The sequence below is a fragment of the Aquabacterium sp. genome (assembly GCF_034003525.1).
Classification (GTDB): domain Bacteria; phylum Pseudomonadota; class Gammaproteobacteria; order Burkholderiales; family Burkholderiaceae_C; genus Aquabacterium.
This window is the reverse complement of the sequence record NZ_JAVEYN010000004.1, coordinates 1-55338: the sequence shown is the minus strand read 5'-3', so window position 1 is coordinate 55338 and position 55338 is coordinate 1. Positions and strand designations below refer to the sequence as shown.

General features: G+C 65.4%; 54 protein-coding genes, 1 tRNA gene, 1 pseudogene, 1 riboswitch and 1 other annotated feature (1 of these 58 only partly in view). Of the genes and pseudogenes, 30 read left to right on the top strand and 26 right to left on the bottom strand.

All coding sequences use genetic code 11. The features are described from left to right. Nucleotides 1–1046, bottom strand: partial view of a bifunctional diaminohydroxyphosphoribosylaminopyrimidine deaminase/5-amino-6-(5-phosphoribosylamino)uracil reductase RibD gene (gene ribD, locus RBT42_RS03850; RefSeq protein WP_320362542.1) — the 5' portion only. 106 nt of this gene lie to the left of the window's left edge; only the first 1046 of its 1152 coding nucleotides appear in the window; its start codon is at nucleotides 1044–1046; its stop codon lies off the left edge, out of view. Nucleotides 1047–1165: 119 nt separating this feature from the next. On the opposite strand from ribD, the gene RBT42_RS03845 reads away from it, so the two are divergent. From RBT42_RS03845 to RBT42_RS03825, 5 genes are read left to right on the top strand one after another with little or no spacing between them, the layout of a single operon-like run. After that, nucleotides 1166–1747, top strand: a complete 582-nt coding sequence (locus tag RBT42_RS03845) for a GspH/FimT family pseudopilin (protein WP_320362541.1) — start codon at nucleotides 1166–1168, stop codon at nucleotides 1745–1747. Next, a complete protein-coding gene (gene pilV / locus RBT42_RS03840) occupies nucleotides 1747–2265 on the top strand; it encodes a type IV pilus modification protein PilV (RefSeq protein ID WP_320362540.1) in 519 nt (172 codons plus the stop codon). Before RBT42_RS03845 ends, pilV begins: the two co-directional genes overlap by 1 nt. Then, on the top strand, nucleotides 2262–3131 hold the full coding sequence (locus tag RBT42_RS03835; protein ID WP_320362539.1) for a PilW family protein: 870 nt from the start codon (nucleotides 2262–2264) through the stop codon (nucleotides 3129–3131). Before pilV ends, RBT42_RS03835 begins: the two co-directional genes overlap by 4 nt. Nucleotides 3132–3133: 2 nt before the next feature. Next, nucleotides 3134–3856 carry a PilX N-terminal domain-containing pilus assembly protein gene (locus RBT42_RS03830; protein ID WP_320362538.1) on the top strand — a complete coding sequence of 241 codons (723 nt, stop codon included), beginning with the start codon at nucleotides 3134–3136 and terminating at the stop codon, nucleotides 3854–3856. Continuing rightward, nucleotides 3853–4320, top strand: a complete 468-nt coding sequence (locus RBT42_RS03825; RefSeq protein ID WP_320362537.1) for a type IV pilin protein — start codon at nucleotides 3853–3855, stop codon at nucleotides 4318–4320. Before RBT42_RS03830 ends, RBT42_RS03825 begins: the two co-directional genes overlap by 4 nt. A gap of 39 nt (nucleotides 4321–4359) precedes the next feature. Here the strand turns inward: RBT42_RS03825 and nrdR are convergent, their stop codons facing one another. The 3 genes from nrdR to RBT42_RS03810 form a co-directional block, all read right to left on the bottom strand. Then, nucleotides 4360–4842, bottom strand: coding sequence for a transcriptional regulator NrdR (nrdR, locus tag RBT42_RS03820; RefSeq protein ID WP_320362536.1), 483 nt, complete (start codon nucleotides 4840–4842; stop codon nucleotides 4360–4362). A 96-nt stretch (nucleotides 4843–4938) separates the two neighbouring features. Next, nucleotides 4939–6189 carry a serine hydroxymethyltransferase gene (gene glyA / locus RBT42_RS03815; RefSeq protein WP_320362535.1) on the bottom strand — a complete coding sequence of 417 codons (1251 nt, stop codon included), beginning with the start codon at nucleotides 6187–6189 and terminating at the stop codon, nucleotides 4939–4941. A 60-nt stretch (nucleotides 6190–6249) separates the two neighbouring features. Next, nucleotides 6250–6394: riboswitch (ZMP/ZTP riboswitch) on the bottom strand. Nucleotides 6395–6471: 77 nt separating this feature from the next. Further along, a complete protein-coding gene (locus RBT42_RS03810) occupies nucleotides 6472–7461 on the bottom strand; it encodes a lytic transglycosylase domain-containing protein (RefSeq protein WP_413785846.1) in 990 nt (329 codons plus the stop codon). A gap of 363 nt (nucleotides 7462–7824) precedes the next feature. Here RBT42_RS03810 and RBT42_RS03805 point away from each other — a divergent pair, with 363 nt between their 5' ends. Then, nucleotides 7825–9414, top strand: coding sequence for a UbiD family decarboxylase domain-containing protein (locus RBT42_RS03805; protein ID WP_320362533.1), 1590 nt, complete (start codon nucleotides 7825–7827; stop codon nucleotides 9412–9414). A 342-nt stretch (nucleotides 9415–9756) separates the two neighbouring features. Beyond that, entirely contained in the window at nucleotides 9757–10317 is a 561-nt protein-coding gene (gene msrA / locus RBT42_RS03800) for a peptide-methionine (S)-S-oxide reductase MsrA (RefSeq protein WP_320362647.1), read from the top strand. 42 nt (nucleotides 10318–10359) lie between these two features. Here the strand turns inward: msrA and pdxH are convergent, their stop codons facing one another. Continuing rightward, nucleotides 10360–11010: a pyridoxamine 5'-phosphate oxidase gene (gene pdxH / locus RBT42_RS03795; RefSeq protein ID WP_320362532.1), complete on the bottom strand. Its 651-nt coding sequence runs from the start codon at nucleotides 11008–11010 to the stop codon at nucleotides 10360–10362. 222 nt (nucleotides 11011–11232) lie between these two features. Between pdxH and RBT42_RS03790 the strand changes: the two genes are divergently transcribed. Together RBT42_RS03790 and RBT42_RS03785 are read left to right on the top strand one after the other, a co-directional pair. Continuing rightward, nucleotides 11233–11799, top strand: a complete 567-nt coding sequence (locus tag RBT42_RS03790; protein WP_413785843.1) for a nucleotidyltransferase family protein — start codon at nucleotides 11233–11235, stop codon at nucleotides 11797–11799. 226 nt (nucleotides 11800–12025) lie between these two features. Continuing rightward, nucleotides 12026–12703 carry a hypothetical protein gene (locus tag RBT42_RS03785; RefSeq protein WP_320362530.1) on the top strand — a complete coding sequence of 226 codons (678 nt, stop codon included), beginning with the start codon at nucleotides 12026–12028 and terminating at the stop codon, nucleotides 12701–12703. 189 nt (nucleotides 12704–12892) lie between these two features. Here RBT42_RS03785 and RBT42_RS03780 read toward each other — a convergent pair. The 4 genes and pseudogenes from RBT42_RS03780 to tyrS form a co-directional block, all read right to left on the bottom strand. Beyond that, nucleotides 12893–14100: pseudogene (locus tag RBT42_RS03780) on the bottom strand (IS3 family transposase). Next, nucleotides 13717–13833 (bottom strand) — a sequence feature (AL1L pseudoknot). Its footprint overlaps the pseudogene before it by 117 nt. Before the next feature lie 342 nt (nucleotides 14101–14442). Then, a complete protein-coding gene (locus RBT42_RS03775; RefSeq protein WP_320362529.1) occupies nucleotides 14443–15669 on the bottom strand; it encodes an OmpW/AlkL family protein in 1227 nt (408 codons plus the stop codon). A 120-nt stretch (nucleotides 15670–15789) separates the two neighbouring features. Continuing rightward, nucleotides 15790–16611 (bottom strand): PEP-CTERM sorting domain-containing protein, encoded by an 822-nt coding sequence (locus RBT42_RS03770; protein ID WP_320362528.1) that lies wholly within the window; start codon nucleotides 16609–16611, stop codon nucleotides 15790–15792. A gap of 182 nt (nucleotides 16612–16793) precedes the next feature. Beyond that, nucleotides 16794–18056: a tyrosine--tRNA ligase gene (gene tyrS, locus RBT42_RS03765; RefSeq protein WP_320362527.1), complete on the bottom strand. Its 1263-nt coding sequence runs from the start codon at nucleotides 18054–18056 to the stop codon at nucleotides 16794–16796. A gap of 153 nt (nucleotides 18057–18209) precedes the next feature. Here tyrS and RBT42_RS03760 point away from each other — a divergent pair, with 153 nt between their 5' ends. Then, nucleotides 18210–19640, top strand: coding sequence for a M23 family metallopeptidase (locus RBT42_RS03760; RefSeq protein WP_320362526.1), 1431 nt, complete (start codon nucleotides 18210–18212; stop codon nucleotides 19638–19640). Then, on the top strand, nucleotides 19637–20803 hold the full coding sequence (locus RBT42_RS03755) for an anhydro-N-acetylmuramic acid kinase (RefSeq protein ID WP_320362525.1): 1167 nt from the start codon (nucleotides 19637–19639) through the stop codon (nucleotides 20801–20803). The genes RBT42_RS03760 and RBT42_RS03755 overlap by 4 nt, the downstream gene beginning before the upstream one ends. Here the strand turns inward: RBT42_RS03755 and erpA are convergent, their stop codons facing one another. The 4 genes from erpA to rplM all read right to left on the bottom strand — a co-directional run bounded on the left by erpA (nucleotide 20804) and on the right by rplM (nucleotide 23414). Further along, entirely contained in the window at nucleotides 20804–21181 is a 378-nt protein-coding gene (gene erpA, locus RBT42_RS03750) for an iron-sulfur cluster insertion protein ErpA (RefSeq protein WP_320362524.1), read from the bottom strand. A 150-nt stretch (nucleotides 21182–21331) separates the two neighbouring features. After that, entirely contained in the window at nucleotides 21332–22369 is a 1038-nt protein-coding gene (gene argC, locus RBT42_RS03745) for an N-acetyl-gamma-glutamyl-phosphate reductase (protein WP_320362523.1), read from the bottom strand. 212 nt (nucleotides 22370–22581) lie between these two features. Continuing rightward, nucleotides 22582–22974: a 30S ribosomal protein S9 gene (rpsI, locus tag RBT42_RS03740; RefSeq protein WP_320362522.1), complete on the bottom strand. Its 393-nt coding sequence runs from the start codon at nucleotides 22972–22974 to the stop codon at nucleotides 22582–22584. Nucleotides 22975–22985: 11 nt separating this feature from the next. Then, nucleotides 22986–23414 carry a 50S ribosomal protein L13 gene (gene rplM / locus RBT42_RS03735; RefSeq protein WP_294638427.1) on the bottom strand — a complete coding sequence of 143 codons (429 nt, stop codon included), beginning with the start codon at nucleotides 23412–23414 and terminating at the stop codon, nucleotides 22986–22988. A gap of 456 nt (nucleotides 23415–23870) precedes the next feature. Between rplM and RBT42_RS03730 the strand changes: the two genes are divergently transcribed. Together RBT42_RS03730 and RBT42_RS03725 are read left to right on the top strand one after the other, a co-directional pair. Continuing rightward, nucleotides 23871–24515, top strand: coding sequence for a GNAT family N-acetyltransferase (locus RBT42_RS03730; protein ID WP_320362521.1), 645 nt, complete (start codon nucleotides 23871–23873; stop codon nucleotides 24513–24515). A gap of 78 nt (nucleotides 24516–24593) precedes the next feature. Then, complete coding sequence (locus RBT42_RS03725) at nucleotides 24594–25319, top strand: DUF2726 domain-containing protein (protein ID WP_320362520.1); 726 nt, start codon at nucleotides 24594–24596, stop codon at nucleotides 25317–25319. On the opposite strand, the gene htpG is transcribed toward RBT42_RS03725, so the two are convergent. Continuing rightward, nucleotides 25288–27186 carry a molecular chaperone HtpG gene (gene htpG / locus RBT42_RS03720; RefSeq protein ID WP_320362519.1) on the bottom strand — a complete coding sequence of 633 codons (1899 nt, stop codon included), beginning with the start codon at nucleotides 27184–27186 and terminating at the stop codon, nucleotides 25288–25290. The two genes, RBT42_RS03725 and htpG, sit on opposite strands and share 32 nt — an antisense overlap. 163 nt (nucleotides 27187–27349) lie before the next feature. Between htpG and RBT42_RS03715 the strand changes: the two genes are divergently transcribed. Continuing rightward, nucleotides 27350–27426: transfer RNA gene (locus RBT42_RS03715), tRNA-Met, on the top strand. A 216-nt stretch (nucleotides 27427–27642) separates the two neighbouring features. Continuing rightward, nucleotides 27643–29244, top strand: a complete 1602-nt coding sequence (locus RBT42_RS03710) for a methyl-accepting chemotaxis protein (protein ID WP_320362518.1) — start codon at nucleotides 27643–27645, stop codon at nucleotides 29242–29244. Nucleotides 29245–29274: 30 nt separating this feature from the next. Here the strand turns inward: RBT42_RS03710 and gdhA are convergent, their stop codons facing one another. Continuing rightward, entirely contained in the window at nucleotides 29275–30621 is a 1347-nt protein-coding gene (gene gdhA, locus RBT42_RS03705) for an NADP-specific glutamate dehydrogenase (protein WP_320362517.1), read from the bottom strand. A gap of 240 nt (nucleotides 30622–30861) precedes the next feature. Between gdhA and RBT42_RS03700 the strand changes: the two genes are divergently transcribed. Beyond that, nucleotides 30862–31887, top strand: a complete 1026-nt coding sequence (locus tag RBT42_RS03700) for a Fe(3+) ABC transporter substrate-binding protein (protein ID WP_320362516.1) — start codon at nucleotides 30862–30864, stop codon at nucleotides 31885–31887. A 3-nt stretch (nucleotides 31888–31890) separates the two neighbouring features. On the opposite strand, the gene RBT42_RS03695 is transcribed toward RBT42_RS03700, so the two are convergent. Then, entirely contained in the window at nucleotides 31891–33603 is a 1713-nt protein-coding gene (locus RBT42_RS03695) for an iron ABC transporter permease (protein ID WP_320362515.1), read from the bottom strand. A gap of 54 nt (nucleotides 33604–33657) precedes the next feature. Between RBT42_RS03695 and RBT42_RS03690 the strand changes: the two genes are divergently transcribed. The 6 genes from RBT42_RS03690 to RBT42_RS03665 all read left to right on the top strand — a co-directional run bounded on the left by RBT42_RS03690 (nucleotide 33658) and on the right by RBT42_RS03665 (nucleotide 39576). Next, nucleotides 33658–34770 carry an ABC transporter ATP-binding protein gene (locus RBT42_RS03690; protein WP_320362514.1) on the top strand — a complete coding sequence of 371 codons (1113 nt, stop codon included), beginning with the start codon at nucleotides 33658–33660 and terminating at the stop codon, nucleotides 34768–34770. Nucleotides 34771–34774: 4 nt separating this feature from the next. Continuing rightward, entirely contained in the window at nucleotides 34775–35482 is a 708-nt protein-coding gene (gene murU, locus RBT42_RS03685; protein ID WP_320362513.1) for an N-acetylmuramate alpha-1-phosphate uridylyltransferase MurU, read from the top strand. Nucleotides 35483–35572: 90 nt separating this feature from the next. After that, entirely contained in the window at nucleotides 35573–35956 is a 384-nt protein-coding gene (locus RBT42_RS03680) for a hypothetical protein (protein WP_320362512.1), read from the top strand. Between the two features lie 14 nt (nucleotides 35957–35970). Beyond that, nucleotides 35971–37338 (top strand): tRNA (N6-isopentenyl adenosine(37)-C2)-methylthiotransferase MiaB, encoded by a 1368-nt coding sequence (miaB, locus tag RBT42_RS03675; RefSeq protein ID WP_320362511.1) that lies wholly within the window; start codon nucleotides 35971–35973, stop codon nucleotides 37336–37338. A gap of 56 nt (nucleotides 37339–37394) precedes the next feature. Next, the gene (locus RBT42_RS03670) at nucleotides 37395–38321 is read left to right on the top strand and encodes a hypothetical protein (protein WP_320362510.1); all 927 of its coding nucleotides are present in this window, start codon (nucleotides 37395–37397) and stop codon (nucleotides 38319–38321) included. A 133-nt stretch (nucleotides 38322–38454) separates the two neighbouring features. Then, nucleotides 38455–39576 carry a hypothetical protein gene (locus tag RBT42_RS03665; RefSeq protein WP_320362509.1) on the top strand — a complete coding sequence of 374 codons (1122 nt, stop codon included), beginning with the start codon at nucleotides 38455–38457 and terminating at the stop codon, nucleotides 39574–39576. Here RBT42_RS03665 and bioF read toward each other — a convergent pair. Together bioF and nhaR are read right to left on the bottom strand one after the other, a co-directional pair. Next, the gene (gene bioF, locus RBT42_RS03660; RefSeq protein ID WP_320362508.1) at nucleotides 39561–40793 is read right to left on the bottom strand and encodes an 8-amino-7-oxononanoate synthase; all 1233 of its coding nucleotides are present in this window, start codon (nucleotides 40791–40793) and stop codon (nucleotides 39561–39563) included. The genes RBT42_RS03665 and bioF overlap by 16 nt on opposite strands. 37 nt (nucleotides 40794–40830) lie before the next feature. Continuing rightward, nucleotides 40831–41736 carry a transcriptional activator NhaR gene (gene nhaR / locus RBT42_RS03655; RefSeq protein ID WP_320362507.1) on the bottom strand — a complete coding sequence of 302 codons (906 nt, stop codon included), beginning with the start codon at nucleotides 41734–41736 and terminating at the stop codon, nucleotides 40831–40833. 159 nt (nucleotides 41737–41895) lie between these two features. On the opposite strand from nhaR, the gene RBT42_RS03650 reads away from it, so the two are divergent. Further along, nucleotides 41896–42549: a Bax inhibitor-1/YccA family protein gene (locus RBT42_RS03650; RefSeq protein ID WP_413785845.1), complete on the top strand. Its 654-nt coding sequence runs from the start codon at nucleotides 41896–41898 to the stop codon at nucleotides 42547–42549. Between the two features lie 187 nt (nucleotides 42550–42736). On the opposite strand, the gene bioD is transcribed toward RBT42_RS03650, so the two are convergent. The 5 genes from bioD to RBT42_RS03625 form a co-directional block, all read right to left on the bottom strand. Further along, entirely contained in the window at nucleotides 42737–43450 is a 714-nt protein-coding gene (bioD, locus tag RBT42_RS03645) for a dethiobiotin synthase (RefSeq protein ID WP_320362505.1), read from the bottom strand. A 24-nt stretch (nucleotides 43451–43474) separates the two neighbouring features. Continuing rightward, nucleotides 43475–44911, bottom strand: coding sequence for an adenosylmethionine--8-amino-7-oxononanoate transaminase (gene bioA / locus RBT42_RS03640; protein WP_320362504.1), 1437 nt, complete (start codon nucleotides 44909–44911; stop codon nucleotides 43475–43477). A 66-nt stretch (nucleotides 44912–44977) separates the two neighbouring features. Continuing rightward, nucleotides 44978–45352 carry a 6-carboxytetrahydropterin synthase gene (locus RBT42_RS03635; protein ID WP_320362503.1) on the bottom strand — a complete coding sequence of 125 codons (375 nt, stop codon included), beginning with the start codon at nucleotides 45350–45352 and terminating at the stop codon, nucleotides 44978–44980. 25 nt (nucleotides 45353–45377) lie between these two features. After that, the gene (gene queE / locus RBT42_RS03630) at nucleotides 45378–46040 is read right to left on the bottom strand and encodes a 7-carboxy-7-deazaguanine synthase (protein WP_320362502.1); all 663 of its coding nucleotides are present in this window, start codon (nucleotides 46038–46040) and stop codon (nucleotides 45378–45380) included. 1 nt (nucleotide 46041) lies between these two features. Continuing rightward, a complete protein-coding gene (locus tag RBT42_RS03625) occupies nucleotides 46042–46311 on the bottom strand; it encodes a hypothetical protein (protein WP_320362501.1) in 270 nt (89 codons plus the stop codon). Nucleotides 46312–46463: 152 nt separating this feature from the next. Between RBT42_RS03625 and hemA the strand changes: the two genes are divergently transcribed. The 6 genes from hemA (at nucleotide 46464) to RBT42_RS03595 (ending at nucleotide 51660) form a co-directional block, all read left to right on the top strand. Beyond that, nucleotides 46464–47807 carry a glutamyl-tRNA reductase gene (gene hemA, locus RBT42_RS03620; RefSeq protein ID WP_320362500.1) on the top strand — a complete coding sequence of 448 codons (1344 nt, stop codon included), beginning with the start codon at nucleotides 46464–46466 and terminating at the stop codon, nucleotides 47805–47807. Nucleotides 47808–47815: 8 nt separating this feature from the next. Then, nucleotides 47816–48916 carry a peptide chain release factor 1 gene (gene prfA / locus RBT42_RS03615; RefSeq protein WP_320362646.1) on the top strand — a complete coding sequence of 367 codons (1101 nt, stop codon included), beginning with the start codon at nucleotides 47816–47818 and terminating at the stop codon, nucleotides 48914–48916. Beyond that, nucleotides 48909–49745: a peptide chain release factor N(5)-glutamine methyltransferase gene (gene prmC, locus RBT42_RS03610; protein ID WP_320362499.1), complete on the top strand. Its 837-nt coding sequence runs from the start codon at nucleotides 48909–48911 to the stop codon at nucleotides 49743–49745. Before prfA ends, prmC begins: the two co-directional genes overlap by 8 nt. Before the next feature lie 112 nt (nucleotides 49746–49857). Continuing rightward, on the top strand, nucleotides 49858–50661 hold the full coding sequence (locus tag RBT42_RS03605; protein ID WP_320362498.1) for a hypothetical protein: 804 nt from the start codon (nucleotides 49858–49860) through the stop codon (nucleotides 50659–50661). A 100-nt stretch (nucleotides 50662–50761) separates the two neighbouring features. Continuing rightward, nucleotides 50762–51085 (top strand): Grx4 family monothiol glutaredoxin, encoded by a 324-nt coding sequence (gene grxD / locus RBT42_RS03600; RefSeq protein WP_320362497.1) that lies wholly within the window; start codon nucleotides 50762–50764, stop codon nucleotides 51083–51085. Between the two features lie 8 nt (nucleotides 51086–51093). Further along, nucleotides 51094–51660 (top strand): UbiX family flavin prenyltransferase, encoded by a 567-nt coding sequence (locus tag RBT42_RS03595; RefSeq protein ID WP_320362645.1) that lies wholly within the window; start codon nucleotides 51094–51096, stop codon nucleotides 51658–51660. A 7-nt stretch (nucleotides 51661–51667) separates the two neighbouring features. Here the strand turns inward: RBT42_RS03595 and RBT42_RS03590 are convergent, their stop codons facing one another. Next, nucleotides 51668–52303, bottom strand: coding sequence for a lytic transglycosylase domain-containing protein (locus RBT42_RS03590; RefSeq protein ID WP_320362644.1), 636 nt, complete (start codon nucleotides 52301–52303; stop codon nucleotides 51668–51670). A 181-nt stretch (nucleotides 52304–52484) separates the two neighbouring features. Continuing rightward, nucleotides 52485–54248 (bottom strand): proline--tRNA ligase, encoded by a 1764-nt coding sequence (locus RBT42_RS03585; protein WP_320362496.1) that lies wholly within the window; start codon nucleotides 54246–54248, stop codon nucleotides 52485–52487. 100 nt (nucleotides 54249–54348) lie between these two features. Here RBT42_RS03585 and RBT42_RS03580 point away from each other — a divergent pair, with 100 nt between their 5' ends. Then, complete coding sequence (locus tag RBT42_RS03580) at nucleotides 54349–54960, top strand: RNA pyrophosphohydrolase (RefSeq protein WP_320362495.1); 612 nt, start codon at nucleotides 54349–54351, stop codon at nucleotides 54958–54960. 107 nt (nucleotides 54961–55067) lie between these two features. Here RBT42_RS03580 and RBT42_RS03575 read toward each other — a convergent pair. Continuing rightward, nucleotides 55068–55338 (bottom strand): putative solute-binding protein (locus tag RBT42_RS03575; protein ID WP_320362494.1); only part of this gene is annotated, 271 nt, incomplete at its 5' end.

Here is a 55338-nt window from a genome sequence, read left to right as displayed (position 1 = left end):
GGCGACAAGGCCGCCAGCCCGCGGCCCGGTCCCACCAGCTTGGGCGCCAGGTAGAGCAGGTACTCGTCCACCCAGTCGCCTTCGATGAGGGCGGCGTTCAGGCGGGCCCCGGCCTCCACATGCAATTCGTTGATGCCGCGCGCGGTCAGGTCGGCGAGCACGGCGCCCAGGTCCAGGTGGCGACCGCTGACATCGGCCGGCAGCACGGCCACGCTGGCCCCTTTCGCGGACAAGGCCAGACGCGCCGCCTGCGCTTCGCCCGACTCATCGGCCAGGCCATAGACCAGCACCTCGCCGGGCGGCTGCAGCAGGCGCGCCGTGGGTGGCAGGCACCAGCGCGAATCCAGCACGACACGCAGGGGCTGGCGCGCCACCTCAATGGCCCGCACATCCAGGCGCGGATCATCGTCAATCGCCGTGCCAATGCCGGTGAGCACCGCCCCGGCGCGGGCGCGCCACACCTGACCGTCGGCGCGAGCGGCTGGCGCCGTGATCCATTGGCTGTCGCCATTGTCCAGCGCGGTGCGGCCATCGAGCGACGTCGCGATCTTCATGCGCACCCAGGGACGATGGCGCACCATGCGCGAGAGGAATCCGATGTTCAGTTCGCGCATGGCCACGGCCTGGGGATGATCTGCCGGCAAGACATCGACGGTGATGCTCGCCGCGCGCAACAGCGCCACCCCTTGCCCGGCGACCAGAGGATTGGGGTCCATCAGCACCACGACGACTCGCGCCACCTCGGCACGCACCAGGGCCTCGGCGCACGGGGGCGTGCGCCCATGGTGCGAACAAGGCTCCAGCGCCACATAGGCGGTCGCGCCGCGGGTGCGGTGTCCACGAGCCTGCGCGTCACGCAAGGCCATCACTTCGGCATGAGGGCCGCCGGCCTGCTGCGTGTGCCCCTCCCCGATCACCAGCCCCGCAGCGTCGGTGAGCACACAGCCCACACGCGGGTTGGGATCCGACAGGCCGATCGCCTGCCGCGCCAGCGTGACCGCCCGGGCCACATGAAGCTCATCGCTGTTGTTGCAAAAGGTCTGCACCAGTTCATCCCTTGGGGTGCCCCTCGAAGGGGGAATGGGGGCGATTTTGACGCAAAGCGCTCCCGCCCCTTCTGGGGATCAGGCCTTCGCGCCCCCGATCGCTCACAAGAATGCAGCGCATGCCCCATCTTCCACCCCACTTTCCTCGCCGCGCTCGGCCCCGCACCGTGCCACGCGGCTTCACCTGGGTCGAGCTGCTGGTCACGCTGGCCATCCTCGGTGTCCTGACCGCCCTCGGCGCACCCGGCCTGCGCGCGCTGCTCGATCAGCGCACCGTGGCCACCCAGGCCAGCGCCCTGGCCGATGCCCTGCGGCTGGCACGCGCCGAGGCCGTCAAACGCCACCAGCGCGTCACCATCTGCAACACCCCGGCGCCAGACGCCGCGACCCCGGTGTGTGCCGGCGCCAGCACCAACTGGTCGACCGGCTGGCTGATCTTTGCCGACGCCAACGGCAACAAGGTGCAGGACGCACACGAAACGCTGCTGCACCTGCAGCAGGCCCTGCCCCCGACGGTCGGCCTGCTGCTGGCCCACAGCAAGCCGGCCATCACCTTTGGCGGACAGGGGCTGGCCGTGGCCAACAACGCCAGCTTCCTCGTCCAGACCCTGTCATCGGGCAGCACCGCGTCACCCCACCCCCAACGCTGCGTGCGCCTGGCCGTCTCTGGCCGCGTCCGCGTTCTGCCAGGAGCCTGTTGATGCCACACCCTTGCCTTTCACGCCAGCGCGGTGCCACCCTCGTCGAGGTGCTGATGGCCATGCTCTTGATGTCCTTCGGCGTGCTGGCCATGACCGCCATGCAGGCGCATGCCATCCAGCACAGCCAGACCACCGACGCCCGCGCCCGGGCCACCCTGCTCGCCCACGATCTGGCGGACCGCATGCGCGCCAACCCCGCCCCTCTGGGCGACTGGGGCGCCTACGATCTCAGCACCGCTGCGGCGCCTGCGGCACCTCTTCCGGCTGATGCGTGCCAAGGTCCGTCGGTGTGCACCTTCGACGAGATGGCCGCAGCCGATCTGGCTCAATGGCAGCAACAGCTCGCGAGCAGCCTGCCCCAGGGGCGAGGCCATGTCCGCACCGTCAGCACGCAAGCCGACGTCTGGGTGCTCTGGGACGAAGCCGACCAGGCCGGCGGCCAGGCGCACGACCGCTGCCCCGCCGACCTGAGCCTGGACGCCCACACCCGCTGCCTCTACCTTCGGATCGCCCTGTGAGCTCAGCCCATGCCCTCCTGGCACGCCAACAGCGCGGCCTGAGCCTGGTCGAGCTGCTGGTCGGCCTCACCCTGGGCCTGACGGTGATCGCCGCCGCCTTGGCGCTGTACCTGAGCTCCGGCCACGCTTACCGCAGCACCCAGGCCACCACGCAAATGACCGAAGACGCCAGTGTGGCCCTGGCCATCCTGCGTGCCCAGATCGCCCTGGCCGGCTACGGCAACCCCACGGGCCTGGACAGCCAGGGCCAGATCACCCGCGTCTTCACCGGACCCGGCCTCTTCGGCTGCACCGGTAGCATCACCCCCACCAGCATCGGACACCCTCAACTGCAGGACATCGCCTGCAACGACGACCCTGAGCAACCCGATGCCCTCGTCGTGCGCTACGAGGCAGACCCGCGCAACACGCTGGCCACGGCGGCGGGCACACCTACCGACTGCCTGGGCAACAGCACGCCCCTGGTCGATGGCACCCACCACCTGGCAGACAACCGCTATTTCGTCCACGGCCACACCCTGTCCTGTCGAGGCAATGGCCACAGCGTCTCCCAACCCCTGGTCGACCACATCGTGGACCTGGATCTGCGCTATGGGATCGCCACCCCGGCCGCCAGCGACCCCGATGCCCTCACGCTGCGTTACCTCACCGCGCAAGAGGTGAGCGGCACCGCCACGCCCCCGTCGGCGTCGCCCTTGTGGCGCCAGGTGAAAGCGGTGCACCTATGTCTGGTGCTGCGCAGCGAGCTGGAAGTGCAAGACAGCGTGATGAGCTACACCGACTGCCAGGGTCTCACGCAGACGGCGCCGGATCGGCGCCTCTACCGTGCCTTTCACACCACCGTGAGCCTGCCCAATCCGCTGTGACCATGCCCGAGCACCTCTTCTCCCGACGCCCCCAGACCAGCCAGCACGGCATTGCGCTCATCGTCGTCCTCGTCATGCTGGCGGTGATCAGCCTGGTGTCCGGCGCGTCGCTGCGCGCAGCCCTCAGTGCCGAACAGATCACACACAACGTGCGACTCGAAAGCCTGGCCAAGGAAGCGGCCCACATCGGTTTGCGTCACTGCGAAGAGGCCCTCTTGCAGACCCCGCCAGCCCTCACCGTGCATCCCGCCCCCGTGTCACCCGCCCCGGCGCTGTGGACGCTCTGGTCCAGCTGGCACGGCAGCCACGCGCTGGCCCACACCGTGCCCGCCAGCGCCATGAGCTCCGCCGACAGCGCCTATGTGCCAGCCTCACGGCCCCAATGCCTACTCGAAAACCACCCGGCCCACCCAGATCTGATCACCGTCACGGCGCGCGGCTTCAGCCCCGATCACCAGGCTGACAGCGCCGGACGTACCACCCGCGGTGCCATGGCATGGGTGCAGTCCGTGGTGCACCGCTGCATCCCAGACAGCGCGCTGTGCCCAGCCGCACCGGCGATCGCGCCATCCAGCCCCACCACCGCCAGCGCGCCTTCCGCACCCGCTGTCGCGACCCTCACCGTCACCTCGGTCACCCCTGCCAGTCCGGCCTCCAGTCCGGCCTCCAGCCCGCGCCTGCACAGCCGGGTGTGGCGCGCCCTGCTCAATCCACCTTCCCCATGAACTTCCGCGCCATGCGACCCTGCCACCCGCCCCGCCGCCCAACGGGCTTCACCCTCGTGGAAATGCTGACCACGCTCGCCCTCCTGGGCATGCTCGCCGCCGTGGCCTATCCCAGCTACGCCACGCACCTGCACCGGGCTCACCGCGCCGATGCCCGTGCTGCCCTGATGGACGCAGCCTTCTTCATGCAGCGCCACTACGCCGCCCATCACCGCTACGACACGGGTGATGCCAGTGCGCCGCTCGTGAGCCTACCGGCCCCGCTGAACCAGTCCCCGCGCCAGGGCCCGGCGCACTACGCGATCAGCGTCACCCAGGCCGACGCTGGCAGCTACACCCTGAGCGCCACCCCGGTGACCACCGGCCCCATGGCCCACGACCCGTGCGGCAGCCTCACGCTGAACCAGCATCACACCCGTGGCATCACCGGCACCACGGTCAACGTGGCGCAATGCTGGCGCTAGGCGCCCACGCGGCGGCGTCGCAACTCACCGATCTCCCGATCAGTCATCGCTCGCGCCCTCCTTGGCGCCGCGCTTGTTGCCCGTCTCCTTGATGGCAGCGACAAACTCGCTGACGTCATCAAAGCTGCGGTACACCGACGCAAAGCGCACATAGGCCACCTTGTCGAGCTTGCGCAACTCGCGCATCACCCATTCGCCCAACTGCGTCGACACCACTTCCTTTTCGCCACACTGGCGCAACTTGGCCTCGATAGCCTCCAGCGCGCCTTCCAGCGCCTCGGCACTCACTGGCCGCTTGCGCAGCGCAATCAGCATCGAGCCTTTGAGCTTGGCCCGGTCGTAATCGGTGCGCCGACCGTCGCGCTTGACGATGGCTGGCAGGTCGATTTCCGCCCGTTCATAGGTCGTGAAGCGCTTGTCGCAGCCATGGCACTTGCGACGGCGACGGGTGGAATCGCCTTCATCGGAGTCACGCGTCTCCACAACCTGGGTGTCGTGGTGTCCGCAAAAGGGGCAACGCATGGATGGGAATCTCTCGTTTCAAGACAAACAAAAACCCGGCGAGGACATCACATCCAAGCCGGGTTCCGAATCACGCACGCATCAAGGCGTCAGCGCTCAGCGATAGACCGGGAAGGCCTTGGTCAGGGCCGACACCTGCTCGCGAACGCGAGCGATGGTGGCTTCGTCGTGCGGGTTGTCCAGCACGTCGGCGATCAGGTTGGCAACCTGCACGGCCTGCTCTTCCTTGAAACCACGGGTGGTCATCGCGGGCGAACCCAGACGGATGCCCGAAGTCACCATCGGCTTTTGCGGGTCGTTGGGGATGCCGTTCTTGTTGCAGGTGATGTGCGCCTGACCCAGGATGGCTTCGGCTTCCTTGCCGGTCAGGTTCTTCGGACGCAGGTCCACCAGCATCACATGGCTTTCGGTGCGGCCCGAGACGATGCGCAGACCGCGCTTCGTCAGGGTGTCGGCCAGCGCGGCGGCGTTCTTCACCACCTGCTGCTGGTAGGCCTTGAACTCGGGCGAAGCGGCTTCCTTGAAGGCCACGGCCTTGCCGGCGATGACGTGCATCAGCGGACCGCCCTGAATGCCAGGGAAGATGGCGCTGTTGATCTTCTTGGCGATCTCTTCACCACGCATCAGGATGATGCCGCCACGCGGGCCACGCAGGCTCTTGTGGGTGGTGGAGGTGACCACGTCAGCGTGCGGCACCGGGTTGGGGTACACGCCCGCAGCGATCAGGCCGGCGTAGTGGGCCATGTCCACCATGAAGTAAGCGCCGATTTCCTTGGCGATCTTGGCAAAGCGCTCGAAGTCGATGCGCAGCGCGAAGGCCGAGGCACCGGCGATGATCAGCTTGGGCTTGTGCTCACGCGCCAGCGCTTCCATCTTGTCGTAGTCGATGTCTTCGGCAGCGTTCAGACCGTAGGACACGACCTTGAACCACTTGCCGGACATGTTCAGCGGCATGCCATGGGTCAGGTGGCCGCCTTCGGCCAGGCTCAGGCCCATGATGGTGTCACCGGGCTGCAGCAGACCGAAAAACACAGCCTGGTTGGCTTGCGAGCCGGAGTTCGGCTGCACGTTGGCGTATTCGGCACCGAACAGGGCCTTCAGGCGGTCGATGGCCAGTTGCTCGACCACGTCCACGTGCTCGCAGCCACCGTAGTAGCGCTTGCCGGGATAGCCTTCGGCGTACTTGTTGGTCAGCTGGGAGCCTTGGGCTTCCATGACGGCCGGCGAGGTGTAGTTCTCGGAGGCGATCAGCTCGATGTGGTCTTCCTGACGCTGGTTCTCGGCCTGGATGGCTGCAAACAGCTCAGGATCAACGTTGGCAATGGTATGTTGGGCACGGTCAAACATGACTTGGCAGTCCTCTTCAAGGTTGAAGTCCCGCAGCACTGACCCATCCAGATCAGGTGTGAGGGCTGCCCAGGCGAACGGCTGACTCAGCCCGGGCATTGGAAGCCCCTAGGGCTGGCTGCGCTTCCCGGTGGTTCACCACCTCAGACAATGCTGTCCTTGTGTGACAGCAGCACGTCATCTATCGCCAGTTGCGCAGCGTTTTCCATTGTAGCGGCATGGGCCCGGCTCACGCCAGTGCGGGGGTATCCGTCGCCCACCGCACCATGCCATTTCAGACACTCACAGCGTGAGCATCGCCACCTGCTCGACGGCCGGGCTGGCGACCGGCGGCTTGACGCTGCTGGCAGCGGGGGCCGCCGACACAGGTGCCGTCACCGCAGGGACCTGCGATGACTGAACCGCCGACGCCGCCACCGGGGCCGGAGCCTGCGCCACCACACGTGGTGCATTCGACACATTCACCGGCACCTGCTTGCCCAGGGCCACCTGGCGCAAGAAACCCTGCTCGGCCAGCACCTTGGCGCCATAGCCACCGTCGTGCGTCATGTTCGCGGCGCCCACGTAATACTTCAGGCCACCTTCGAGGCTGCCCGCACGGCGGATGCAATCCTTGAGGACCTGCACCCCCACACGCAGATTCGTCACCGGGTCGAAAGCCGCATTGCGCCCGCCGAACACTTCATACTTCTCGCGGTGGATGCCGGTCATCACCTGCATCAGGCCCTGCGCGCCCACATGGCTCTGCGCGAACGGATTGAAGCCCGACTCGATCGCCATGATGGCCAGCACCAAGGTAGGCTCCAGACCCGCACGCTGCCCCACGTCCCAGGCCTCTTGCACCAGGCGACTGATGGGCTCAGGTGCCACGCTGTAGCGACGGGCAATCCAGTAAGCCACAGCCGCCTGCTGGCGACTCAACTCCGACGGGTCGGTTGCGGTGGCCCGCTGAATGGCTTCCGGCTCGGCCATGGCCAGCAGCACATCCTGGCTGGACGCCTCGGCATCGTCGCTCGCCATCGCACGCGACGTGGCACGGTCGGTCAACCAACCCAGGGTCTGGTGCTCCAGGCGATGGCGCACATCGGGGCGTCCCGCCAGAAAGACCACGCCCACCACCGCCACCAGGCCCAGCATCGCCAGGGCGTTGTGGCTCACACGGCGCAGACCCAGCAACACATCCTGGACAAACTGCTGCAGACCGGCACGCCAGGCCTGCGGCTGGAACGACGACGCCACCGTCGTCTGAGACACTTCCACTTCTTCAACCATCACGGCGGACTCAGGGCCGGCCGTTGCACGTTCACACGCTGTCATGGTGCTCCTTTCTTCGCCGCCACACTCACAACCGGCACGCCATCGACTTCGATCGCGCGCCGCGCAGGTGCGGCATTGATAATGACCCTGGCAGAAAAGTGGCGGGACCGTGCAAGTCACTCACCACCGCGAACGGTCTGTCGCGCACATCGGCGAACAGACCCATGGGAAAACGCCAGGGCTGGCAGCGTTGCGCTGCGGTGTGCAGCGCAAGGGGAAACCCGGTAAAAATCGTGACCGGATCCAACAGGGGCGGATTCTAGGCAAGCCTGTAATAACCAGTCAAGCATAAAGAAAACACTCTTTATTACTAAAATCATGAAATATCGCGACCTGCGAGACTTTGTATCGGGCCTGGAACGCCAGGGAGAGCTCACCCGCATCAGTGAGCCCGTGTCCGTCCATCTGGAGATGACCGCTGTGAGCGACCGCGTGCTGCGGGCCGGCGGACCGGCCCTGTGGTTCGAGCACCCCATTGGACGGGGGGATCGAACGACAACACCACCGCGCACCTACGCCACCCCGGTGCTCGCCAACCTGTTTGGCACCCCCAAACGCGTGGCCCTCGGGATGGGGGCCGACGACGTCAGCGAACTGCGCGACATCGGCCGTGTGCTCGCCAGCCTCAAGGAGCCGGAGCCGCCCCGCGGCCTGAAAGACGCCGGCAAGCTCATCCAGATGGCCAAGGCGCTGTGGGACATGAAGCCCAGCAGCGTGCGCAGTGCCCCCTGCCAGGCCGAAGTGCGCGAAGGCAGCGAAGTCGACCTGACCGAGTTGCCCATCCAGCACTGCTGGCCTGATGACGCCGCCCCCCTGCTCACCTGGGGCCTCGTCGTCACCCGCGGGCCGCAAAACGTGCCCAACCCGCGGCGGCGACAAAACCTGGGCATCTATCGCCAACAGTTGATCGGCAAGAAGCAGTTGATCATGCGCTGGCTCGCCCACCGCGGCGGCGCCCTCGACTTCCGCGAGTTCGCCCTGGCCAACCCCGGACAGCCCTTTCCCATTGCCGTGGCCCTGGGCGCGGACCCGGCCACCATCTTGGGCGCGGTCACACCGGTGCCCGACTCGCTGAGCGAATACCAGTTTGCCGGCCTGCTGCGCGGCAGCCGCACCGAAGTGGTCAACACGAAGGCGGGCGAAGACGATCAGTACCTGCAGGTGCCAGCCAGCGCCGAATTCGTGCTCGAAGGCCACATCCCCACCGCCCCCGCTGGCTACAAGGGCGTCAGCGAACACGGCGTGCCCCTGATGGAGCGCGGCGGTTACCTGCACGCGCTGGAAGGCCCCTTTGGCGACCACACCGGCTATTACAACGAGCAGGACTGGTTCCCGGTGTTCGAAGTGACGCGCCTGACGAACCGCGTCAACCCCGTTTACCACTCCACCTACACCGGCAAACCGCCCGACGAGCCTGCCGTGCTCGGCGTCGCGCTCAACGAAGTCTTCGTGCCCATCCTGCAAAAGCAGTTCCCGGAAATCGTGGACTTCTACCTACCCCCCGAAGGCTGCAGCTACCGCATGGCCATCATCAGCATGAGGAAGGCCTATCCGGGCCACAGCAAGCGATTGATGTTCGGCCTGTGGAGCTTCCTGCGTCAGTTCATGTACACCAAGTTCATCGTCATCGTGGACGACGACGTGAACATCCGCGATTGGCAAGAAGTGATCTGGGCCATCACCACCCGCATGGACCCGGTGCGCGACACCACCCTGGTCGACAACACCCCGATCGACTACCTCGATTTCGCCTCGCCCATCAGCGGTCTGGGCGGCAAGATGGGGCTGGACGCCACCAACAAATGGCCCGGCGAAACCAGCCGCGAATGGGGCCGCACCATCACCATGCCCGACGCGGTGAGCCAGAGGACAGAGGACCTGGTCGCACGCATTCTGAAAGGCGCATGAACCCCTGCCGGGGCATAGACAAAACATATTGGCTTCGCTCACGCAGCTGGCTTAACCTGCAGGTGTCTGCAAGGCAGGCAAACCATCTAGACGCAGTCACTGCGTCTGGGGAAGCGGCAAACCTTCATCTTTGCCCTTTCCATGGACGGCCCCCGTGCCGTTCCCACCCCCGGCATCGCCCGGGGGTTTCTATTTGTGCGTCGGTGTGTCGTGCCGCTCGCCCAAAGCACCGCCGACAGCAGGGATTTTCGCCGCAGGTGTGCAGCCAGGCCGGCCCGCGCTTAGTCTCTGACGCATCCGTTGCGCAGCCCTCCCGAGTCTTCCCCTCCCCTCATGGCCGACATGACCACGCCCTCGTCATCCGACACCATCGAAGAAGCCACCTTGGCCGGCGGCTGCTTCTGGTGCCTCGAAGCGATCTTCAACCAGCTCCAGGGGGTCGTCGAGGCCGAGTCCGGGTACAGCAACGGCCACCAACAGGCCCCCACCTACGAAGCCGTCTGCGGCGGCGACACCGGCCACGCGGAAGTGGTGCGCGTGCGGTTCGATCCCCAGGTGGTCAGTTTTCAGACCTTGCTGGAGGTCTTTTTCGCCAGCCACGACCCGACCACACTGAACCGGCAAGGGCACGACATCGGCACGCAGTACCGGTCAGGCATCTACACGCACAACGCAGCGCAGGCGGACACCGCACGGCAGGTCATCGCCGAGCTGGCGCAGCATCATGTCTTTGGCGCCCCGATCGTCACCGAGGTGGCGCCTGTGCAGAACTACCACCCCGCTGAGGCCTATCACCAACGCTACGCGCTGCACCATCCCCATCAGGGCTACTGCGCCTATGTGGTGGCCCCAAAGGTGGCCCACTTCCGGGAACAGTTTCGGGACCGACTCAAGCCCGACTGAACGCGCAGCCTGTCTCCCCAAGCTGCGCCCATGTCGCCGACCTCAAGGGGCCAGACGCTGAATCTGCCAGCTGCCCTCGGCCTGCTTCACATACACGATCCGATCGTGCAGGCGGGACGGACGCCCCTGCCAAAACTCCCAGTAGCTGGGCACCAGGCGATAACCACCCCAATGCGCCGGCCGCACGGGATCTTGCCCTTGTCGCGCCTGTATCTCGGCCCAGCTGACCTCCAGATGCTCACGCGACGGAATCACCTCGCTTTGCGGTGAGGCCCAGGCGCCAATGCGCGAACCCAAGGGACGCGTCTGGTAGTAGGCATCCGACTCGGCCTCAGCGATCTGCTCGACGCGGCCTTCGATGCGCACCACGCGCTCCAGCTCGGGCCAGAAAAACTGCAGCGCGGCCTGAGGGTGGGCAGCCAACTCGCGGCCCTTGCGGCTCTGGTAATTGGTGTACCAGACCAAACCACGCTCATCCAGACCCTTGAGCAGCACCACCCGGGTTGACGGCCCGCCGTCCTCGCCCACCGTGGCCAAGGTCATGGCATTGGCCTCCAGCGCCTTGGCATGCACGGCAGCATCAAACCAATGCTGGAACTGGTCCAGCGGATCGGCACGCACATGGGTCTCATCCAGCTCGGCCCGCTCGTAACTCTTGCGCATCTGCGCCAGATCGTGAGATGTCTTGTTCATGCTGTTCAGTATCCGTCAAACCTTGCAAAGGGCGACATGACCCGCATCAATCCGTCTCGGGGGTATGCACTTAAGTGAAGGCTCGGTGGTGCATCGCAACAAAACCGATCACAGTGAAACGTCAAGTCTGTGACCCGCACCATGTCTGAAGCGCCTACCCTCATCATTTTGGCTGAATCAGAAAGCCGTCACATGACGGATGGGCCACATCTCGCCCCTGCCATGTCGGCGCACAACTCGATGACGGCCCTCGACACGGTGCACCACACCATCCGCAAGGGGCTCGCCAGCGGCCTGCAGGTGCTCTTGGTCGCCCCGCCGATGGTGGCGGCGCAAGCACACCACCTGCTGCCGGCCGACCGTGTCATCTTGCTGCCAGAACCCCAAGCACCGAGCTTGTCTGGTGGCAACGACCAGATGGCTTTAGGCGTGGCCATCGCGGTCATCGCCAGCGCCCGTTCCCCAGGCTGGCTGCTGCTGCCGGGCGACATGCCCCTGCTGCAAGCCGAAACTTTGAAAATCATGGGCCAGGCCGTCACGCAAGAATCGCTGGTCTTTCCCGAGTATCGCCATCGGCGCGGCCACCCGGTGGGCTTCTCGGCCGAGTTCTACTCTGAGTTGATCCGGCTGCAACGCGAGCGTGACCTGCAACGCCTGCTGGCCCAGTACCCAGCGCATGGCATCGAGGTCGACGATGCCGGCATCCTCATGACGCAGGACCCGCACAGCAACCTGGCGCTCCTGCGCACGGTGCTGCAGGGCCATGCCGGGCTGCACGTCCAGCACTGATCTACGGCGGGCGCCGCGCAAGGCGTGACGCCTTCTCACCCCAGGTTGGTTAACCCTGAGCCTCCAGACCCCATCTGACCCAAGGCTTACCCTTAGCGCGGTCAGCTTATGCGCCCTCCCCCCCTCAGTCATGGGGACCGAATGCGAAGTCGGTTCAACAACAATTTGAGCCATGGACACAGCGTGAAACGCGGTCCGTAACCCTAAACACCAACAGGAGTTTCACATGACCTTCGCAACCGTCCGCTCCGTCTCCATCGCTGCTGCTGTGGCCCTGTCTGCCTTCTCGGCACAAGCCCTGACCATCTCGACCAACGCACTGAAGGCTGATTCGTTCCAAGTGTTCTCTGAGTCTGCACTGCAGTCTTACGCCCTGTTCAACGTGGGCATCACCGCCTTGGGCAATGCGACCGCGGTGGCCGGCACCACCGACACCTTCAGCCTGCCTGTCACCAGCATCTCTATTGCTCTGAGTGGCGGCATCAAGATTGAAAACGGCAAAGCCACCGGTTCTGCTCTGGAAATCTCGCGCATGGACCCCGCCACCGGCAAGAAGCGTGGCCTGACCATCGCCAACTTCACCATCGATTTCGCCAAGAGCCAAGTGCTGGCTGACACCACCGTCATCGGCGGCACCACCCAGCCCCAGGCTCCGGTTTACAACTTCGTCAAGACACAAGAACTGGCCCTGAAGTACAAGTTCCCTCTGAGCATCAGCCTGAAGGAACAACTGGGTGATCTGCGCCTGGTGGACGTGAACGGCACTGCCGATGCCCTGGGCATCGACCGCTTCCTGGCCAACGCTGTGATCCCTCAGATCGACTTCGGTGTGATCAACATCGACATCGGCGTGGCTTTCCGTTCTAAGCCCGTTTCGACCAAGCCTTACGTTCCGGCGCTGTAATCAGCCGAAGCTCAACCCTGCAGAGGCCGCCCGATACATCGGGCGATCTTCAAGTGATTGAGGTCAGTGCCCGATGGAAACATCGGGCTTTTTTTCATTTCTACTGCAGACCAATGATCAAATTTGATCTGCCTCGTCACATCTTCAGTCTGAAGCACCCCGGGTTTCGCGGAGGCCAGTTGGTTTAAGTCAGACTGTCGCGGCCTGGCCAGCGCAGTGTTGAGGGTAGCTTGCCTCGAACTCAGCAGGAGGGACATTGCCCAGTGGCCCCATAAATCGATGGTGGTTGAACCAAGAGACCCATTCCAGCGTTGCCAGTTCGACGGCCTGTTTGATCTTCCATGGCCCACGGCGGTGGATCACCTCGGCCTTATCATTGATGGTCTCGGCCAAGGCGTTGTCATAGCTGTCGCCCCTGGAACCCACTGAGGGCTCAACGCCGGCCTCAGCCAGCCGTTCGCTGTAGCGAATTGACAAGTACTGCGAGCCCTGTCGGAATGATGAATCAGGCCATCCTCTTCTGACGGCTTGCGGTCGTACAGGGCCTGCTCCAGCGCATCGAGCACGAAGTCGGCATGCATGGTGCTGCTCTGGCGCCAGCCCACGATGCGACGGCTGAACACGTCAATGACGAAGGCCACATAGACCCAGCCCTGCCAAGTCGAGACATAGGTGAAGTCCGAGACCCACAGCTGATTGGGTCGATCAGCCCGGAACTGCCGGTTGACGCGATCAAGCGGGCATGGCGCTTTGGGATCAGCGATCGTGGTGCGCTGCGCCTTGCCTCTGCGCACACCCTGCAGGCCTTGCTGGCGCATCAGCCGCTCGACGGTGCAGCGCGCCACGGTGACACCCTCCCGATTGAGCTGCAGCCAGACCTTGTCTGCTCCATAGACCTGCAAGATGGCATGCCACACACGGTGAATCTGCGGCACCAGAATCGCATCACGCTGAGCACGCATCGACCGCAACGCTGGCTGCCGCTGGCGCGCTGCATGACGCCAATATGCTGATGGGGCGATCTGCAAGACACGGCAGATCGACTCGACCCCAAGCTGCGCCCGATGTTGATCGACGAAAGCCTTCAGGACTTGATGCGGCGGTCGAGCTCCGCCTGGGCGAAAAACGCGCTGGCCAACTTCAGGATCTCGTTGGCCTTGCGCAGTTCGCGCACCTCGCGTTCCAAGTCCTTGATGCGCTGGGCTTCAGCGGTCGAAACCCCATCACGCACACCAGCATCGACTTCATGCTGCTTGACCCAGGTATGCAGCGTCTGCGGCACGCAGCAGATCATGCCGGCGGGCCGCCCACTGCGACGGATGCTCACCTCGGTGTTCCAAGACCATGCGCACGGCGCGCTCACGCACCTCAGGTGAAAACTTCGGAGACTTCTTCATGGCTCCATTCTCCAGTGTTGGAGCCTACGCGAAACCCGGGGCGCTTCAGTCATCAGCGCCTCTTACAGGTAAAGTATGGATGCAAGCCCATAGTCGTTTGCGGATCTGCCAGCCTTGGATCTGGAAGATGCGTTGTGGGGTTTTGGGGTTGAACGCCAGCAGATGCGCACCCGTCAGGCAAAGACACGAGCGCCCCAAAGATCGGGTTATGAATCACCAAAGCCCGTTCCACACCCTCGACACGGCACGACGCTGCGAAGCACTGCCCCGGGCTGCGAAAACTGACTAGATGGTGCTGCACAGGGCGCCTCAGCACCCTATGTGTCAGACCAGAGAAGTAACTCAGAAAGAGCGGCCCACATTCAGCATGAAGATGGTATTCGACAACTCGGTCTTCTGCTTGCGCACAAACGTCCCCAAACTGCCATCTCCGCCCTGTGTCTTCTTGTAAGCCGCCAAATCTTTTATCAACTCAGTTGTAAAACCATTCTGAAAAACAGTGAAGCCAGCATTAAGATTAGCGACACGAGCAGCATCCTCGCCAATGTCAACCGCATTCTGGATATCTTGATTGTAGTCTGACAATACCGCAGAACCTGTGCGGATCATGGTGTTACGCGTAACCAAAGTAGCTTCAGTCTTAAGCTTGATTTTACCTACCGAGAAACCCACACGCCACCCTGAACCGACCGAACCAGACTCCAAGCCGACAAACGGCCCCACTCCAAACGAATTTTTGATTGAAACAGATGTTTTACCACCTTGATAATCATCAAAATAACCCGTTGTCTTGGTGTCAAAGAAAATCGCATACATGGCAGCCACACCCAAGTACGGGCGAACGACCCAATTACGACCACCGAAATAGTAACCTAATTTAACCATGGGCGGCAGCATCTTGGTATTTATCAACTCCTTACCGACGAGCTGGTTATCCGCCCCGACCTCGTTGACCCCTGCGCCATAAACCTTTGCTCGCAAAGGCGCCCCAAGAACCAGAGCCTCCACGGCCCAATTCTGGTCATCGTTCAAATAATATCCAACACTCAGCGCCGCGGTAGCACTTGGATCCCCGGCTTTTGCAAGAATACCTTTGGGAGTCCCCAGATATCCCTGGTCAGTTGGATAGCCATAAGCCTTATTCAACGACAAATCCAAAGCCCATATGCCGGTCACCCCAGCAGCCCCGAAGGGGGTGTCGGTATTCCCATAAGCTTGCGCCTTCCAGTATTTGATTTTATCCGCAGCACTCAAGGTCGCCGGATTGACGCTTGCCAAACTCCCAGTTGACGGGTTACCACCCACACTAACGGCCAAATCTTTTCTCATCGCCTCCAAGTCGGCAATGGAAACCACCCCCCCCTGAAACATGTCTCGCGGCTCTTCGGACTTGGTCTTGGTCTTGGTGCTCACCACACTCAAATTCCAAAACATCCGATCCCGAAGCCCCTTGCTCATGCTGAGCGCCAAAGTGTCTTCAAGCGAAGGGCCAGCAGCGGTGGGCATGGCGGCCACGGCAAGCAGGACACCCACAGCCAGGGAGAAGCGACTACGCACGGGATTGAACATGAAAACTCCGGAAGAAGTGCTGACAAGCAATACAAAAAAGGAAAAGCCGCTCAGCGGATGCACTGAGCGGCTTCAGGCAGCGCCCCTGCGCATAGCAGGAGCACCTAGATCGCACAGCGATTACTTGGAAGCGCGGCGGCGAGCAGCGAAGCCGATGCCAACCAGACCCAGACCCATCAGAGCGTAAGTCGAGGGCTCTGGCACAGCCGTCACGGTCAGCGACGAGTTGATGTTGCCGAAGTCAGCAGCTGCTGCTTGCAGCGAGACATCACCCAGGAATTGCAGGTCCAACGCCTTCTTGATTTCGGCGAAACCGGCAGTCGTCAAAGCCAGGGTATTGATCTGGGTGAGGGCTGTACCTTCTTGGAAAACAGTGTCACCTGCCAGCGTACCGAAGGTGAACAACTTGCCCGACCAGTTGACGTTCACGCCTGCCAAGCTTTGGCCCACGATGGTGCCGAAGATTTCCTTGGTCTGCAGGTTCACGTCCAGGTTACCCACTTCAACCCAGCCGCCGTTGGACACACCAGCCTTGACGATCGCATCTTGACGAGCACCGCCAGCGGTCTTGACCGAGATGACTTGATTGGTGACGCTGTCATAGGTCACAGAGGTGATGGGGGCCGACACGGTGATGTCGGTATAAGCGCCTGCGAGGCCCACGATCTGCGAGTCAGCACCACCGAAAGCCGATGCCGCCACCGAGCCGACGTTCAGAGCGTTGCGCAGGTTGGCGCTGAAAGTCAGGGCGCCGCCGCCGCTGACGACGTATTGGTCACCAGCCGACAGAACGTTGTCAACGGTCACGCTGGCAGCATTGGCTGCACCAGCAGCAACGAAAGCAGCAGCAACAACGATGCTCTTGAATGCAAATTTCATGTCTATCTCCACTAGAGAAACAAAGCGGCCCTTTGAAACTTCTCTGCTTCTGTCGGAAGGCATCCGCGTATTCCTTCGACCGGCCCAGACTTGTGTGTGTCTGTTGGGTCTCAGATTAGCGATGTGCCACACCTCCGACAACGGCCGCCCCCCCCTGAACGCGTGCTTCTCGCGTCAGGAAACCCCCAGTGGAGCCCAAAATCCCCCGCATTCAGGCGTCGGGGCAACCCCCTAATGACGCCAAATCACCCTTTTAGGATCACCTTCGCAAACTTGCGCTTGCCCACCTGCACCACATAAGTGCCAGCGGGCAGTTTCAGGGCCTTGTCGCTCACCGCGCCGCCATCCACCTTCACCCCGCCCTGCTCGACCATGCGCAGAGCCTCGCTGGTGGAGGGCACCAGCCCCGCTTGCTTGAGCAGCGCGCCCACCCCCAGACCCGCGCCGTCAGCAGGCAGACCGAGCGTCACTTCAGGGAGGTCATCGGGCACACCACCGCGGGCGCGGTTGACGAAGTCCGCCAGCGCGTCCTCGGCCGCCTGCGGGCCATGGAAGCGGTTGACGATCTCCTGCCCCAGCAACACCTTGGCATCGCGCGGGTTGCGGCCAGCGGCACATTCGGCCTTCAGGCGCTCGATCTCGGCCATCGGGCGGAAGCTGAGCAAGGTGAAGTACTTCCACATCAGCTCGTCGCTGATGCTCATCAGCTTGGCGAACATCGTGTTGGGCGCTTCACTGATGCCGATGTAGTTGTTCTTGGACTTGGACATCTTCTCGACGCCGTCCAAGCCTTCCAGCAAGGGCATGGTCAGGACGCACTGTGCCTCCTGCCCATACTCGGCCTGCAGGTGGCGCCCCATCAACAGGTTGAACTTCTGGTCGGTGCCGCCCAACTCCAGGTCCGACTTCAGTGCCACCGAGTCGTAGCCCTGCATCAGCGGGTAGAGGAACTCGTGCACGCTGATGGAGGTGCCCGCGTGGAAGCGGTCGTGGAAGTCGTTGCGCTCCATCATGCGGGCCACGGTGTAGCGGCTGGCGAGCTGGATCATGCCGCGCGCCCCCAGGGCATCGCACCATTCGCTGTTGTAACGAACCTCGGTCTTGCTGTCGTCCAGCACCAGGCTGGCCTGGCGGTAGTAGGTTTCCGCGTTGTGCTTGATCTGCTCGGCGGTCAGGGGCGGGCGGGTGGTGTTGCGACCGGACGGATCGCCGATCAGGGACGTGAAGTCCCCGATCAGGAAGATCACGGTGTGCCCCAGGTCCTGCAACTGGCGCAGCTTGTTGAGCACCACGGTGTGCCCGAGGTGGATGTCGGGTGCGGTCGGATCCAGCCCAAGCTTGATGCGCAAGGGCACGCCGGTGGCTTCCGATCGGGCCAGTTTGTGCACCCACTCGGCCTCGGGCAGCAATTCGTCCACGCCGCGCTGCGTGATGGCCAGCGCCTCACGCACACGTTCAGTTACAGGAAATTCGGGCTGATTGGCGGTGGTTTTTTCGAGTTGCGACATGATGGACCGATCAGTGGAAATCAGCAGTACGGCACCCTCTTTGGGGGGCTATACTCAAAAAATTGTGGGCACCCAAGGCATGCACCTTGCATGCAGCGCGGGTTGATTTTAGAGGACGGCGTCCTCACCACCAGGTTTGAGGAGAAATCGAGTTTGAAAACGTCCAAGCAGTACCAGGCCAGCCGGCCTTCTCGCCTCGACTCGATCGTCTCCGCCGCCACCACCCTGCAAAGCATGGTTCATCGCCACCCCCGCCGCGTCAGCGCCGCGGTGTTGACGGTGCTCGCTGGTTCGGCCATGACGGCGTTCGGTGTGGCCCCCTTGGCCGCCCTGCCGCAAGCCCCCGCCCCGGTGGTCACCCAGATCAGCGAAAGCATCCAATCCCCCGAGCTGCAAGCACAGTTGCTGCAACTCGATGGCCAGGCCCTGGCCCTCTATCGCAGCGACGTCACGCGCTCGGCCGACACCGTTGACAGCCTGCTGCAACGCCTGGGCGTCAGCGATGCCGAGGCCGCGCAGTTCATCCGACAGGACCCGGTGGCCAGCACCTTGCTGCAAGGGCGCCCCGGCAAGTCGGTGAAGGCCGTGGTGGCAGACGGTCAACTCCAGCAACTGGTGGTGCGCGGGCCTGCGGTCGCCACCGGTGACTTTGACACCCATTTCACTCGCCTGACCATCGAGCGTGACGCCACCAGCCGCGCCCTCCGCGTCAAGCAGGAAACCGCCCCCCTGGAAGTCAGCACCCAGCTGGGCTCAGGCATGATCCGCTCGTCACTGTTCGCGGCGGCGGACGACGCCCGCATCCCGGACGGCGTGACCAACCAGATCGCAGAGATCTTCGGCAACGAGATCGACTTCCGTCGCGAGTTGCGCAAGGGTGACACCTTCAGCGTGCTGTACGAAGCCCACCTGGCCGATGGCGAGCCCCTCACCTGGGGCAGCAGCCATGGCCGCGTGCTGGCGGCGCGCTTCATCAACAAGGGTGAATCGCACGACGCCGTGTGGTTCCAGGATGCCGGCCGCAAGGGGGCGTACTTCGACCTGAATGGACGCTCGACCACGCGCGCCTTTCTGGCTTCGCCGCTGGCGTTCTCGCGCGTGACCTCCGGGTTCGCGATGCGCCTCCACCCGGTGCACAAAACCATGCGCGCCCACAAGGGCGTGGACTTCGGTGCCCCGACGGGCACCCCGGTTCGCAGCGTGGGTGATGGCGTGGTGACCTTCTCGGGTTGGCAGACCGGCTACGGCAACGTCGTGCACATCGAGCACAGCGGCGGCCGCAGCACCGTGTACGCCCACCTCAGCCGCATCGATGCCCGTCGCGGCACACGGGTCGAGCAAGGTCAACGGATTGGTGCCGTCGGCGCCACCGGCTGGGCCACCGGCCCCCATCTGCACTTCGAATTCAAGGTCAACGGCACTCAGGTTGATCCCATGCAGGTTGCCCGCGCGTCGGAAAGCCTGCGCCTGTCACCCCAGTCGCTGGCCAAGTTCCGCGCCATGGCCGTCAGCGTGGCGCAGCGCCTGGACCGTGCTGATGCCTTGCAGACCGCCGGCCTGACCACCGGCCCTCGATTTGAATGACGCCGCTTCACACCCCCTCAGCCCGCGTCAGCGGGCTTTTTTCTGAGCTGTACATCGGGCTGATGTCCGGCACCTCGCTGGATGGCGTCGACGGCGTGCTGATGCGCCACGACGCGGGTCAATGGCGCACGCTGGCGCATGCCCACCGGCCCTTCCCACCCGCGTTGCGCCAAGCCTTACTGGACCTCAACACCCCCGGTGACGACGAACTGCACCGCAGCGCCCTGGCCGCGCAAGCGCTGGCGGTGGTGTATGCCACCGTGGTCGAGGCGGTGTGCCAGCAAGCGCAGGTGCTTCCCGCCGAGGTGCAAGCCATCGGTGCCCACGGGCAGACCGTGCGCCACCGCCCGGATCAGGGCTACACCCTGCAACTCAATCAACCCTCTTTGCTAGCCGAGTTGACCGGCATCGATGTGATCGCGGACTTCCGCAGCCGCGATGTGGCCGCCGGAGGCCAGGGAGCACCGCTGGTGCCCGCCTTCCATCAGGCCATCTTCGGACGGCCGGATGAAACCGTGGCCGTGCTCAACATCGGCGGCATGGCCAATGTCAGCATCTTGCGCCCGGGGCAGACCCCGCAGGGCTTTGACACAGGGCCTGGCAACGCCCTGCTGGACATGTGGTGCGACATGCAAACCGGCCACGCCTTCGATGCCAATGGCGAGTGGGGCGCGGGCGGCGGGGTACGTGAAGACTGGCTGGCCGATGCACTGGCCGAGCCCTTCTTTCACCAGGCACCGCCCAAGAGCACCGGACGTGATCTGTTCAATGCCGAATGGCTGACCCGCTGGCTAGCACCGCACGGCCTGACCGACGGCCCGCAAGCCGACACGACCCTGGCGCGCGACGTCCAGGCGACCTTGTGCGAACTGACCGCGCGCAGCGCCGCGCTGGCCCTGCGAGAACATGCCGCCGATGCCCGTGATGTCGTGGTGTGTGGGGGCGGTGCGCTCAATGGCGACCTGATGCGCCGCCTGGGAGAGCAAATGCCGGGCGTGCGCGTGGGGCGCTCTGACGCCCATGGGCTGGATGTGATGCAGGTGGAGGCCGCGGCGTTTGCATGGCTGGCCTGGACCCATCTGCAGCGCTTGGCCGGCAATGTGCCGGCCGTCACCGGAGCCCGTGGCCCCCGTGTGCTGGGTGCGCTGTACCCAGCGCGCTGATCAGACCGAGAAGCTGGAGCCGCAACCGCAGGTGGTCTGCGCATTGGGGTTGCGGATCACGAACTGGGCGCCTTCCAGATCGTCCTTGTAGTCGATTTCGGCACCCACGAGGTACTGCAGGCTCATGGCGTCGATCAGCAGGGTCACGCCATTCTTTTCCATCTTCGTGTCGTCTTCGTTGACGAGTTCGTCGAAGGTGAAGCCGTACTGGAAGCCCGAGCAGCCCCCGCCCTGCACGAACACGCGCAGCTTCAGATCAGGGTTACCCTCTTCGGCCACGAGCTCGGCCACCTTGCCGGCCGCCGCATCGGTGAAGACGATGGGAGCGGGCAGATCGGACGAGAAGGTGTCGGCAGAGGTTTCAGCTACGGCGGTCATGGGGTGGTGCTCCGAAATCAACAGTCAATTCTTGGGGGCCAATGGGGTCGGCTGGCCCGATAGGCGCATTGTGCCGCAAGGTCTTCATGATGACATGAAGCCCCCCGACCTTGCCATGAACGCGGGTTTTCGCGCCCGCGTCCCGCCGCCTCAGGGCAGCACCGGCACGTGGGTCAGGCCCAGGTGCTCATCGAGCCCACACATGAGGTTCATGCACTGCACAGCCTGGCCGGAGGCGCCCTTGGTCAGGTTGTCTTCCACGACCAGCACCATCACGGTGTCGGGCTGGGGCTTGTGCACCGCAATGCGCACGGTGTTACTGGCCCGCACGCTGCGCGTTTCCGGCGCACTGCCCGCAGGCAGCACGTCGACAAAGCGCTCACCCGCATAGAAGGACTCGAACAGCGCCTGCAGGTCAGCAGCCTGGCCTTCTGCCGTGAGGCGTCCGTACAGCGTGGAGTGGATGCCGCGGATGATGGGCAGCAGGTGCGGCACGAACAGGCAGTTGACGCTGTCGTCGCCCGCAATGGCGCGCAGTTGCTGGTTGATCTCCGGACCGTGGCGGTGTCCCTTGACACCATAGGCCTTGAAGTTGTCGCCCGCTTCGGCCAGCAAGGTACCGACCTCGGCCTTGCGGCCCGCGCCGGAGACGCCCGAGGCGCAGTTGGCAATCAGGTGGGTGGGCTCAACCAGTTTGTGCTGGAGCAGCGGCGCCCAGCCCAGCTGCACGGACGTGGGGTAGCAGCCCGGGTTGCCGATGACGCGCGCCTGCTTGATGGCCTCGCGGTTCAGTTCGGGCAGGCCGTAAACGGCTTCGGCCAGGATGTCGGGGCAGCTGTGGGGCATGCCGTACCACTGCTCGAACACCGCCGTGTCTTTCAGACGGAAGTCGGCTGCCAAGTCGATGACCTTGACGCCCGCCGCCAGCAGCTCACGCGCCTGGGCCATGGCCACACCATGCGGGGTGGCGAAGAAAACGACGTCGCACTCGGTCAGCTTGGCATCGTCCGGGGTCACAAACGCCAGATCGACATGCCCGCGCAGGCTGGGGTACATGTCGGCCACGGGCAGCCCGGCCTCTTTGCGCGAGGTGATGGCCTGCAACTGAACCTGGGGGTGCTGCGACAGCAAACGCAGCAACTCGACCCCGGTGTAGCCCGTGCCACCCACGATACCGACTTTGATCATCTTTAACCTTTCAGCCTCAGCGGCGCCAGCGCCCCCCGCCACCGTCTGGCGTGCGGGAAAACCATCATTTTAGGAAACATTCCTGACCGCATGGGGCGCCCACAGCGGCCGCAAGTGGATTTCCCATGAAAAAACCCGCTGGAGGCACAGGCCCCGAGCGGGTTTTGGAGGGAGTCCACCCGGCACAGGGCCCGGTGGCACACCCAGAAGGATCAGCGCTTGCTGAACTGCTTCCGACGACGAGCGCCGTGCAGACCGACCTTCTTACGTTCGACTTCACGAGCGTCGCGGGTCACGAAACCAGCGCGGCTCAGCTCAGGCTTCAAAGCTGCGTCGTAGTCGATCAGAGCGCGGGTCACGCCGTGGCGCACAGCGCCGGCTTGACCGGATTCGCCACCACCGTGCACGTTGACCTTGATGTCGAAGGCTTCGACATTGTTGGTCAGTGCCAGAGGCTGCTTGACGATCATGATCGAGGTTTGACGGCCGAAATACTGCTCGACCGGCTTACCGTTGACAATGATCTGGCCAGTGCCCTTCTTGATGAAGACGCGGGCGACGGACGACTTGCGACGGCCGGTGCCGTAGTTCCAGTTACCAATCATGTGGCCGCTCCTTAGATTTCCAGGGCCTTGGGCTGCTGGGCGGCGTGCGGATGCTCGCTACCGGCGTAGACCTTCAGCTTCTTGATCATGGCGTAGCCCAGGGGACCCTTGGGCAGCATGCCCTTGACGGCCTTTTCGATGGCGCGGCCAGGGTGCTTGGCTTGCATGTCCTTGAACTTCGTGGCGTAGATGCCGCCGGGGAAGCCCGAGTGACGGTAGTAAACCTTGTCGTTGGCCTTGGTGCCAGTGACGCGGATCTTGTCGGCGTTGACGATGACGATGAAATCGCCGGTGTCCACGTGAGGCGTGTAAATGGCCTTGTGCTTGCCGCGCAGACGGAGAGCGACTTCGCTGGCCACTCGTCCGAGCACCTTGTCGGTGGCGTCGATCACAAACCACTCGTGCTTCACTTCGGCCGGCTTGGCGCTGAAGGTCTTCATGAGATTTCCTTGGTAAAAAACTGGCTGACTGTCGCCATTGGAACCACTTCTTAGGATGTGGTGGCCTCTCAAGCAACGGGCGGCGGGCCTGCGGTGCACTCAATGCGTGCCCCAGCGGTTTGGCCTGCGTCCCGGACTGCGCATACAAATTGTGCACGCAGCCCTCCCGGCAACCATGTCGGGAATCGCGCAGTATAGCCCGCTTTGTCACCGCCGTGCAAACTTGTTGGCGGAATGTACGCCTCCACCTCGCCCGAAGCCGGCCTGCCGCACTAAACTTGTCATGAAAGCAAGCACGGTAGGCACGGTGCGCACGCGACATTGGTGTTAACCCTAGGTTATGATGCGTCGCAACATCTCGAGACGAAACATGCGCTTCACAGGCTCAGAAAGGGGTCAGCGATGACTGCGATCAAGCCAAGTTCTGATCTGGACCGATTCGGACTGGGGCCCGACATGGGTGCCCCCCACCCGCAGCCCAGTCTGAGCGGGGATCACTGGGTCCCCATCCGCGACCTGCACGCTCGCCATCGCCGCCGCATCCTGGACCACCTGCTCCATCTGGACGAACGGGATCGTTATCTGCGCTTCGGCTTCCCGGCCACACAACATCAGATGGCGCAGTACGTGGCATCGATCGATTTCAAACGCGACGAGGTGTTCGGCATCTTCGACCGCAAGCTGCGCCTGGTGGCGGTGGCCCACTTGGCCGCCCTGCCCGGTCATGGCCCGCACGAGGCGAACCCCGACACCCGCGCGATGGAGTTCGGTGTGTCGGTGCTGCCGTCGGGGCGCGGCAAGGGTCTGGGCATGCGCCTGTTTCAGCACGCCATCATCCATGCGCGCAACCAGCACGCCACGCACATGATGATCCACGCGCTGAGCGAGAACGCGCCGATGCTGCGCATCGCCGCCAAGGCCGGCGCCGTGATCGAACAGGACGGCCCCGATGCTCAAGCCTGGTTGAAACTGCCGCCCGATACGGTGGGCAGCCACCTCGACAGCTCACTGCAATCGCTGGCCGCCGAGGTGATTTACCGGGTGAAGTACCGCGTGATGCACGTCAGCGACTGGCTGCGCATGTTGATGGCCTCGTCCTGACGCCCCCAAACCCCTCGGCGGAGGGGTTTTGCACGACCGCAGCACGGCGTACCATCCCAGCGTTGAACAGGGAACAGCATGGCGTCGAATGCGTGGTTATGGCTTGTGTGTGCGACCGCTTTGGTCGGCGGCCTGCTGCTGGGCTGGGGTGGGCATGCCTACCTCACCCGCGCACGGCATCAGAACTGGCCCAAGCGCTGGAATTTGCAGGCGCGTCCGCTGCTCAATGCCCATGAGCGCGCCCTGTTTCGAGAGTTGCACGCCACCCTGCCCCAGCACGTGGTACTGGCCAAGGTCAACCTGCTGCGCTTTTGCCAGTCCGCCGACGCGCGCGACGCCCGCACCTGGTATGACCGCCTGCAGGCCCTCAACGTGTCCTTGCTGGTGTGCACACCCAACGGCGTGGTGATCTCGGCCATTGACTTGGAGTCACAGCCCCCCTCGTCCCGCTCCACGGGGCGGTCGCAAAAGCTCAAGGAAGCCACGCTGGAAGCCTGTCGCGTGCGTTATCTGCGCTGCCGCCCGGGGCAGTGGCCGCAAGGCGCCTTGATGGCGGCCTGGGCATTGGGTCAGGATCTCGCCCTCGCGCCGCAAGATCGGCCCGGTGACGAACTCAACGATGCCGGCGATCAACTGGCCCGCAAACTGAAAGAGCGGCGTGCCGAGCGCGCTGCCTTGTGGGCCGAGTCCAGCTTTGCGCAGGACTCGTTTTTCGCGTTCGACAGCCGCTTCGATGGGGTGCCCGCATCGGCACCCGCACCCCTCGACGACCTCAGACCGTCGCGTTCAGCAGCAGCGCGTTGACGCGGCGCACATAGGCGGCCGGATCTTCGAGCTGCCCGCCTTCGGCCAGCAGGGCCTGGTCGAACAGGATGTGTGCCAGGTCATCGAAGTGGGCACTGGTGTCCAGCTTCTTGACCAGGGCGTGGTCCGGGTTCACTTCCAGGATGGGCTTGACCTCGGGTGCGGCCTGACCGGCCTGCTTCAGCAGGCGGGCCAGGTGGGCACTCATGTCGCCCGACTCGGTGACCAGGCAGGCCGGTGAATCGACCAGGCGGGTGGTGACGCGCACCTCCTTCGCGCGGTCGCCCAAGGCAGCTTGCAGTCGCTCCAGCACGGGCTTGAAGGCGGTGGCCGCCTCTTCGGCCTTCTTCTTTTCCTCTTCGTCTTGCAGCTTGCCCAGGTCCACGGCGCCCTTGGTGACGTTCTGCAGCGGCTTGCCGTCGAAGTCATAGAGGTGCGAAAGCAGCCACTCGTCAACCCGGTCGGTCAGCAGCAGCACCTCGATGCCCTTCTTCTTGAAGAGTTCGAGCTGCGGGCTGCTCTTGGCGGCCTGCAGGCTGTCGGCGGTGATGACGTAGATGGCTTCCTGGCCTTCCTTCATGCGCGACACGTAGTCGGCCAGTGACACGCTCTGGGTGCCGGTATCGTCGTACGTGGAGGCGAAGCGCAGCAGCTTGGCCAGGCGCTCCTTGTTGGCAAAGTCTTCGCCGACGCCTTCCTTGAGCACGGCGCCGAACTCGCTCCAGAAGGACGCGTACTGGTCGCGCTTGGCCTGGTCTTCGTGGTTGGCGAGCTCTTCGAGCATGGACAGCACGCGCTTGGTGCAGCCTTCGCGTATGGCCTTGACGTCCCGGCTTTCCTGCAGGATTTCGCGGCTGACGTTGAGCGGCAGGTCGGCCGAGTCGATCACGCCCTTGACGAAGCGCAGGTAGGTCGGCAGCAGCGCTTCGGCGTCGTCCATGATGAAGACGCGCTTGACGTAGAGCTTGAGGCCGCCGCGCTTGTCGCGGTTCCACAGGTCGAACGGGGCCTTGGCGGGCACGTACAGCAACTGGGTGTATTCGCTGCGGCCTTCGACGCGGTTGTGGGTGTAGGCCAGCGCGTCTTCGCTGTCGTGGCTGAGTTGCTTGTAGAACTCCTGGTACTGCTCGGGCGTGATGTCGCTCTTGCTGCGGGTCCACAGGGCGGCGGCCTGGTTGACGGTTTCCCACTCGTCCTTGACGACGTACTCACCCTTGTCCTTGTCCCACTCTTCCTTTTGCATCAGGATGGGCAGGGAAATGTGGTCGGAGTACTTGCCGATGATGCTGCGCAGCTTCCAGGCGGCCAGGAACTCGTCTTCGCCTTCGCGCAGGTGCAAGATGATGTCGGTGCCGCGGCCGGGCTTGGTGATGGTGTCGACCTCGAAGTCGCCGGTGCCTTCGCTGCTCCAGCGCACGCCTTCTTCGGCCTTCAGGCCGGCACGGCGCGATTCGACGGTGATGCGGTCGGCGACGATGTAGCCGCTGTAGAAGCCCACGCCGAACTGACCGATGAGTTGGGCGTCTTTCTTCTGGTCGCCCGACAGGCGCCCCATGAAGTCCTTGGTGCCACTCTTGGCGATGGTGCCGAGGTGGTCGATGGCCTCTTGCGCGCTCATGCCGATGCCGTTGTCACGGATGGTGATGGTGCGGTTGGCCTTGTCGACGAGCACGCGCACGTCCAGATTGGGAGCGTCTTCGAACAGCGCATTGTTGTCTAGCGCCTCGAAGCGCAGCTTGTCGCAAGCGTCGGAGGCGTTGGAGATCAGCTCGCGCAGGAAGATTTCCTTGTTGGAGTACAGCGCGTGCGTGACCAGGTGCAGCAGTTGCTTGACTTCGGCCTGGAAGGTATGGGTTTGCTTGGTCATGGCGGGTTCTGATGCAGACGAAAGGGTTGCAAGAGTTGCGTTAACGGATGGGTCGAGAGATGGCGGCAGCCCCTCGTTTTTCAAGAGCGGCCAATGGGATGAAGATTTTTTGCGACAAGCCTTGTGCGCCAACGAAAAGTCGGCATATACTTTAGGTCTTGATGGCGCTTTAGCTCAGCCGGTTAGAGCGACGGAATCATAATCCGCAGGTCCGGGGTTCGAATCCCTGAAGCGCCACCAAAATTCTTCCAAACGCGACAGCGCTTTGGACATCAAGCCACCCTTCGCGGTGGCTTTTTGCTTTGTGGCGCCAACACGACTGAAACGTCCACAACGCACGGTGTAAACTTGATGCACAGCAAGATTTGGGTGACTCGCGCCGGGATGACGCGGGGCATCGGTAGCATGTAACAAATGTTTCAACCCTTGCCACGGCAAGCCGATTACCGACTGCACATGCTCAAAAACATCAAGATCGTTCAGTACTTCGGCGGCATCATCGTCGCCTTCTGGATTTCCTTTGGCGCCCTGGCGCTGCTGGCATGGCTGGGCCTGGGCAGCGCGGCCAACAGCCTGCACGAGGTGCACGGCAAGCGCATGCGCAAGGCCGATCAACTGGCGCAGATGGCCGATCAGGCCACGCGCAACCGCATGGAGATCCTGCTGATATTCCAGCACGATCCGTCGGGCCAGTTGGCCAGCGCGCACGATCACGCCACGGAAATTCACCTGGACAACTTCGCCAAGCGGCGCACGGAGATTGAACGCCTGTGGACCGCCGTGAAAGAAGGCCCCCAGGATGAGGCTGAGCAGACCCTGATCCAGCAGGTGGAGGCCGCCCGCCAGGCTTGGCGCATTCAAACGGATGCAGCCCTGCAAGCGGTGCAACAGGGCAACTTTGCCCCGGACGTGATGGCACGGTACCTGGCTGCCGGCCGCACCGAAGGTGAGGCGATGCTGAAAGCGCTGAACGACCTGAACGCGTATCAGCAAACCGCCGCCAGTGAGTCGGCCCAAGCTGCCGATGCGCGCCACCAATTTGCCACCGCCGCGTTTGTGGCCATGGCGATCGGCCTGGGTCTGCCGGCCAGCCTGCTGGCGCTCTATGTGCTGCGCCGCATGCGCCAAGGCTTTGCACGTGCAGACGAGAGCACCAAGGCCATCGCCTCGGGCGACCTGACGCAAAGCTCGTACACCGACGGCCGCGACGAAATCGCGCAGCTCCTCAATCACATGGAACTGATGCGCGCCAACCTGATCCGGGTGATCTCGGAGGTGCTGGAGTCGGCCGACAGCATCCAGGTGGCGTCGTCGCAGGTGGCGGCAGGCAACGCAGACCTGAGCCAGCGCACCGAGCAGACGGCTGGCAACCTGCAGCAAACCGCGAGTTCGACCGAAGAGCTGGGCGTGACCGTGCGGCAGAACGCCGACAACGCCCGTCAGGCCAATCAGCTGGCCCAGGGGGCCTCAGAAGTGGCCACCCGTGGTGGCGCCGTGGTGGCCGAGGTGGTGGACACCATGAAGGGCATCAACGACAGTTCGCGGCGCATTGCCGACATCATTGGCGTGATCGACGGCATCGCGTTCCAGACCAACATCCTCGCCCTGAATGCGGCCGTGGAAGCGGCGCGGGCGGGAGAGCAGGGTCGTGGCTTTGCCGTGGTGGCCGGTGAGGTGCGCTCGCTGGCGCAACGCTCGGCCGAAGCAGCACGCGAGATCCGCACGCTGATCGCGGCCAGTGTGGAGCGCGTCGAGGCGGGTTCGCGCCAGGTGGATCAGGCGGGGAGCACGATGCACGAGGTGGTCCAGGCGATCAGCCACGTGCGCGACATCGTGAGCGAGATCAGCCAGGCCAGCGTGGAGCAAAGCGAAGGCGTGTCGCTGGTGGGGCAGGCAGTCAGTCAGATGGACGCCGCCACACAGCAGAACGCGGCGCTGGTGGAACAAAGCGCCGCTGCCGCCGAGAGCCTGAGCAATCAGGCTCGCAATCTGGTGAACACCGTGTCGGCGTTCAAGTTGAGCGCCTCGGATCTGCGAGAGGTCCCGCAGATCCGATGAGCGCGAGGGGTGATCTGGTCGTGGTGACGATCAGATCACGCCCTGGGCCAGCATGGCGTCGGCAACCTTGACGAAGCCGCCCACGTTGGCACCGTTGACGTAGCTGACCGTGCCATCGGCGCGGCGACCGTGGCGCACGCACACTTCATGGATGCTGCGCATGATGCCCAACAGGCGGGCGTCGACTTCCTCACGGCTCCACGACAGACGGATGGCGTTCTGGCTCATTTCCAGACCGGAGGTCGCCACGCCACCGGCGTTCGATGCCTTGCCCGGTGCGTAGAGGATGCCATTGCCCTCGAAGATGTGCACGGCTTCCAGCGTGGAGGGCATGTTCGCGCCTTCGGCCACGCAAATGACACCGTTCTTGACCAGGGTCTCGGCATCCTTGCCGTCCAGCTCGTTCTGGGTGGCGCAAGGCAGGGCCACGTCCACCGGGATGTGCCAGGGGCGCACGCCTTCCAGGAAGACCGTGCCGGGCACGCGCTTGGCGTAGTCGCCAACGCGGCCATACAGGTGGTTCTTCACTTCCATCAGCTCGGCGAGCTTGGCGGGCGTGAAGCCGGCTTCGTCGTGGACAGTGCCGCTGGAGTCAGACACGGTGACGACCTTGGCACCCAGGGCCATGGCCTTCTCGACGGCGTACTGGGCCACGTTGCCGGAGCCGGAGACGCTCACGCGCATGCCTTCGAAGCTGCGGCCCTTGAGCTTGAGCATTTCTTCGGCGAAGTAGACGGTGCCGTAGCCGGTGGCTTCCGGACGGATCAGCGAACCGCCAAAGCTCAGGCCCTTGCCGGTGAAGACGCAATCGGCGCGATTGCTGAGCTTCTTGTACATGCCGGCCATGTAGCCAACTTCGCGACCACCCACACCGATGTCACCGGCCGGCACGTCGGTGTCGGAACCCACGTGACGGAACAGTTCGCTGACGAAGGCCTGGCAGAAGCGCATGATTTCGCCCTGGCTCTTGCCCTTGGGATCGAAGTCGGAGCCGCCCTTACCGCCACCCATGGGCAGCGTGGTCAGGGCGTTCTTGAAGGTCTGCTCGAACGCCAGGAACTTCAGGATGGACAGGTTCACCGAGGGGTGGAAACGGATGCCGCCCTTGTAAGGACCGATGGAGGAGCTGTGTTGGATGCGGTAGCCGCGGTTGACCTGCACCTGACCGCGGTCATCGACCCAGGACACACGGAACATGATGGTGCGCTCGGGCTCCACCAGTCTCTCCAGCAGGCTCTGTTCGGCGTACTTCGGGTTCTGCTCGATGAAGGGCCACAGGCTGTCCATCACCTCGGTGACGGCCTGGAGGAATTCGGGTTGGCCGGGGTTGCGGGCGGCAACCTGGCTCAGAAAGCTGTCCAGCGACTGAATTTTCATGATGTGCGCACCGATCAGGTGCCGTTGTGTGGAGGGCGGGTCGAACATTCTGTCATACAGATGCCCACCATGGTGCATGCGGGGTTAACAGGCGAGCAAGGCAGTCAAGCAATCGCACCAACATGGGGCAACGAGAGCGCCACCAGGATCATGACAATACGAATGATTCCTGTTATCTTCGGCTGCATCTCACAAGGGGGTCTCCGGCCCCTTGCCGTCCAACCTCAAGGAAGCTGTCACATGGCCCGTCTGACCTCTCGCGTTGCCGCCCTCACCCTGATTGCGCTGGCCTGCCAGGGCGCCGCCCACGCCGCCGATGCGGTGCTCAACATTTACTCGGCGCGTCACTACCAGACGGACGAGGCGCTGTACAAGGACTTCACCAAACAGACCGGCATCCAGGTCAACCGCCTGGATGGCAAGGAAGACGAGTTGCTGGAGCGCATCAAGAACGAAGGCGCCAATTCGCCCGCTGACATCCTGATCACGGTGGACGCAGCCCGCCTGGAGATCGCCGACAGCCTGGGCCTGTTCCAACCCCTTTCGTCGAAGGTGCTGAACGCCCGCATTCCCGACCACCTGCGCACCCCCACCTGGGTTGCCTTCTCGACACGCGCCCGCGTCATCGTCTACAACAAGCGTGCCGTGAAGGCCGAGTGGGTGCAGACCTATGCCGACCTCGCCAACCCGCGTCTGAAGGACCAGGTGTGCGTGCGATCGGGCTCGCACCCCTACAACCTGTCGCTCGGCGCGGCCATGATCGCGCACGAGGGCGAAACGCAGACCGAGAACTGGGCGCGCGGCCTGGTGGCCAACTTTGCGCGTGCCCCCAAGGGCGGCGACACCGACCAACTCAAGGCGGTGGCGGCCGGCGAATGCGGCGTGACAATCTCGAACAGCTACTACCTGGCCCGCCTGATGCGCTCGACCAAGCCGGAAGACCGCAAGGTGGTCGAGTCGCTGGGCGTGGTGTGGCCCAACCAGAAGAGCTGGGGCACGCACATCAACATCTCGGGCGCAGGCGTGATCAAGACGGCCCCGAACCGTGCCGCCGCCGTCAAGTTCATGGAATACCTGAGCAGCGACAAGGCCCAGGCCTACTTCGCCGATGGCAACAACGAGTGGCCGGCCGTGAGCTCGGTGAAGATCGACAACCCGGCGCTGAAGGCCCTGGGCAGCTTCAAGCCGGACACGCTGCCGGTGGGCGACCTGGCACGCAATGCGGCCAAGGCGCAAAAGGCCTTCGACCGCGCCGGCTGGCGTTGAGGATCAGAGCGAGGTCGACGAGCCCTGACGAGCTTTGGCGATCTCGCGGCTGAGCACGATCAGGGGCAGCAGCCCCACCACCACGATGGCCAGCGCCGAGGTGGACGCTTCGGCCAGACGCTCGTCAGACGCCAAGGTGTAGGCCTGCGTGGCCAGGGTGTCGAAGTTGAAGGGGCGCATCACCAAGGTGGCGGGGAGTTCCTTCATCACGTCGATGAAGACCAGCAAGGTGGCCGTCAGCAGGCTGCCGCGCAAGAGCGGAAAGTGCACGCGGCGCAAGGTGGCCGCCGGGCTCAGCCCCAGGCTGCGCGCCGCATTGTCCATGCTGGGTGTGATCTTGAGCAGGCCCGCATCGACCGACTGCACGGCCGGCGTGAGAAAGCGCACCACACAGGCGTACACCAGACCGGCAATCCCACCGGTGAGCACCAGACCAGACTGCCAGCCCCAATGGGCAATCAACCAGTTGGTGAGCACGTTGTCGATGCGGGAGACCGGGATGAGCACCCCGACCGCGATGACGGTACCGGGCAAGGCATAGCCCAGCCCACCCAGGCGGTGCACGCTGCGCACCAGCCACGACTTGGCACGCAGGCGGGCCGCATAGCCCAGCAGCAGCGCCAGGCTCACGGCGATCAAGGCTGTGAGACCGGACACGGTGACGCTGTTGGTGGCCAGCTCGATGAAGCGGGCGCCGAACTGCGCGTCGCCTTCGGTGATCGCCATCTCCAGCAGGATGCCGGCGGGCAGCAGGAAGCCGGTCACCAGCGGGATCAGACAGGCGATGACGGCCAGCGCGGCGCGCACACCCCGCAGGCGCCGCGCCTTGAAGCGGGCTCGGCGCAGGGTCGTGTCATGAAAACGCGCCCGACCGCGTGACAGGCGCTCGAAGGCCAGCACCAGGATGACGAAGCCGAGCAAGGCCGTGGCCAGTTGCGCGGCGGCCACCCGGTCACCGAGCGAGAACCAGGCGCGGTAGATGCCGGTGGTGAAGGTCTGCACACCGAAGTAAGACACGGCCCCGAAGTCGGCCAGCGTCTCCATCAGCGCCAGCGAGACGCCTGCGGCGATGGCCGGGCGCGCCAGCGGCAGCGACACGCGCCAGAAACTGGCCCAGGGGCCCAGGCCCAGCGAACGCCCGACTTCGAGCATGCCCCCGGCCCGCTCCAGAAAGGCGGTGCGCGCCAGCATGTACACATAGGGATAAAGCACCAGCGAGAACAGGATCACCGCGCCGCCCAGCGAGCGCACATCGGGGAACCAGTAGTCGGCGCGCGTCCAGTCGAAGGTGTCGCGCAGCGCGGTCTGCACCGGGCCGACAAACTGCAGCAGGTCGGTGTAGGTGTAGGCCATCACGTAGCCGGGCACGGCCAGGGGCAGCACCAGGGCCCACTCGAGCATGCCGCGCAGTGGGAAGTTATAGCGCGTGACCAGCCAAGCCGCCCCCACCCCCATGCTGGCCGTGCCCAGGCCCACGCCTAGGCACAGCCACAGCGTGGACCAGATGTAATCGGGCAGCACCGTGGAGGCCAGGTGCGACCAGGTGTCGCTGGTGCCGGTGCTGAGCACATGGCTGATGACCGCGAGCACCGGCAAGGCCACCAGGGCCCCGACGAGCACGGCCCAGGCGGTGAGCCACCCGGCCCGCCAACGCGCGATGCCAGACCAGACCGAGGACACGGACGAAGGAGAATGAGAGGAGACTGCCGGCTTCATGGTGAATTGAGAATTATCATCGTTTCATTGCCGGTTTCCGAATTTGTTTGCCCCATGCCCGTCTCGGCCCCCACCGTCCTGCCCCCCGTCACCAACCCCAGTCAGGCCTGGCTGGTCGTGGACGACATCACCTTGCGCTACGGCAAACGCGCCATCCTGGAGCACCTGAGCTTTGCCTTGCCCCAGGGCGGCATCGCCTGCCTGCTGGGCCCTTCAGGCTGCGGCAAGACCACGGCCCTGCGTGCCATCGCGGGGTTCGAGCCGATCAGCGCGGGTGCCATCCGGCTGGCCGGGCAGGTGGTCAGCGCGCCGGGGCAAATCACGCCGCCCGAGAAGCGTCGCATCGGCATGGTGTTTCAGGATTACGCCTTGTTCCCGCACCTGACCGTGGCGCAAAACGTCGGCTTTGGCCTGAAGGGCCGCGCTGAGGCCGCGCAGCGCGTGGCCGAGATGCTCGACACCGTGGGCCTGGCCCATGCCGCGCAGCGCTTCCCGCATGAGCTCTCGGGTGGCCAACAGCAGCGGGTCGCCCTGGCACGCGCGCTGGCGCCGCAACCCAGCATCTTGTTGCTCGACGAGCCCTTCTCGAACCTGGACGTGGCGCTGCGCGAGCGCCTGGCCAGCGAGGTGCGCGACATCCTCAAGGCCACGAACACCACCGCCGTGCTCGTCACCCACGACCAGCACGAGGCCTTTGCCATGGCCGACGTCATCGGCGTGATGGCCGATGGCCACCTGCAGCAATGGGACACGGCCTATGGCCTGTACCACCAGCCCGCCAACCGCCGGGTCGCGAACTTTGTGGGCCAGGGTGCGTTCGTGCCGGCGGTGGTGGTGGACGCACACCATCTGCGCCTGGACGTGGGACAGAGCACCGGCGACCAGACCGTGTTCGCCACCGATGACGTCATGCACCATGCGGCAGGCACCCGGGTGGACGTGCTGATGCGCCCCGACGACGTCGTGCACGACGACGCCAGCCCGGTGAAGGCGCGGGTGCTGCACAAGGCGTTCAAGGGCGCCGAGTTTCTGTACACCCTGGCGCTGAGCGACGGCACCGAGGTGCTGTCCACTGTGCCCTCGCACCACGACCATGCCATCGGCGAAGCGATTGGCATTCGCCTGGACCTCAGCCACGTGGTCGCCTTTGCCCACGCCGCCGAGTGACGCCATGCACAATCTGCCCGCCCTCATCCTGGCCGCCGGTCGCGGCGAACGCATGCGCCCGCTCACCGACACCACACCCAAGCCGCTGTTGAGCGTTCAGGGCAAGCCGCTGATCGAGTGGCACCTGGAAGCGCTGGCGCGCGATGGGGTGCGCGAGGTCGTGATCAACACCGCCCACCTGGAAGAACAGTTCCCCGCCGCACTGGGAGATGGTTCGCGCTGGGGCCTGCGCATCCGCTACTCAATGGAAGGCCGCGACCACGGTGGCGCGCTGGAAACCGCCGGCGGCATGGCCCAGGCCCTGCCGATGCTGGGCGAGGCCTTCTGGGTGCTGGCCGGTGATGTGTTCGTGCCGGGCTTCCGCTTTGAGGCGAGCGCCGCGCAGGCCTTCGTCGAAGGCCCCGACTGGGGCCAGATGTGGCTGGTGCCCAACCCGGCCCACGTCCCGCAAGGCGACTTTGCTCTCACGCCCGACGGGCGCGTGCAGCGCAAGGACCAGACCACCACCGGCACGCCCGCCTACACCTACTCGACCATCGGCCTGTACCGCCCGGCCATGGTGGCGGGCATCCAGCCCGGTGAGAAGGCGGCGCTGCGCCCCTGCCTGGAGCGGGCGATCGATGGCGGCCGCCTGAGCGGCCGGCTGTACACCGGCCCCTGGGTCGATGTGGGCACGCCCCAGCGTCTGGCCGAGCTGAACGCGGCGCTCTGACCCCTCCGACGGCGGGCGGGAAAAGCCCCACACAGGCGCGGCTGTGACGGGTAAAATCCGAGCTTGATCAACAGCCCCTGGATCTACACCATGCCCCGCTGTCTTTCGATGGTCCTGGCCGCTGCGGCCCTGGCTGTCCCGGCCTTGGCCTGCGCCCAGGTCACACGCACCTTGCCGATGGACTCCCTGCGTGGAGAAGTGGCCTTCGGTCAACCGCCTGAAGTCCTGCTCAATGGCCAGCCCATGCGTCTGGCCCCCGGTGCCCGCATCCGCGACGCGCAGAACATGGTGGTGCTGTCCGGCGCCCTGGCCGGACAAAAGCTCAAGGTGAACTACACGGTCGACCCGTACGGGCTGTTGTTCAACGTGTGGATCCTGCGTCCGGAGGAGTTGGCCAAGCGCTGGCCCTCGACCCCCAAGGAAGCCGCCACTTGGACCTACGACCCGATCAATTTTGCCTGGATCAAGCCCTGATCCCCTCCCGACCCATGAGCACCGCGCCCGAGACCAAGAAGGTCTACATCAAGACCTATGGCTGCCAGATGAACGAATATGACTCGGACAAGATGTCCGACGTCATGAACGCCGCCAAAGGCTACACGCCCACCGACAACCCCGAAGAAGCCGACCTGATCCTCTTCAACACCTGCTCGATCCGCGAGAAGGCACAAGAGAAGGTGTTCAGCGATCTCGGCCGCGTCAAGCACCTCAAGGACAAGGGCGTGATGATCGGCGTGGGTGGCTGCGTGGCCAGCCAGGAAGGCGCCGCCATCATCGAGCGAGCGCCCTATGTGGACGTGGTCTTCGGCCCGCAAACCCTGCACCGCCTGCCGGCCATGCTGGAAAAACGCACGCAACTCAAGCGCCCGCAGGTGGACATCAGCTTCCCCGAGATCGAGAAGTTCGACCACCTGCCCCCGCCGCGCAAGGAGGGTGCATCGGCCTTCGTGTCGATCATGGAAGGCTGCTCGAAGTACTGCAGCTACTGCGTCGTGCCCTACACCCGCGGCGAAGAGGTCTCGCGCCCGTTCGACGATGTGCTGACCGAAGTGGCCGACCTGGCCGACCAGGGCGTCAAGGAAATCACCCTGCTGGGCCAGAACGTCAATGGCTACCGCGGCAAGATGGGCGACACCAGCGAGATCGCCGACTTCGCGATGCTGCTGGAGTACGTGGCCGAGATCCCCGGTGTCGAGCGCATCCGCTTCACCACCAGCCACCCCAACGAGTTCAGCCAGCGCCTGATCGACGTCTATGGCAAGACCGACAAGTTGGTCAACCACGTGCACCTGCCCGTGCAGCACGGCTCCGACCGCATCCTGATGGCGATGAAACGGGGCTACACGGCGCTGGAGTACAAGAGCACCATCCGCAAGCTGCGCGCTGTGCGCCCCAACATCAGCCTGTCGACCGACTTCATCGTCGGTTTCCCCGGCGAGACCGATGAAGACTTCGACAAGCTCATGAAGCTGGCCACCGACCTCGAGTTCGACGCCTCGTTCAGCTTCATCTACAGCGCGCGCCCCGGCACCCCGGCCGCTTCGCTGCAAGACGACGCCACCTACGACGTCAAGCTCAAGCGCCTGCAAACGCTGCAGGCCTACCTGGAAGCCAATGTGCTGCGCTACAGCGAAGCGCTGGTGGGCAAGACCCAACGCATCCTGGTCGAAGGCCCGAGCCGCAAGGACCCGAGCGAGCTGATGGGCCGCACCGAGTGCAACCGCATCGTCAACTTCGCCGCTGGCCCCACACAGGCCCTGCGTGACCGCCTGGTCGGACAGCTGATCGACGTGAAGATCACCAAGGCCTTCCCGCACTCGCTGCGGGCGGACATCCTGCTCGACCAGGCCGCCTGACCCACCCGGCATGGCGGCGCCACCCCAGACCAGCGACCTGAGCAAGGGATCCAAGCATGTCTGACGCCGTCGCCGCCGACCCCATCGCCTGCTGGGACGCGCTCCTGGCCGAGGCGGCGCATGTGCTGCATCACCCCGACGTGGCGGACTTCGCGCCACGCCTCGAAACCCTGGCCGACGCCATTTTCGCGGCACTGACGCGAGACCCGGATGCCGGCGTTTTCGCCCTGCTCCATGGCGAAGACGCGGCCGGCTATGCCGTCACCCATGCGCTGCGCACGGCCCTGGTGTCCGCCCTCGTGGCCGAGCGCTGCGGCTGGAGCCTGAGCGCCCGGCGCACCCTGGTGCGCGCCGGCCTGACGATGAACATCGCCATGCTGGACCTGCAGAACACGCTGGTCACGCAGCCCACGCCCCCCACGTCGCGCCAGCGTGCCGAGATTGCCTCGCATGCCCAACGGGGCCGGGCGATGCTGGAGGCCGCCGGCATCACCGATGCCGACTGGCTGGACACCATCACGCATCACCATGTGACCCCGGGCGGTCATGCCCTGCCGCGCCAGCGCCGTGACCTGTGCCCGCTGGCCTGCATGATCCACTATGCCGATGTCTACCTGGCCAAACTGAGCCCCCGGGCCACCCGTGCGGCCATCGCGGTCAACGTCGCCGCACGCGAGTTCCACGTCAGCGCCGGCGGGGCCGACAACCCCTTTGTGACCGCCATCCTGCAGGAGATGGGGATCTTTCCGCCTGGCACCTTCGTCAAGCTGCGCAACGGCGAGACCGCCATCGTGCTGCACCGTGGCGCCACCCCCGACAGCCCGGCCGTGCACAGCGTGATGGACCGCGACGCCCGCCCCCTCCCCGCGCCGCTGGCACGCGACACGACCCAGCCCGCGTTCAAGGTGGTGGCTGCCCTGCCGCGTGGTCAGGTGCCACTGCACCTTGACCGGCAGATGCTGTTTGGCCATCCCGGCACCTGATCACCGGTCGCAGCAAGCCCCCTCATTCGCGTGACATCGTCCACGAATGGCGACACACCCGGGGGTTTGTCCCCCGACACACCTTCGGCCAAATGTCCGAATCTGCAAGAAATTGCAGTAGTGAGTGTCGTCCATGAAGCTCCTGAGACTGTGCACCCAGCACATCCGCCTCAACCACCCTCTGCCCTGGAACGTTCACAACGAGCCCGGGCAGTTGCTGTTGAGCAAGGGCTTCGTGCTCACCAGCCAGGCCCAGATTGACGCGCTGCTGGCGCGTGGCATGTACGTCGATCAGGACGAGTACGAGCAGCATGCCCGCAAAGCTGCCGAAAGTGCCGTCGCTGCCAAGATGGACCCGTTCACGCTGTGGTCCAACATCCTGCGCAACGTGGCCCAGGTGCTGCTGCGCCCGGACAGCCCGACCTTCGTGACCGAGATTCAGCAGCTGACGGGAACCATCCAGAAAGCGATGAAGGACGACATCGAGATCGGCTCCTTCGAGATATTGCACGGCCAGCCCGTGGGCTATGCGGTGATGCACTCGCTGCAGACCGCGTTTGTGGCCTGTCTGGTGGCCGAGCGATTTGGCTGGAGTGAATCTGATCGCCACACCTTGATGCAGTCGGCGCTGACCATGAACATCAGCATGCTCAACATGCAGAATGTGCTGGCCAAGCAGCCCACGCCCCCCACCCCCGAACAGCGCGCCGAGATCGATGCACACCCGCGCAAGAGCCGCGACATGCTGGAGGCCGCGGGCGTCACCGACGCAGCCTGGCTGCACACCGTCGAGCACCACCACGTGACCCAGGGTGGCAAGCCCCTGCCTCCTGACCATGGCACCTTCGGCCCTTTGGCCTGCATGATTCACTATGCCGACGTGTACCTGGCCAAGATGAGCCCGCGCGCCACCCGCCCAGCCCTGGCGGTCAACGTGGCGGCGCGTGATCTGTATGTCCATGCGGGCGGCGCCGACAATCCCTATGTAGGGGCCATCATCAAGGAAATGGGGATCTTTCCGCCGGGCTCCTACGTGAAACTCGCCAATGGCGACACCGCCGTGGTGACCCGCAAAGGCCCCACAGCCAATGCGCCACTCGTCCACAGCCTCATCAGCGCCGACGGCTGGGTGTTTCCCGACGCCAAGCTGCGTGACACCACCAAAGGCGAGTACAAGGTGGTCGCCGCCGTGCCGCGTGACAACGTCCTGCTGCGCCTCAACCGCCAGCGCCTGTTCGGCTACGCCACGGCCTGAGTCAGGGCGGCCACGAGCTGGTCGACCTGTGCCAGCGTGTGAGCGGCTGACAGCGAGATACGCAGGCGCGCGGTCCCCTCGGGCACGGTGGGCGGTCGGATGGCGGGCACCCAGACCCCTTGTTGATCGAGCTTGGCCATCACCGCCAGCGCCGCCTCATTGCTGCCAATGATCAAGGGCTGGATGGCGGTGTCCGACGGCATCAGCTGCCAAGGCAAGTGGGCCGAGGCGATGCCCTCGCGCAGGCGCTGCTGCAAGGCCCGCAGGTGATCGCGACGCCAGCCCTCCTCCTGCATCACGCGCACGCTGGCGCGCAAAGCTTCGGCGATCATGGCCGGCGTGGCCGTGGCAAACATGTAGGTGCGCGCTTTTTGCAGCACCCACTCGACCATGCTGGGCTCCCCCGCGACAAAGGCCCCGGCCACACCGGCCGCCTTGCCCAGGGTGGCCATGTAGATCAGGCGGTCCATGCGCCCCTGCCAGGCGGGCGCCACGCCGTCGCGCCCCGCCATGCCGAAGTACGACAAGGTGCCCTCGCCATGCTCGCCCAGCACGCCAAAGCCGTGGGCATCGTCGATCATCAGCCAGGCATCGAAGCGCTCGCACAGGGCCATCAGCGCCGGCACATCGGCCACATTGCCGTCCATGCTGAACACCGCATCGGTCACCACCAGCTTGCGCTTGGCCGTGCTGGCTTGCAGCGCCTGCTCCAGCGCAGCCAAGTCGGCGTGTGGGACCACATGCAGCTCGGCCCGCGACAAGCGGATGCCGTCGATCAGGCAGGCATGGTTGAGCGCATCGGAGAACACGGCATCGCCCTTGCCCACCAGGGCCGGGATGATGCCGACGTTCGCCGCATAGCCGGCATAGAAGTACAAGGCCCGTGGCAAGCCGACCAAGGCGGCCAGTTCGTTCTCCAGGGCCTCGTGGGCCGGGCTGTGCCCGCAGACCAGGGGCGAGGCGGTCGCACCCACGCCATAGCGGGCAGCGGCCTCTTGCGCGGCCGTGATGACCGCCGGATGCTGGGACAGGCCCAGGTAATCGTTGCTGCCGAAGGACAGGCGAGCCTGCCCGTTGATCAGGTAGTGGGTGCCGCGCAGATCCTCTTCGGCGGCGGACAGGTCCACGGGCGCCTTCAGAGGCATCACCTGGCGGCGTTGGCGGGCCAGGTGGGCGGTGCGCAGTTGCGCCAGTTCTTGGTCAAACAATCCAGTCATGGGCCAAGGGTAACCCCAAGTGCGAGGCTTTTCGGCCTCAGCGGTTCCAGGCGGCAAACAAGCCAGCACGGGCCGCCTGGGTGATCGCTGCCACACCGGGGTGGGTGATGCGCCGCTCCACCGTGATCACGTAGAACTCCTCGATGAGGTCGGTGGCCTCACCCAACAGGCGCACGCCGTACTGGCTGCGCACCTCCTGGTCCAGCACCATGGGCGCGACGAACACGCCGTGGCCCTGCTTGCCCAGCTCGGTGACCAACGCGCCATCGTCAAACTCCCCGACCACGCGAGGGCGCAGCTTGTGCTTGCCCAGCCACTGGGTCAGGCGCACCCCCATGGCCGAGTCGGCACCCGGCGCCAGCAAAGGCAGGCCATCCAGGCAGGCTGGGAACACCCCTTGCGCACGCTCGGCCAAGGCCGGTGCGGCATAGAAACCCACGTTGGCACCACCGAGTCGGTGGTTGAAGGCGGTCACGCTCAGGGCCGGTGGCAGCGGGATGTCAGACAGGACCAGGTCCAGCCGGTGCACCGCCAGCTCGGCCAGCAGGCTGTCGAGCTTGCCTTCGCGGCTGATGACCTTGAAGGGCTGGGCCTGGCTCATGGCCGGCTCCAGCAGGCGGGTCACCACCAGCTTGGGCACCGCATCGGCATTGCCCACCCGCAGCTCGACCGGACGCAAGGCACCCTTGGGCTGGCGCACCACCTGTTCCAGCTCGGCCCCCAGGTTGAAGATGTCCTGGGCGTAGCTGAAGGCAAGCTGGCCGGTCTCGGTCATCTCCAGCTTGCGACCCTTCTTGCGAAACAGCGGGCGGCCGAAATGCTCTTCCAGCAGCTGGATCTGGCCGCTGATGGTTTGGGGCGTGACGTGCAGGTGCTCGCCCGCCTTCACGACGCCGCCCAGGCGTGCCACGGTCCAGAAGTACAGCAGGTGCTTGTAGTTCATTTCGGTTTCACCGATATGTTTTCGTCAAAAAACCGAATTTACGCGAAACATTGAGCTGCGTACAGTGCGTCGTGTCGTGGTCCGTATCCGGTGCCACAGTTTTCTGCAAGGAGTTTCTCCATGTCCAACGACATCCGATCCGAAGTGCGAGCGTTCCCCATGGGCGACGTCACCACGGTGACGCCTGCCAGCGCCCAACGCGTGCTGCGCAACACCTACGCCCTGCTGGGCCTGACCCTGGCGTTCAGCGCCCTGGTCGCCGGCGTGGCGATGAGCCTGAAGCTGCCGCATCCTGGCATCCTGGTGACCCTGGTGGGCTTTTACGGCCTGTTCTTCCTGGTCAACAAGACGGCCAACAGCGGCAAGGGCGTGCTGGCCGTGTTCGCCCTGACCGGCTTCATGGGCTACACCCTGGGCCCCACCTTGAACGCCGTGATGAGCCTGCCCGGTGGCAGCGCCGCCATCACCAACGCTTTGGCGGCCACGGCCGCGGCCTTCCTGGGCTTGTCGGCGATTGCCTTGACCACCAAGCGTGACTTCAGCTTCATGGGCAAGTTCCTGATGATCGGCATGCTGACCGCGATGGTGCTGGGCCTGGGTGCGATCTTCTTCGAGATCCCGGCGCTGAGCCTGGCCGTGTCGGGCATGGTCGTGCTGCTGGCCAGCGGCATGATCCTGTTCGAGACCAGCCGCATCGTCAACGGCGGTGAAACCAACTACGTGATGGCCACCGTGGGCCTGTTCGTGTCGATCTACAACCTGTTCAGCAGCCTGCTGATGCTGTTCGGCCTGGGTGGCGGCAGCGACGACTGAACACGTGAACGAGTGTGGTGCCAGCTTGACGGACGGGGTTGTGTGACCCACAGCCTGTAGACGGGTCAAGCTTTGATCGCCCGGTGTCGGCCTCGGCCACACCGGGCGTTTTTCATGGGAGCGCGGAGATGGCGCCGCTGGCTCGGATCAGATCGGTCAGCGCGGGCGCATTGGCTCCGAGCAGCCTTCAGGGCAGACGCAAGCTGCGCGCCAGTTCGGCCGGATCGGCATCGGGCTGCCACGGCCAGTGCGCCAGCAGGGGCGCCTGCAAGCGCGCCTTCAGCGTGGCCAGGTTGGCTGCCTGCTCCGACATCTGCGGGTCGATCACATTGGCCACCCAGCCAGCCAGCTTCAGGCCGCGCGCCAGGATGGCCTCTTGCGTCAGCAGCGCATGGTTGATACAGCCCAGGCGCACACCCACCGTCAGGATGATGGGCAGGTTCAAACGCTGCGCCAGGTCGGCGCTGGTCACCCAGTCGCCACCCAGATCGGGATCGGGCTCGCACAGCGGCACGATGAAGCCACCCGCGCCCTCCACCACCACGGCATCGGCGTGCTGGCGCAGCGCGTGAAAGCTTGCCTCGATGTGGTCGAGGTCGATCACCACGCCGGCGCGGCGGGCCGCGATGTGCGGCGACACGGCATCGGGCAAGGCATAGGGATTGTCGAAGCCACCGGGCACGCGCAGGCTGGCCGCGGCGCGCATGGCGGCAACGTCCTCGTTGAGCCAGTGGCCGGGCTCGTCACCCTGCTCCTCCACCCAGTCGCAGCCGGAGGCCACCGGCTTCATGCCGACCACGCGGGCATGACCGGCCTGGCGCAGCGCATGGATGTCGGTGGTGCTGGTGCGGGTCTTGCCGACGCCGGTGTCGGTGCCGGTGATGAAGTAAGCGAGGGACATGTCAGGGCGCTCTGGGTCAGGGGTTCAGGCCATGCGCACAGCATCGGCGGCCGGAATGGCGTTCGGCACCGACGACACAGGCAAGGCGTCGATCTCGGCCAGCACCTGGTCGAGCACGCGCACCAGGCCGTCGGCCAGCGCGCGCTGGTCGGCCTCGGTCAGCACATAGGGCGGCATGACATAGAGCGTGCTGCCAATCGGACGCAGCAGCAGACCGGCGTCGAGCGCGGCGCGGTGGTAGCGGGCGGCAAAGGTGGGCTCGGTGGTATCGATGTCCCAGGCCCAGATCATGCCCAGGTGGCGCGTGGCCTTGACACGCGGGTGGGCGCGCAGCGGCGCGGTCAGTTGCGTGAAGCGCTCGGCCGCCACGCGGTTGCGGCTCAGCACATCGTGACCCTCGGCATCGCGGGCCGCGAAGGTGTCGAGCACGGCCAGGGCGGCGCGACAGGCCAGCGGGTTGCCGGTGTACGAGTGCGAGTGCAGGAAGCCGTGCACGGTGCGGTCATCGTAGAAGGCCGCGTACACCGCGTCGGTGGTCAGCACGGCCGACAGGGGCAGCACGCCACCGGTCAGGCCCTTGCTCAGGCAGATGAAGTCGGGCTTGACCCCGCTGCCATCGGCCCGGCGCGCCTGCTGGTGCGCAAACAAGGTGCCGGTGCGACCAAAACCCACGGCGATCTCGTCGGCGATCCAATGCACCGCGTAGCGGTCGCACAGCTCGCGCACGGCCACCAGGTAGTCGGGCGCGTACATGGCCATGCCGGTAGCACCTTGCACCAGCGGCTCCAGGATCAGGGCGGCGGTGCGCGTGTGGTGCTCGGCCAGGTAGGCGGCAAGCGCGTCGATCGCGGCCTGGGTGTGCGCCTCGGCGCTCACGCCCGGTGTGGCATGGCGCGGATCGGGCGAGGGCAAGGTGGCGCTCAGGCGCAGCAGCGGCGCGTAGGCCTCGCGGAACAGCGGGATGTCGGTGACGGACAAGGCGCCCGCGGTTTCACCGTGGTAGCCGCCTTGCAGGCCGATGAACTGGTGCTTCTCGGGCTGCCCGAGGTTGCGCCAGCTGTGGACGCTCATCTTCAGCGCGATCTCGGTGGCACTGGCGCCGTCGCTGGCGTAGAAAGCGTGGCCCAGCCCGGTCAGATCGGCCAGCCGCTCGGACAACTCGACCACCGGCGGGTGCGTCAAGCCGGCCAGCATGATGTGGTCGAGCTTGCCCAGCTGGTCGATGATGGCCTCGCGGATCGGGCCGAAGTTGTGGCCGAACAGGTTGACCCACCAGGAGCTGACCGCGTCCAGGATGCGGTGCCCCTGGTCATCGATCAGCCAGGGGCCGTCGGCGGCGACGATGGCGCGCGGCGGGAAGCGCTCGTGCACCTTCATTTGCGTGCACGGGTGCCAGACGGCCTGACGGCTGCGTTCGGCCCAGTCCGGCTGGGTGAGGGACATCGGCGTCAGGGCAGTCATGGGTGGGGCCTTCAGGCAGTCGGTGTCGTCAGGGTCGATGCAGGCCGGCGTCGCGCTTGGGCCGGATCAAGCCGGTTCGGGGCGATACAGGCAACGGTCCCCCGCCGCGCGGGAGACGGCCACGCCCGCCACCTGCGGGATGCGCGGCTGGATGCGCTCGAAGATGAACACGCAGAGGTTTTCCAGCGTGGCGGCGCCCAGGCCGGGCACCTCGTCGAGGAAGTGGTGGTCGAGCTGGCTGCGCACCTCGGCGATCACCTCGCGCAAGATGGCCAGGTCCACGACCATGCCCGACTCGGGCTGACGCGGGCCGCGCACGATGACCTCGGCGGTGTAGGTGTGGCCATGGATGCGGCGGCTGCCGGCGGCCTCTTCGGGCGACACCTGGCGCTTGAGCGTGTGCGCCGCATCGAAGGCAAAGGTCTGACTCAACTCGAACATCAACAATCCTTGCAGGGGCAGCGCGTCAGCGGATGCCCAATGATTTGTGGGTCTGGACACTGAGCAACCAGCGCGGGTGGTCCAGACACCATTGCACGGCCCACTCCATCGCCTGGCGGCGCGCTTCGGGCTGGGCGCTGTCCATGGCCTGCACGCGCAGTTGCTGGAAATCCAGCTGCTCGAAGGCCAGCAGGTCCGCTTCGGTGAAGCCGGCTTGCGGCACCACCACCTTGAGCTCATGGCCGCGGGTCTGCACCAGCTTGGAGCCAGCCTTGGGGCTCACGCAGATCCAGTCCAGGCCCTCGGGCGCGACGACGGTGCCATTGGTCTCGACCGCGATCTCGAAGCCCTGCGCGTGCAGCGCGTCGATCAGGGCCGCGTCCAACTGCAGCAGAGGCTCCCCGCCCGTGACGACCACGAAGCGCTGGCCTTGCCGACCCGCCGGCGTGTCCGGCCAGAACGAGGCGATGCGTTCGGCCAAGGCCTGCGCGGTGTCGAACTTGCCGCCCCCCAGCCCGTCGGTGCCGACGAAATCGGTGTCACAGAACTGGCAGATGGCGCTGGCGCGGTCGGCCTCGCGGCCCGTCCACAGGTTGCAGCCAGCCATGCGGCAGAACACCGCCGGGCGACCGGCATGCGTGCCCTCGCCTTGAAGGGTGTAGAAAATTTCCTTGACGCTGTAGGTCATCTCACTGCCATCCTGTCCACCACACCACCCCCGCCGAGGCCAGCACCAAGCCGGCATACGTGGCCACCGCACCATCCTGCCCAGTCAGGATCAGGCCCAGCACCAACACCGCGGCATTGGCCACCGCCGTCCACTGCACCTGGCGGCGCCACGAACGGCCTTTCAGCTCCTGGCGCCACACCACCCGGGCCAGGGACGGCACCAGCAGCGCCAGCGCCAGCGCAGGCAAAAAGAAATTCCACGCGTGATTCAGCGCGCTGAAGAAACCCATGTCAGGCCTTGTGAAACGGAGACAATCGAGGCGCCGAACTTGCGCTGCATCAAAAAAATGCGCTGTTTCGGGGCCGACACCCCAGCGCACACCCAGGGCATCCGCGTCAACGGAACCCCATGTCAGGCCGTGGATTTTATAATCGCCGGCATATGACCGTCTTGACCCTGGGACTCAACCACACAACCGCGACAGTGGACCTGCGCGGCCGGTTTGCGTTCGCGGTCGACCAGATCGCTCCGGCGCTCAAGACCCTGCGCGAACAACTGACCGGCGCGCCCCAGTCCGAAGCGGCCTTGCTGTCCACCTGCAACCGCACCGAACTGTATATGGCGGCGGCGGGCGCGGGCAAGCCGGTGCCGCAGCTGCGGCATGCCGCGATCGACTGGCTCTCCCGCACCGGTGGGGTCTCGCGCGACGAACTGCTGCGCCACACCTACGTGCTCGAAGGCGGCCAGGCGGCACGCCACGCCTTCCGCGTCGCCAGCGGACTGGACTCGATGGTGCTGGGCGAACCCCAGATCCTGGGCCAGATGAAGCAGGCCGTGCGCGAAGCCGACACCGCCGGCACCCTGGGCACCACGCTGCACCAGCTGTTCCAGCGCAGCTTTGCGGTGGCCAAGGAGGTGCGCACCTCCACGGAAATCGGCGCGCACTCCATCAGCATGGCCGCCGCGGCCGTGCGCCTGGCCTCGCAGCTGTTTGAAGACCTGAGCAAGACGCGCGTGCTCTTCGTGGGCGCGGGCGAGATGATCGAGCTCACCGCCACCCACTTTGCCGCGCGCAGCCCGCGCGCCATGGCCGTCGCCAACCGCACGCTGGAGCGCGGCGAAAAGCTCGCGGCCCACCTGGGTGCCCAGGCCATCCGCCTGGCCGACCTGTCGCAGCGCCTGCACGAGTTCGACATCGTGGTGTCCTGCACCGCCAGCTCCCTGCCCATCATCGGTCTGGGTGCGGTCGAGCGCGCCCTGAAGGCGCGCAAACGGCGTCCCATCTTCATGGTGGACCTGGCCGTGCCGCGCGACATCGAACCCGAGGTCGCCCGCCTGGACGACGTCTACCTCTACACGGTCGATGACCTCTCGACCATGGTGCAGACCGCGGGCGAAAAGCGCCAGGCCGCCGTCGCCCAGGCCGAGGCCATCATCGACACCGGCGTGCAAGGCTTCGTGCACTGGCTCGACCAGCGCAGCACCGTGCCCCTGATCCAGGCCCTGCACGGCCAGGCCGACCAGTGGCGCACGGCCGAGCTGGCCCGCGCCCGCAAGCTGCTGGCCAAGGGCGAAGACGTGGACGCCGTGCTCGACGCCCTCACCCACCGCCTCACGCAAAAGATGCTGCACGGCGCCATGGTCGAGCTGCACAGCGCCGACGCGCACACCCGTCCGCAGATGGTGGCCGCCTTGTCGCGCCTGTTCCTGCGGGGCGAAGCCGTGCTACCCACCGACCTGCAACGCCCCCGCGGCCGCCTCCTGAGCGACGAGGACCTCGCGTGAGCGCCGCCCTGGCGCCTTCTCTCGCCTCTTCGCTCGAACGCCTGGCCCAGCGCCTGCAAGAGCTGGACATGGCCCTGTCCGACCCGGTCGTCGCCGCCGACAACAAGCGCTACCGCGACCTGTCGCGGGAGCACGCCGAAGTCAGCAGCGTGTGCGACCTGGCCCGCCGCCACACCCAGCGCCAGCAAGACCTCGACACCGCCCGCGAAATGCTCGCCGATGCCGGCGACGACGCCGAGATGCGCGCCATGGCCCAGGACGAAATCGCCCAGGCTGAGGCCGACCTCGATCAGCTGGTGGCCCAATTGCAGACCGCCCTGCTGCCCAAGGACCCCGACGACGCGCGCAACGCCTTCATCGAAATCCGCGCCGGCACCGGCGGCGACGAGTCGGCCCTGTTCGCCGCCGACCTGGCCCGCATGTACACCCGCTATGCCGAACGCCAGGGCTGGCGCAGCGAGATCATGTCGGCCAGCGAGTCCGACCTGGGCGGCTACAAGGAAGTGGTGCTGCGCTTCGAGGGCGATGGCGTCTACGGCCAGATGAAATTCGAGTCGGGTGGCCACCGCGTGCAGCGCGTGCCCGCCACCGAAACCCAGGGCCGCATCCACACCAGCGCCTGCACAGTGGCCGTGATGCCCGAGCCCGACGAGGCCGCCACCATCACCCTGAACCCCGCCGACCTGCGCATCGACACCTTCCGCGCCAGCGGGGCCGGGGGCCAGCACATCAACAAGACCGACTCGGCCGTGCGCGTGGTGCACTTGCCTACCGGCCTGGTCGCCGAATGTCAGGATGGCCGCAGCCAGCACAGCAACAAGGCCAAGGCCCTGCAGGTGCTGCAGGCCCGCCTGCAAGAGAAAGAGCGCAGCGAGCGCGCCGCCAAGGAAGCCGCCCTGCGCAAGGGCTTGATCGGCAGCGGTGACCGCTCCGACCGCATCCGCACCTACAACTTCCCGCAGGGCCGCCTCACCGACCACCGCATCAACCTGACGATCTACAAGTTGCTGGCGGTGATGGAAGGCGAGCTCGACGATGTGATTGCCGCGCTGCTCAGCGCCCAGGCCGCCGAGCAGTTGGCCGAGTTGGAGGCCGCCACCGGTGTCTGACACGCCCACCCCGCTGACCGTCGCCCAGGCCCTGGCACGCGCCGCCGGCTGCGGCGTGGACCGGCTCGACGCCCACCTGCTGCTCGGCCACGTGCTGGGCCGCTCGCGCACCTGGCTGCTGTCCCACGACACCGACCTGCTGGACGCCGAGGCCCAGGCCCGCTACCTGATCCTGCTGGCCCGCCGCGCCGAGGGCGAGCCGGCCGCCTACCTGCTGGGCGACAAGGAATTTTTCGGACTGAACCTGCGCGTCACGCCCGACACCCTGATCCCCCGCCCGGACACCGAAACCCTGGTGCACTGGGCACTGGAACACCTGCCCACCGACCAGCCCCGCCGCGTGCTGGACCTGGGCACCGGCAGTGGCGCCATCGCCCTGGCCCTGGCACATGAGCGCCCCCATGCCGACGTGACGGCGGTCGATGCCAGTGCCGGTGCCTTGCAGGTGGCCCTGGACAACGCCGCTGCCCTGGGTCTGCGCCTGAATGGCCTGCTGGGCTCCTGGTTCGCGCCGGTAGCCGGCGAACGCTTCGACCTCATCGTCAGCAACCCGCCCTACATCGCAGAGGGCGACCCGCACATGACCGCCCTGCGCTTCGAGCCCGAAAGCGCCCTGACCGCCGGCCCCGACGGCCTCGATGACCTGCGCCAGATCGTGGCCCAGGCCCCCGATCACCTGCGCCCCGGCGGCTGGCTGTTGCTGGAGCACGGCTACGACCAGGCCGAGGCCGTGCAAACCCTGATGCGCCAACGCGGCTTTGTGGAAGTAAGCACTCGCTTCGACCTGGGGCAGCAAGCACGCTGTACCGGCGGTCGGTGGCCGGCCTGACCCTGGCGCGCACTCACCCGTGACAGGGCGCCCCCGGTCACGAATGCACACATCTCTCTGACACAAGGCCAGGCCCGCGACGTAGCATCACCTTCCCGCGAAGGAGCCCGACATGCCGACGCCCATCGACGCCCAGCCCGTCCGCACCGCCATCCACCAACCCCCGCGCCGCCGCCTTGCCCGAGCGCGGGCTGACGCGTTGCTGGGGCCGGCATCCCGCTCCTTGCCGGCGTGCGCATCGTTGCCCCTCGCCCTGCTGGCCTGTCTGACACCGGCCCAGGCGCAACTGGTCCCGCCGACCGCCCACGCGATGCGTCAGATGGCCCAGGCACCCTACACCACCGTGCACCTGCCCTGGCGCCAACCGGCCGACGGCAGTGGTCTGCAAGCCAAGGGGCGCCAACTCTGGCCGCAATGGGAGGGCCGCATCGGCGTCGTCATCGACCGTCCCGTCGACCCCTTGAAAAACAACTTCGTGCTGGCCCAACCCAGCCCGGCCGGCCTGCAACTGCGCAGCCTGCACATCCTCTCCGACTACCACCTCGACGGCGGCTTCCGCGCCACCGCCGGCGTCTTGCGCGGTCACGTCGAACAGGCCTGGTGGACGGGCGGCGCACAAAGCCCCGGCCTCAACCTCAGCCTGCAGCGCCTCGACCTGCTGCGCCTGCCCGGCGACCACCAGGGCCGCGACCGCACCATGGCCTACGTGGGCGCAGGCTACAGCACCTCGCTGGACGACACGCCTGGCGACGCCTTCCACTCGCACTTCAACGCCGACATCGGCCTGACCGCCACCGGCCAGCGTGACGCCCGGCGCACCGGCATCTCGGCCACCGACGGCCTGGGCGGCAACCCCTTGTCGGGCAAGCTGCAGTGGCGCCCCCTCATCAAGGTCTCGGTGGACTACGCCTTCTGAGCTAGGCCTTCTGAACAGGGGTGAATCAACCCCAGATCGCGCCAGAAGGTCGGTCCTGATATAAGCTCGGCTGTTTTCTTTTCTACAAGATGGTGTGGTTATGAGCGACGTTCAACAACGCATTGACGATCTGGTCAAAGGCAACCGCGTGGTGCTGTTCATGAAGGGCACGGCCCAGTTCCCGCAATGCGGCTTCTCCGGCCGTGCGGTGCAGATCCTCAAGGCCTGTGGCGTGACCGATCTGGCCACCGTGAACGTGCTGGAAGACGAAGGCATCCGCCAGGGCATCAAGGAATACGCCAACTGGCCGACCATCCCCCAGCTCTACATCAACGGTGAATTCATCGGCGGCTCGGACATCATGATGGAGATGTACCAGGCGGGCGAACTGCAACAGGTTCTCGGCGGCCAACAAGCCGGCTGATGAGCGCCATGCGCCCATCGCGCCTCATCGTGGGCATCACGGGGGCCAGCGGCGCCGTCTATGGCGTGCGCCTGCTGGAGCGCGCCCGTGCCCTGGGGGTCCAGACCCATCTGGTCGCCACCCCGGCGGGCATCCTCAATGTGCACCACGAACTGGGCTTGGACCGCTCGGCCCTGGAGGCCCTGGCCACCGAAGCCCATGCGCCCGGTGACGTGGGCGCCTGCATCGCCAGTGGCAGCTACGCCACCGATGCGATGGTGATCGCCCCCTGCACCATGAAGACCCTGGCCGCCGTGGCGCACGGCATGGGCGACAACCTGTTGACCCGCGCGGCCGACGTGACGCTGAAAGAGCGCCGTCGCCTGGTGCTGATGGTGCGTGAAACGCCCTTCAACCTCGCGCACCTGCGCAACATGACCGCCGTCACCGAAATGGGTGGCATCGTCTTTCCGCCGCTGCCGGCGTTCTACCACCGGCCCCAAAGCATCGACGAACTGGTCAATGAAACGGTGGAACGTGTGCTGGCCCTGCTGCAGATCGAGCAGGCCCGGCCACAAGAGTGGCGCGGCCTGTGAGCCGCGTTCAAGGCCGGGTGTAGCTGACCTTCTGCACGCTGGCCGAACCCTCGGCCAGCCGAGTGGCCTGGGCCTCCTGATCACGCCAGACGCGTGCAGCGGCTGTGACCATGTTCGGGTACTCGGCGCGGCCACGGCTGCCGTTGTAGCGCCCCAGGGCCATGAAGAGGTTGCCCTTTTCGCGGTCCAAGTAGTGGCGCAGGATCACGCAGCCAAAGCGGATGTTGGTCTGCATGTGGAACAGCGTGGACGGATCGCCATTGCCGATGGTTCGCGACCAGAACGGCATGATCTGCATGTAGCCGCGCGCGCCAGCATGCGAGATGGCGTGCTTGCGGAATCCGCTTTCCACCTGGATCAGGCCCAGCACCAGCGAGGGCTCCAAGCCGGCCCGCTTGGCCTCGTAGCAGACGGTGTTGAGGAACTCGGTGCGCACCAGCTCCTCGGGTTTGCGCTTGCGCAAACGGGCTTCCTGGGCCTGCGTCCAGCGGGCACATTGCTGGCGTTGCGCTTCGTCGGCGAACACCAGCTTGGGCGGCTCGCCCCGTCCCACGGCGGCCGACAAGGCCGAGCGCACCGAGTCCGCCAGAGGCTCCTCGATCTGCGCACCGGCCCAGGCGCCGGGCAGGCTCGCGGCCAGCATGGCGGCCAGCCCCCACGCCCGCAGCCGCGAACGACGCGGTGCTGCCCCTTCGGGACGCGCACCCAGGCTCACAGACAGACGCTCTGACACTGGCCGACACCGGCGAATCACGGACCCAACAGACATCTTTTCACCATACCGCATCCGGTGCACCTTGTCGCGCACCGGGCGCATGCACGACTCAAGCAGTGTGCAATCGTGCCAGCAGGTGCACCAACACGTCGCTCACCGGCACCTTGGTGGCTTCGGCATCCGTGCGGCCCTGGTACTCGGCCAGGCCTTCCTTCAGACCCTTGTCGCCCAACACCACTCGGTGCGGCACGCCGATCAGCTCCCAGTCGGCGAACATCGCACCCGGGCGCTCGCCACGGTCGTCGAGGATCACGTCCACGCCCTTGGCCAACAGGTCGGCATGCAACTGGTCGGCCGCGGCCTTGACCGCCTCAGAGCGGTCGTAGCCCACCGGGCAGATCACCACGGTGAAGGGGGCGATGCTGTCCGGCCAGATGATGCCGCGCTCGTCGTGCTTTTGCTCGATGGCCGCGCCCAGGATGCGGGTCACGCCGATACCGTAGCAGCCCATCTCGAAGTGCTTGGGTTTGCCATCCACATCGAGGAAGGTCGCATTCATCGACTTGGAGTACTTGGTGCCCAGGTAGAACACGTGACCGACTTCGATGCCGCGCTGGATCGCCAGCACGCCCTGGCCGTCCGGCGACGGGTCGCCCTCGACGACGTTGCGGATGTCGGCCACCAGATCGGGCTCGGGCAGGTCACGGCCCCAGTTCACGCCTTGCAGGTGGAAGCCTTCTTCGTTGGCGCCGCACACGAAGTCGCTCATCTTCGCCACCGTGCGGTCGGCCACCACCTTCACGGGCTTGAGCAACTGGACCGGCCCCAGGTAGCCGGGCTTGCTGCCGAAATGCGCCACGATTTCGCTCTCGGTCGCAAAGCGGAAGCCCGCCTTCAGGCCCGAACCGTCGGCCAGCTGGATCTTGCCGGCCTTGACCTCGTTGAGGTCGTGGTCACCACGCACCAGCAGCAGCCAGATGGTGGACTTGACGATTTCGCCGTGCTCGTTGGTCTCGTCGGTGGCCAGCACCAGGGACTTGACCGTGTGGCTCAGGGGCACGCCCAGCAGTTCGGCCACGTCCGGGCAGGTGCTCTTGCCAGGGGTGGGCACCTTGGTCAGCGCGACGGTGGGCGCGGCGCGGTGATCGATCAAACCCACGGCTTCGGCCAGTTCGATGTTGGCGGCGTAGTCGCTGGTGGGGCTGTAGACGATGGCGTCTTCGCCGGTGTCGGCGATCACCTGGAACTCGTGCGAGCGATCACCACCGATGGCGCCGGTGTCAGCCGCCACGGCGCGGAACTGCAAGCCCAGGCGCTCGAAGATGCGGGTGTAGGCCGCGTACATCGCGTCGTAGGTCTTGCCCGCGCTCTCGACGTCACGGTCGAAGGAGTAGGCGTCCTTCATCGTGAACTCGCGGCCGCGCATCACGCCAAAGCGCGGACGGCGCTCGTCGCGGAACTTGGTCTGGATCTGGTAGAAGTTCTTGGGCAGCTGACGGTAGCTGCGCAGTTCCTGGCGGGCGATGTCGGTGATCACCTCTTCGGCGGTGGGCTGGATCACGAAGTCGCGGCCATGGCGGTCCTTGAACCGCAGCATTTCCTCGCCCATCTTCTCGAAACGGCCGGTTTCTTCCCACAACTCGGCAGGTTGCACCACCGGCATGACCAGCTCAACGCAACCGGCCTTGTTCAACTCGTCGCGGATGATGGCTTCCACCTTGCGGATGGAACGCAGGCCCATGGGCATGTAGTTGTAGAGGCCCGCCCCCAGCTTCTTGATCAGACCAGCACGCATCATCAGCTTGTGGCTGACGATCTCGGCATCGGCCGGGGCTTCCTTGAGGGTGGAGATGAAGAACTGAGAGGCTTTCATGGGAACCAATGCAAAGGCACCGCAAGGACCGGGATGACCACACTAGGCGATCCGGCACAGCGGTGCAATAATGAAACCAGTTGAAAATTTGGAGTTGATTATGCTCGACCGTGAAGGCTTTCGGCCCAACGTCGGCATCATCCTGCTCAATCACCGTAACCAGGTGTTCTGGGGCAAACGCATCCGCACCCACTCCTGGCAGTTCCCACAAGGCGGCATCAAATACGGTGAGTCGCCCGAGCAGGCGATGTTCCGCGAGCTCCACGAAGAAGTGGGCTTGCTGCCCGACCACGTCCAGATCATTGCGCGCACGCGCGATTGGCTGCGCTATGAAGTGCCCATGCACTTCATCCGCAAGGACGCGCGCGGCCACTATCGCGGCCAAAAACAGATCTGGTTCCTGCTGCAGCTCACCGGCCGCGACAGCGACATGAACCTGCGCGCCACCAACCACCCCGAGTTCGACGCCTGGCGTTGGCACGAGTACTGGGTGCCGCTGGAGAGTGTGATCGAGTTCAAGCGGGGCGTGTACGAGATGGCCCTCTCCGAGCTCGCCCGCTATTTGCCCAAGCCACAAGGTCCGAGCAACCGCTTCCTGCGCGGCAGCATGCGTTCGCATCGACTGGGTGAGGTCCACGACGAGACCTCGGAGAGCGATGCCATGTCTGCGGACGACGAGCACCGCCACACGGCCCCCGCCTCACGCTACTGAGCGCTTGCGCCCCCTCAGAGACACAAAGGCCCGGCAGGCTTGCGCCTCCGGGCCTTCGCCTTGATGCCCACACCGCCCAGCCGCAGCCGAGGGGCATGGAGCGTCAATCAGTCGATTTCACGCTGGGTGGCGCACTCGGCATCGGACGGGTTGACGCTGCAACGAGCCTTCTTCATCACGTTCAGGGTCGTCTTGTTATAGATGCCTTGCTTGGCGATTTCCAGACGGGCCTCGCGGTACATCACGGCGTACTTGGGGATGCTCTCGGCCGGGAAGTCTTCCCAGGTGGCGGCCGGGATGCCTTTTTCAGCGGTCTTGACGATGTTCAGCGCGCGGTCGAACTGGGCCAGCCAGAACTGGCGCGATTTCTCGCCAAAA

What these genes read in the sequence shown, in the direction of transcription:
- RBT42_RS03690 (WP_320362514.1), top strand. Translation starts at nt 33,658, where the DNA reads ATGCCCGTCTCGGCCCCCACCGTCCTGCCCCCCGTCACCAACCCCAGT.
- tyrS (WP_320362527.1), bottom strand. Translation starts at nt 18,056, where the DNA reads ATGTCGCAACTCGAAAAAACCACCGCCAATCAGCCCGAATTTCCTGTA.
- RBT42_RS03810 (WP_413785846.1), bottom strand. Translation starts at nt 7,461, where the DNA reads ATGGTTGAAGAAGTGGAAGTGTCTCAGACGACGGTGGCGTCGTCGTTC.
- RBT42_RS03785 (WP_320362530.1), top strand. Translation starts at nt 12,026, where the DNA reads ATGACCTTCGCAACCGTCCGCTCCGTCTCCATCGCTGCTGCTGTGGCC.
- argC (WP_320362523.1), bottom strand. Translation starts at nt 22,369, where the DNA reads ATGATCAAAGTCGGTATCGTGGGTGGCACGGGCTACACCGGGGTCGAG.
- RBT42_RS03590 (WP_320362644.1), bottom strand. Translation starts at nt 52,303, where the DNA reads ATGCTGGCCGCGAGCCTGCCCGGCGCCTGGGCCGGTGCGCAGATCGAG.
- RBT42_RS03650 (WP_413785845.1), top strand. Translation starts at nt 41,896, where the DNA reads ATGGGCGACGTCACCACGGTGACGCCTGCCAGCGCCCAACGCGTGCTG.
- nhaR (WP_320362507.1), bottom strand. Translation starts at nt 41,736, where the DNA reads ATGAACTACAAGCACCTGCTGTACTTCTGGACCGTGGCACGCCTGGGC.
- pilV (WP_320362540.1), top strand. Translation starts at nt 1,747, where the DNA reads ATGCCACACCCTTGCCTTTCACGCCAGCGCGGTGCCACCCTCGTCGAG.
- RBT42_RS03730 (WP_320362521.1), top strand. Translation starts at nt 23,871, where the DNA reads ATGGGTGCCCCCCACCCGCAGCCCAGTCTGAGCGGGGATCACTGGGTC.
- bioF (WP_320362508.1), bottom strand. Translation starts at nt 40,793, where the DNA reads ATGACTGGATTGTTTGACCAAGAACTGGCGCAACTGCGCACCGCCCAC.
- RBT42_RS03805 (WP_320362533.1), top strand. Translation starts at nt 7,825, where the DNA reads ATGAAATATCGCGACCTGCGAGACTTTGTATCGGGCCTGGAACGCCAG.
- nrdR (WP_320362536.1), bottom strand. Translation starts at nt 4,842, where the DNA reads ATGCGTTGCCCCTTTTGCGGACACCACGACACCCAGGTTGTGGAGACG.
- RBT42_RS03775 (WP_320362529.1), bottom strand. Translation starts at nt 15,669, where the DNA reads ATGTTCAATCCCGTGCGTAGTCGCTTCTCCCTGGCTGTGGGTGTCCTG.
- RBT42_RS03710 (WP_320362518.1), top strand. Translation starts at nt 27,643, where the DNA reads ATGCTCAAAAACATCAAGATCGTTCAGTACTTCGGCGGCATCATCGTC.
- RBT42_RS03725 (WP_320362520.1), top strand. Translation starts at nt 24,594, where the DNA reads ATGGCGTCGAATGCGTGGTTATGGCTTGTGTGTGCGACCGCTTTGGTC.
- RBT42_RS03825 (WP_320362537.1), top strand. Translation starts at nt 3,853, where the DNA reads ATGAACTTCCGCGCCATGCGACCCTGCCACCCGCCCCGCCGCCCAACG.
- RBT42_RS03700 (WP_320362516.1), top strand. Translation starts at nt 30,862, where the DNA reads ATGGCCCGTCTGACCTCTCGCGTTGCCGCCCTCACCCTGATTGCGCTG.
- RBT42_RS03790 (WP_413785843.1), top strand. Translation starts at nt 11,233, where the DNA reads ATGTCGGCGCACAACTCGATGACGGCCCTCGACACGGTGCACCACACC.
- glyA (WP_320362535.1), bottom strand. Translation starts at nt 6,189, where the DNA reads ATGTTTGACCGTGCCCAACATACCATTGCCAACGTTGATCCTGAGCTG.
- RBT42_RS03580 (WP_320362495.1), top strand. Translation starts at nt 54,349, where the DNA reads ATGCTCGACCGTGAAGGCTTTCGGCCCAACGTCGGCATCATCCTGCTC.
- msrA (WP_320362647.1), top strand. Translation starts at nt 9,757, where the DNA reads ATGACCACGCCCTCGTCATCCGACACCATCGAAGAAGCCACCTTGGCC.
- grxD (WP_320362497.1), top strand. Translation starts at nt 50,762, where the DNA reads ATGAGCGACGTTCAACAACGCATTGACGATCTGGTCAAAGGCAACCGC.
- RBT42_RS03625 (WP_320362501.1), bottom strand. Translation starts at nt 46,311, where the DNA reads ATGGGTTTCTTCAGCGCGCTGAATCACGCGTGGAATTTCTTTTTGCCT.
- murU (WP_320362513.1), top strand. Translation starts at nt 34,775, where the DNA reads ATGCACAATCTGCCCGCCCTCATCCTGGCCGCCGGTCGCGGCGAACGC.
- RBT42_RS03635 (WP_320362503.1), bottom strand. Translation starts at nt 45,352, where the DNA reads ATGTTCGAGTTGAGTCAGACCTTTGCCTTCGATGCGGCGCACACGCTC.
- miaB (WP_320362511.1), top strand. Translation starts at nt 35,971, where the DNA reads ATGAGCACCGCGCCCGAGACCAAGAAGGTCTACATCAAGACCTATGGC.
- RBT42_RS03770 (WP_320362528.1), bottom strand. Translation starts at nt 16,611, where the DNA reads ATGCCTTCCGACAGAAGCAGAGAAGTTTCAAAGGGCCGCTTTGTTTCT.
- RBT42_RS03605 (WP_320362498.1), top strand. Translation starts at nt 49,858, where the DNA reads ATGCCGACGCCCATCGACGCCCAGCCCGTCCGCACCGCCATCCACCAA.
- RBT42_RS03695 (WP_320362515.1), bottom strand. Translation starts at nt 33,603, where the DNA reads ATGAAGCCGGCAGTCTCCTCTCATTCTCCTTCGTCCGTGTCCTCGGTC.
- rplM (WP_294638427.1), bottom strand. Translation starts at nt 23,414, where the DNA reads ATGAAGACCTTCAGCGCCAAGCCGGCCGAAGTGAAGCACGAGTGGTTT.
- RBT42_RS03670 (WP_320362510.1), top strand. Translation starts at nt 37,395, where the DNA reads ATGTCTGACGCCGTCGCCGCCGACCCCATCGCCTGCTGGGACGCGCTC.
- pdxH (WP_320362532.1), bottom strand. Translation starts at nt 11,010, where the DNA reads ATGAACAAGACATCTCACGATCTGGCGCAGATGCGCAAGAGTTACGAG.
- RBT42_RS03830 (WP_320362538.1), top strand. Translation starts at nt 3,134, where the DNA reads ATGCCCGAGCACCTCTTCTCCCGACGCCCCCAGACCAGCCAGCACGGC.
- RBT42_RS03845 (WP_320362541.1), top strand. Translation starts at nt 1,166, where the DNA reads ATGCCCCATCTTCCACCCCACTTTCCTCGCCGCGCTCGGCCCCGCACC.
- bioD (WP_320362505.1), bottom strand. Translation starts at nt 43,450, where the DNA reads ATGTCCCTCGCTTACTTCATCACCGGCACCGACACCGGCGTCGGCAAG.
- htpG (WP_320362519.1), bottom strand. Translation starts at nt 27,186, where the DNA reads ATGACCAAGCAAACCCATACCTTCCAGGCCGAAGTCAAGCAACTGCTG.
- bioA (WP_320362504.1), bottom strand. Translation starts at nt 44,911, where the DNA reads ATGACTGCCCTGACGCCGATGTCCCTCACCCAGCCGGACTGGGCCGAA.
- gdhA (WP_320362517.1), bottom strand. Translation starts at nt 30,621, where the DNA reads ATGAAAATTCAGTCGCTGGACAGCTTTCTGAGCCAGGTTGCCGCCCGC.
- queE (WP_320362502.1), bottom strand. Translation starts at nt 46,040, where the DNA reads ATGACCTACAGCGTCAAGGAAATTTTCTACACCCTTCAAGGCGAGGGC.
- erpA (WP_320362524.1), bottom strand. Translation starts at nt 21,181, where the DNA reads ATGACCGCCGTAGCTGAAACCTCTGCCGACACCTTCTCGTCCGATCTG.
- hemA (WP_320362500.1), top strand. Translation starts at nt 46,464, where the DNA reads ATGACCGTCTTGACCCTGGGACTCAACCACACAACCGCGACAGTGGAC.
- RBT42_RS03585 (WP_320362496.1), bottom strand. Translation starts at nt 54,248, where the DNA reads ATGAAAGCCTCTCAGTTCTTCATCTCCACCCTCAAGGAAGCCCCGGCC.
- RBT42_RS03595 (WP_320362645.1), top strand. Translation starts at nt 51,094, where the DNA reads ATGCGCCCATCGCGCCTCATCGTGGGCATCACGGGGGCCAGCGGCGCC.
- RBT42_RS03680 (WP_320362512.1), top strand. Translation starts at nt 35,573, where the DNA reads ATGCCCCGCTGTCTTTCGATGGTCCTGGCCGCTGCGGCCCTGGCTGTC.
- rpsI (WP_320362522.1), bottom strand. Translation starts at nt 22,974, where the DNA reads ATGATTGGTAACTGGAACTACGGCACCGGCCGTCGCAAGTCGTCCGTC.
- RBT42_RS03665 (WP_320362509.1), top strand. Translation starts at nt 38,455, where the DNA reads ATGAAGCTCCTGAGACTGTGCACCCAGCACATCCGCCTCAACCACCCT.
- RBT42_RS03755 (WP_320362525.1), top strand. Translation starts at nt 19,637, where the DNA reads ATGACGCCGCTTCACACCCCCTCAGCCCGCGTCAGCGGGCTTTTTTCT.